Source organism: Marinovum sp. PR37, from assembly GCF_028807375.1.
Classification (GTDB): domain Bacteria; phylum Pseudomonadota; class Alphaproteobacteria; order Rhodobacterales; family Rhodobacteraceae; genus Marinovum; species Marinovum algicola.
The window spans coordinates 167,005-224,675 of record NZ_JARAML010000001.1; the positions used below are offsets into that span (position 1 = coordinate 167,005).

Below are 57,671 nucleotides of genomic sequence, written 5' to 3' on the forward strand. Positions count from 1 at the left end.
GCCTGATCGACAGCGCCGGAACCGAGATCGCCGCGCCGGTGATCGGCTCCGATGGCAGCTGGAGCGCCAGCCTGCCCAGCAGCGTCACCGGGGCGGTCACGCTGGAGCTGATCGCCGCCGAAGGCCGGATCGCGATTTCCGAACGCACCGCCGGGCTGCCCGCGCTGAGCAATGCCGATCCGCACGACGGGCGCTTTACCTTCACCCCCGATCCAGGCAGCGATTACACCGATCTCGATTTCGGCGTGATCGAAACGCCGCGGCTCACCCAGGATCAGGTTGCCGCGATCATGGCCGGCCAGGTGATCTCGCTGCCGCACCGCTACACCGCTAGCTCGGAAGCCACGGTCGCCTTTTCGACCAATGTGACCACCGAGGCCCCGGCCGGCGCCTATTCGATCGCGGTCTTCCGCGACACCGATTGCGACGGCGCCGCCGACAGCCCGCTGTCCGCGCCGGTGGGCGTCTCGCCCGGGGCCGAGCTGTGCCTCGTTGTGCGGGTCTCGGCCGGGGCCGGGGTCGGCGCTGGATCGGCGCTGACCTATGATCTGATCGCCACCACCGGCTTTGCCCGCACCAGCGCCAGCCATGTCACCCGCAACACCGACCGGATCGCCGCTTCGAGCGAGGCCGCCGTGGTGCTGCGCAAGACCGTGCGCAACCTGACGCTCGGTTCGGCAGAGGGCACCACCAGTGCGGGCGCGCCGGGCGATGTGCTGGCCTATCGCATCTACCTCGACAACACCTCGAGTGAGACGGTCTCGAACCTGACGATCCACGACCGGACGCCGCCATATACCGTGCTCGGCGCGGCGCCGGCCTCGCCCTCGGCCGTGGCGTCTCAGCTCAATTGCCTGCTGGTCGTTCCGGCCAGCGCGGCGCCGGGCTATGCCGGGGTGCTGCAATGGGATTGCAGCGGCATGCTGCCTCCGGGCGACAGCGGCTTTGTCAACTTCGAGGTGCGCATCCTCGACTAGCCGCCGGGCCGCGCCAAAAAAATGGGGCTGTCACCCGGCGGCCTGTCGTAGCACAGTGGCCCCGAAACGGATGAAGCCATTGGGGGCGCCGGGTGACGCAGGCCAAAGAGCAGATCAAAACCGCCGTGGTGGGCGCCGGGATCATCGGCACCAGCATCGCCCATGCGTTGCAACAGCGCGGCCATGCGGTGACGCTGATCGACCGGGATGCGCCGGGCCGCGGCGCCTCATTCGGCAATATGGCCTCGATCGCGGTTTCGGGGTTCATGCCGATTTCGCGGCCGCGGGTCTGGATGCAGGCGCCGGGTTGGCTGCTCGATCCAAAGGGGCCGATCCGGGTCGCGCCGGGCTATGCGCCGCGCCTTGTGCCCTGGATGCTGCGGTTTCTCTGGGCCGGGCGGCCGGGCCGGCTGCGTGCATTGCAGGGGCAGGGGGCGGCGCTCTGCGCCCGCGCCCTGGCCGACACCCGGGCGCTGCTCGGTGACATCGGGCTTGGCGATCACCTGAGCGAGACCGGTTGCCTCTCGCTCTATGCAACGCCGGCCGAATTTGCCGCCGACCGCGAAGCGCTCGAAATGCTGGACCGGTTCGGCTTCGGCTACGACCTGCTTGATGCCGAGACCCTGCGCGCCCGCGAACCCGCCCTCGGGCCGGGGCTGCACAAGGCGGTGCTGATGCCCGACAACCGAACCTTGCGTGACCCCCATGCCCTCGTTACCCGGCTGGCCGAGGTGGTGAAAGCTCGCGGCGGCCGACTGGTGCGCGCCACCGTCTCCGGGGTCGAACGCCGGGGCGCGGCCGCGACGGGGCTGCGTCTCGACGGCGGCGAAACGCTGGCGGCTGACCGCGTCGTGCTTGCCGCCGGGGCGCACACGGGGGCGCTGGCGCGGCAGTTGGGCGAGCCGATCCCACTCGAGACCGAGCGCGGCTATCACACCCAGATCGGCCGCCCGGGGATCAGCCTGACCCATGCGCTGATCTGGCCGGCGCGGGCCTTCATGGTTTCGCCCACCGGCGGCGGCATCCGCATCGGCGGGACCGTGGAATTCGCCGGTCTGGAGGCGCCGCCGAACTGGCGCCGCGCCGAGATCACCGCGCAGCGGGCAAAGACGATCCTGCCGGGGCTCAGGCTGGAAGAAACCAGCCGCTGGATGGGCCATCGCCCGGCGCTGCCCGACACCATCCCGGTGATTTCGCCCTCGGCACGGGCGCCCGGTGTCTTTTACGCCACCGGCCATGGCCACCTAGGCATGACCCAGGCGGCGACCACCGCTCAGCTGATGGCCGATCTGGTCACCGGCGCCGCGCCGCCGATCGACATGGCGCCGTATCGCATTGACCGGTTCTGAAAACTCAGCGGCCCTGAAGCACGTCCTGCCACTCCGGCGTGCGGTCGATTTGCGCCTTGGTAAAGGGGCAGAGCGGCACGATCTTGCGGCCTTCGGCGCGGGCGTCGGCGACGGCCCGCTCGACCAGCCGGCGCCCGGCGCCGGTGCCGCGCAGGGCATCGGGCACGGCGGTGTGGTCGATGATGATGGCCGCGCCGCCAAGGCGGGAATAGGTCAGCTCTGCCGTCCCGCCCTCCTGGCGGAGCATATAACGGCCCTTGCTGTCGTTCTCTTCGCGGGTGATTTCGGGGTCGGACATCGGGGCTCCTGACAGCTGCGTTGCGCCCCGGCACCCTGCGACAGGCGCCGACCGGGGGTCAACCGGCGGGGTGTGACATCTGAACCCGAAGCGCGCTGTCCTGCCGCGCCCGGCGACACCCCGCTTGACTTTTCCGCCGGCAGAGCGCATCTGAGAGGTGTCGCTGCGCTGCCGCGTGAGCATGCCGCCCCCTTGCAAGGGGCTCTCAGCGACAGCGATTTTCAGTTCCCCATCACGCAGGGTTCCTGACGCGACGGCCGGATGCGGCGGGACACGCCCGCACGTCCAGAGGCCCCGCGCACCCTCACAGGGCTGCGGATGCGGCCTGCAACAACGGGCTCGCCGGTCTCCCCCGGTGCGGCTCCGAAGGATACGACTTGTTCGATTTCGACATGCTGGGCTTGGCGCCCGCGCTCAACGATGCGCTGACCCGCGCAAAATTCGACAAACCCACGCCGATCCAGGCCAAGGCGATTCCGCTGGCCATGGAAGGCCACGACATCCTGGGCCTGGCCCAGACCGGCACCGGCAAGACCCTGGCCTTTGGCCTGCCGCTGATCGACCACATGCTGGCCGAGCCCGGCAAACCGGCGCCCAAGACTGCCAAGGCGCTGATCCTCGCGCCGACCCGCGAACTGGTGAACCAGATCGCCGACAGCCTGAAGAACCTGACCCATGACACCCGCATCCGGGTGGTCACCGTGGTCGGCGGCCAGTCGATCAACCGCCAGATCAACGCCCTGGCGCGCGGCACCGACATCCTTGTCGCCACGCCCGGCCGGCTGATCGATCTGATGGACCGCCGCGCCGTGGATCTGGGCCAGGTGCGGCACCTGATCCTCGACGAGGCTGACCAGATGCTCGACCTGGGCTTCATCCATGCCCTGCGCAAGATCGCGCCGCGGCTGGGTACGCCACGCCAGACCATGCTGTTCTCGGCCACCATGCCGAAACAGATGGAAGAGCTGTCGCGCGCCTATCTGACCGATCCGCGCAAGGTGCAGGTCTCGCCTCCGGGCAAGGCCGCCGACAAGATCACCCAGTCGGTGCATTTCCTCGACAAGGCCGCCAAGCCGACCAGGCTGCGCGAGATTCTGTCGCGCGACACCGAGGCGCTGACGCTGGTGTTCTCGCGCACCAAGCACGGGGCCGAAAAGCTGATGAAGGGGCTGGTCGCCGATGGCTACAACGCCGCCTCGATCCACGGCAACAAGAGCCAGGGCCAGCGCGACCGGGCAATCAAGGGCTTCCGCGAGGGGGACATCAAGGTGCTGGTGGCGACCGATGTGGCGGCGCGCGGCATCGACATTCCGGGCGTGGCCTATGTGGTGAACTACGATCTGCCGGAAGTGCCCGACAGCTATGTGCACCGCATCGGCCGCACCGCGCGGGCCGGCCGTGAAGGCGAGGCGATTGCCTTCTGCTCGGCGGAAGAGGTCGATCTGCTGTTGCAGATCCAGAAGCTGATGAAGATCGAGATCCCGGTCGCCAGCGGCACCATGCCGGCGGCGGTCAAGGATCCGACCCGCGGCGGCAACCGCGGCCAGCGCCGCGGTGGCGGCGGTCGCCGGGGTCCGCAAGGCAATGCCGGCGCGCCCTCGGGCAACGGCGCCAAACGCCGCCGGCCGCGCCGTCGCAAGGCCGCCTGAATGGGAAAGGGCCGGGGGTTTCCCCGGCCTTTTCATTTGCGTCGGTGCGGCCGCCGCGCCGTTCCGGAGGCGGTTGGCGCGCGTGCACCGGTCTCGTGTCGGGCATAGCGCACGAAGGCAAACCGCCCGCCGTCGGGCGCCCAGCTGGGCACGTTGAGGGAGCCTTGCCCGCCATGGAAGGCCAGCAGGGTCCGCGGAGTGCCGCCCGCGACCGGCATCAGCCGCAATTCGACTTCGCAGCCCGCCGGGTGCCCCTCGGTTCCCGGCGCATAGGCCAGGTAACAGACCGCGCGGCCATCCGGCGAGGGATGCGCAAACCAGTCGACGCTGGCGCCAAAGGTCATCTGCTCCGGGTCCCGGCCATCCGCCCGGATCCGCCAGAGATGCATCCCGCCACCGCGATCCGAGTTGAACCAGATCCATCCGCCATCCGGGGTGTAATCCGGCCCGTCATAATGATGCGGGCTGGTGATCAGAAGCCGCTCGTCGCTGCCATCCAGCGCGCAGGTGGCAATGGCGAACTGGCCGGCGCGCACGCAGGCATAGGTCAACCGCGTGCCGTCGGGCGAAAAGCCGTGAAACCAGCTGGGCAGCAGCGGCGTGATCCGCCGGGGCGGGCCGCCGTCGCGGGGCAGGGTATAGATGCAGGAGGCCGCCGTATCGGTCTTGTCGCAGAAGGCCAGCAGCCGGCCATCGGGCGAGAGCCCATGGTCGTTGTTGAGCGTCTGGTGCCAGCCGGTATCGACTGGAACCAGGGCCGGTTCGGCCAGATCGACCTGGTAAAGCGCGCCCTCGGCATTGACCAGCAACGCGCTGCCGTCCGGCGTCCAATTCGGCGCCTCGATGTGCCGGTCGCTTTGCAGCACCACGCGGGTTTCGCCGCTGGCAACATCGATGATCTCGAGCGAGGCGCGCATCAGCGCGCGCCGCCCGGGCTAGCCCTCACCGCGACGGCCCCTCGCGTTCCGCCGAGGCCGCCCACAGGTTGATGTTGGCGTCCTTGGCATGCTGGTCGATCCGCGCCAGCTCGTCTTCGGTGAAGTCGAGATTGGCCACGGCGCCGGCGCAATCCTCGATCTGCGACGGTTTCGACGCGCCGATCAGCGCCGTCGTGACCCGGCCGCCGCGCAGCACCCAGGCCAGCGCCATCTGCGCCAGCGTCTGGCCGCGCTCTTCGGCGATGGCATTGAGCGCGCGGACGTTGGCCAGCGCCTCTTCGGTCAGGAACCCCTCGCGCAGAGATTTGCCCTGGCTGGCGCGGCTGCCTTCGGGGATGCCGCCGAGGTATTTCCTGGTCAGCATGCCCTGGGCCAGCGGCGAAAAGACGATCGAGCCGATGCCCAGATCGTCGAGCGCATCAAGCAGCCCGTCCTCCTCGACCCAGCGGTTGAGCATGGAATAAGACGGCTGGTGGATCAGGCAGGGGGTGCCCAGTTCCTTGAGGATCGCCGCCGCCTCGCGGGTGCGCTGCGCGTTGTAGGACGAAATCCCGACGTAAAGCGCCCGGCCCGAACGGACGATGTGATCGAGCGCCATCATGGTTTCTTCCAGCGGGGTGTCGGGATCGAACCGATGCGAATAGAAGATATCGACGTAATCCAGCCCCATGCGTTTGAGCGACTGGTCGCAGGAAGAGATCAGATACTTGCGGCTGCCCCATTCGCCATAGGGGCCGGGCCACATGCGATAGCCGGCCTTGGACGAAATGATCATCTCGTCACGATAGGGCGCGAAATCCTGTTGCATCAAGTGACCAAAGGCCAGCTCGGCCGAGCCCGGTTCCGGGCCGTAGTTGTTGGCCAGGTCGAAATGTGTGATGCCGTGATCGAACGCGGTGCGGGTGATCGCGCGTTTCGTTTCATGCGGGGTGTCGTCGCCGAAATTGTGCCACAGCCCCAGCGAGATCGCCGGCAGCATGAGGCCCGAAGTGCCGCATCGGCGGTAGTGCATGGTGTCATAGCGGGTGTCGGACGCGGTCCAGACCATGGTATGTCTCCTGAGATCGCGGCCCCGGATGCGCGCCATGGGGTGGCGGGCAGGGCAGGCCGTTGGGATACTTGTATGCGATGGATGCCGGAAGCGGCGGCCGAGGTCCACCACCCGGAGTGAAATAATCGCGCTGTGGGTTGGGGGCCTTGGAGGGGGCGCTGGCGGGCGTTGCGCCGCTGCGATGGAAATTAACCCGCTGAGCAGCCGGCCGAAACCCTATCACCGCGCAAACGACCCCGCGCAGGCCCGCCGCCGTCCTTAGCGGCACGCCCGCCCGAAACCACTGATCGGATCAGGTCATCACGTCCGGCGTCTCGCGGCCGGTGCGGGCGGTGAGGGCGCTGAGTTCGGCGACCGCCGCCGCCACCTCCCGAAGCGCGGTCTGGGTCTCGATGGTCAGAGCGCCCTCGGCGGGCATGTAACGCTCGAGATAGACCCGCAGCGTCGCGCCTTCGGTGCCGGTGCCCGACAGCCGCAGCACCGCGCGCGATCCACCTTCGAAGAAGATGCGGATGCCCTGGTTCTTGCTCACCGAGCCATCAACCGGATCGTGATAGGCGAACTGGTCGGCTTTGGTCACCGTCAGCCCGTGCACCTCGGTGCCCGGCAGCTCACCCAGCCTGGCCTCGAGATCGGCCATCAGCGCATTGGCCTTGTCGCTGTCGACCGCCTCGTAGTCGTGCCGCGAATAGTAGTTGCGGCCATAGGTCTGCCAGTGATGCAACAGGATCTCGCCCACCGAGGCCTTGCGCTCGGCCAGGATGTTGAGCCAGAGCAGCACCGCCCAGAGCCCGTCCTTTTCGCGCACGTGGTCCGATCCGGTGCCGGCGCTTTCCTCGCCGCAGAGCGTGGCGCGACCGGCGTCCAAAAGGTTGCCGAAGAACTTCCAGCCGGTGGGCGTCTCGAAACACTCGATACCCAGCTTCTCGGCCACCCGGTCGGCGGCCTGGCTGGTGGGCATCGACCGCGCCACCCCGGCCAGCCCCGTGTCATAGCCCGGCGCCAGATGCGCATTGGCGGCCAAAACCGCCAGGCTGTCGGAGGGGGTCACGTAACACCGCTTGCCGAGGATCATGTTGCGGTCGCCATCGCCGTCCGAGGCGGCGGCGAAATCCGGGCCATCCTCGGCCATCACCATGTCGACCAGCGGTTTGGCCCAGATCGGGTTGGGGTCGGGATGGCCCTTGCCGAAATCCACTTTCGGCTCGCCATTCAGCACCGTGCCCGCCGGCGCGCCCAGCGCGCCTTCGAGGATGGCCTTGGCATAAGGCCCGGTGACGGCATGCATGGCGTCGAACTTCAGGCTGAACCCGCCGGCGATATGCGCCCGGATGGCATCGAAATCGAACAGGGTCTTCATCAGAGCGGTGTAATCCTCGACCGGGTCGACGATCTCGACCGTCATCTCGCCGAGGCGGGTCTCGCCAATCGAGCCGAGGTCGATGTCCTGCGCGTCGAGCGTGTGGTACTCCGAGATCCGCTTGGTCTCTTCATACATCGCCGCCGTCACCTTTTCCGGCGCCGGGCCGCCGTTGGCGGTGTTGAACTTCAGGCCGAAATCCTCGTCGATGCCGCCGGGGTTGTGGCTGGCCGAGAGGATCAGCCCGCCGTCGGTCTCGCGCTGGCGGATCAGGTTCGAGGCGGCGGGGGTGGACAAGAGCCCGTTCTGCCCGACGATGGTGCGATGCGCGCCATTGGCGGCGGCCATGCGCAGGATGGTCTGGATCGCTTCGGCATTGAAGTAACGGCCGTCGCCGCCAATCACGAAGGTCTTGCCCTTGGCGCCGCCGATGGCGTTGAAGATCGATTGCACGAAACATTCGAGGTAATGCGCCTGCATGAAGACCCTGGTCTTCTTGCGCAGACCGGAGGTGCCCGGCTTCTGGCCGTCAAAGGGTGTGCAGGAGTGGGTTACTCGGGACATGACATCGGTCCTTTCTCTGCTGGAACAGGCGGTTGGCGGTTGCCGGCCCGCATGGTGGCGCCGATCTCGGCGAGGCGCGGCGAGGTCTCGAAATTTTCGACGGCGAGGCCGGTGCGGCGGCGCCAGTTGGGGTGTTCGTCGATCGTGCCCGGCAGGTTGGGCGCGTCGATCTGGCCCAGCACATCGTCGAGCTGCACCGCGACCATGGCCGCCGGCGCGGCGGTCAGCGCGCCGTGGATCACCCCGGCGATTTCGTCCGGCCCGGCGGTGGGCGCAATGTTGCAATCGCGTCGCAACCCGGCGCGTTGGTGGCTACGGTCGCCATGGCGGCGCTTGGCCCCGGCATCCGAAAGCCAGCCCATTCCGCGCCAGACCTCGACATCGGCGCCATACCAGAAGCCGCGCAGGGTGGGGGTATCATGGGTCGAGAAACAGGCGAGGCTGAAGGGCCGCAGATCCCCTGCGGGGCGCAGGCTGCCGTCGTCGAATGTCTCGTATTGCCAGACGGCATAGGAATAGAGCCCGGCCTCGTTCATCGTCTGCCGGAACCCGGCGGGCACAAGCCCGAGGTCTTCGCCCACGACGACGCAGCGGGCGCGGTGGGCCTCGATGGCGATCACCGCCAGCAGCCTGTCGAACGGTTGCGAGATATAGGCGCCCGGGCTGCCATCCTCGGGCAGCCAGTAGCTGCGCATCAGGCCCAGCGCATGATCGATCCGCAGCAGCCCGCATTTCTCCATCAGCTTGCGCAACATGCGGCGCAGCGGTCGGTAGCGCGCCCGGGCGAGGCGGCCCGGCGCATGCGCCACCAGATCCCAGGACTGGCCCTGGGGGCTGAGCTGGTCCGGCGGGGCGCCGATGGTGACGCCACGGGCAATGGTGTCGTCATGCATCCAGGCCTCGGCGCCGCCCGGGCGGGCGCCGACTGCGAGATCGAGATAAAGCCCGAGCGACATGCCCGCGCCCCTGGCCGCCACCTGCGCGGCGTCGATCTCGGCTTCGGCACGCCATTGCAGCCAGCGGTGAAATTCGGCGCGTTGGCCGGCGGCGGCCACTGCCGCCGGTCCGGGCTGTTGCAGCTCGGCGGGCCAGCGGCGGCAATCCGGGCCATAGCGTTCGCTGAGCGCCTCGAAGCAGGAGAAATCCTCAAGCGATGCATCGGCTTTGGCGCAGAAGCTCTTGAAAACCTTGCGCCGCGCGGTCTTCTTGTAGTCCGCCTCCAGCGCCGGACGCTGCCGGGCGCGAAACGCGGCATAGTCGATCAGCGCGCCGTCCGGGCTGGGGCCGAGGCCGGCGGCAACGGCAATATGATCGGCATTGAAAAAGCCGCGATGGGTCGGCGAATAGGGGCTGATCGTCTCGGTCGCGGCCCAGCCCAGCGCCGAGACCGGGTTGATCCCGAGAAACTGCGCGCCCTGCGCACCAAGTGCGCGGGCGGCAACCGCGAGGTCGTCATAAGAGCCAAGCCCGCCGTTGCGGGCCGAGCGCAGTCCGTAGAGCGCGGTGGTCACCCCCCAGCTGCGGGAATGGCCCGAAGTCTCGGACAAAAGCGGCGCATGAGCCGGGCGCACCAGCAGAAAGCTCTCTTCGCGCCAGCCGCCGCCGGTCAGATGCAGGCTGTAATAACCGACTTCGAGCGGCGGCAGCGCGAGGCTGTCATCGGCCTTGCCGGCGGCCAGTTCGGCGCCGTCCTCGTCCAACAGCTGCCAGCCGCAGGGCGTGGCGATCGCGATCCCGGTCGGCTGACCGGCCCGCAACAGGATCTCGTCGGGCAGATGGCGATGCGCCGTGCCGGCGCGCCGCAGGGCGAGCGCCTCGGAAACCTGGGCCGCGCTTTCGGCCTCGACGCCCAGCGCCCGCAACAGCGCGCGCAGGGTGGGCACCGGAGTTTCCCGCCGGGTGCCGGAGAGGTCGTGAAAGTCCAGGTGCACGCCGCAAAGCTGGGCCAGTTGGCGCAGCGCCCCGTCGGCACTCATTCCGAAACCTCTTTGCTCAGGACAAAGGCCGCCACCGAATTCGCCGCCACGCGGGTGCGCCGCACCGGCATCACCACCGCTGACTGCTCGGCCTGCGAGGTGTCGATCTCGCGCACCCATTGGCGGCGTCCGGGATCGGGCAGGACAAGCACCTCGGTCCGCGCCTCACGGTTGAAGGCCAGAAGGATGGTGTCGTCCATGGCGTCGCCCAGGGGATGTTCGGCACAGCCGCGCAGCACCAGGCAGAGGCTCGACAGCCCCGGATCGCGCCAGTTCAGCGGCCCGCCGTCAAAGCCCATCCAGGCCACGTCGCGCTCGCCGTCGCTGGCGCGTTTGGCGCCATGCAGAAAGCATTTCTGCCGCACCAACGGGTGCGCCTTGCGGAAATTGGTCAGCGTTGCGGTAAAGGCGATCTGCTCCTGGTCGAGCTTGTCCCAGTCGATCCAGGTGGTCGGATTGTCCTGGCAATAGGCGTTGTTGTTGCCGCCCTGGGAATGGCCGCCCTCGTCGCCGGCCAGCATCATTGGCGTGCCCTGTGACAGCATGACCGTGGCGAGGATATTGCGCTGCCGCCGCTTGCGCCCGGCCAGGATCATCGGGTCGTCGGTCTCGCCTTCGACGCCGAAATTGTCGGAATGGTTGGCGTGGTGGCCGTCGTGGTTGTGCTCGCCATTGGCTTCGTTGTGGCGTTCGACATAGGCGGTGGTGTCGGCCAGCGTGAAACCGTCATGCGCGGCGGCGAAATTCACCGAGGACCAGGCCCGCCGCCCACGCTGATCGAAGAGATCGGCCGACCCCAGCAGCGCCGATCCCAAATCCTGGGCGCTGTGGCCGTCACCGCGCCAGAAACGGCGCACGGTGTCGCGGTAGCGGTCATTCCACTCGGCAAAGATCGGCGGGAAATTCCCGAGCTGATAGCCGCCGGGGCCAATGTCCCAGGGCTCGGCGATCATCTTGACCCCGGCCAGCACCGGATCCTGCCGCAGCGCGGTCAGGAAGGAACCATGCTGATCGAAACCCTGCCGCCCCCGACAGAGCGTGGTGGCCAGATCGAACCGGAAGCCGTCGACGCCCATCGCCTGGACCCAGAACCGCAGGCTGTCCATGATCATCCGCAGCACGAAGGGGTGGGTGGTATCCAGCGTGTTGCCGCAGCCGGTGTCATTGACGTAGTACCGCGGCTGACCGTCGAGCAGGCGGTAATAGGCGGCGTTGTCGAAGCCCTTGAACGACAGCGTCGGCCCAAGCTGATCGCCCTCGGCGGAATGGTTGTAGACCACGTCGAGGATCACCTCGATCCCGGCCTTGTGGAACCTCTCGACCATGGCGCGGAACCCGGCCACCCCCTTGGGCCCGAAATAGCGCGGCTCGGGCGCAAAAAAGCCAATGGTGTTGTAGCCCCAGTAATTCACCAGCCCCTTGTCGCGCAGCATCGGCTCGGATTTCAGCGCCTGCACCGGCAGAAGCTCCACCGCCGCGACGCCCAGCCGGGTCAGATGGTCGAGCATCGCGTCGGAGGCCATGCCGTCATAGGTGCCGCGCAGGTCTTCCTCGACGCCCTTGTTCAGTATGGTGGCGCCCTTGACATGGGCCTCGTAGATCAGCCCGCCGTCATGGCCGCAGGTCAGCGTCCTTGCGTCGAGCGGGAACAGCGCCGGATCGGAGACCACAGATTTCGGCACATGCGGTGCGCTGTCGCTGGCGGAAAAGCTCAGGTCGTCACCGCCGCCCGCCGCGTCATAGCCATAGGTGGCGTCATGGTCGGAAAAGGCGCCGCGCAGCTCGCGGGTATAGGGATCGATCAACAGCTTGTTGGCATTGAAGCGGTGGCCGCGCGACGGTTCGTACGGGCCGTCGACGCGGTAGCCGTAAAGCGTGCCCGGCACCAGCCCCGGCACATAGCCGTGCCAGACCGCGCCGTTGCGCTCGGGCAGGTCGACGCGGTGTTCCTCGCGCCGTCCGTCGGGCGAGAACAGGCACAGGGTGATCCGGGTGGCATTTTCGGAAAAGACCGCAAAGTTGGTGCCTTCGCCGTCGAAATGCGCCCCGAGTTGATGCGAGCGGCCCGGACGGATTTCGACCGTCATCGGCGCACGGGTGTTCATTCGCTCAGAACCTCTTTGTACAGATCGGCATAGGCGCGGGCCGAGATGTCCCAGCCCACTTCCTGAGACATAGCGGCGCGCTGCATGCTCTGCCAGTCATCGGTTCTGGCATAGCTGCGAATGGCGCGGTCGAGCACCTCGGTGACACCCGCGACACCAACGTCATCAAACAGGAAGCCGGTCGCGGTCTTCGCCCGCAGTGCGGCCAGGTTGCCGTCGATCACCGTGTCGGCCAGACCGCCGGTGCGGGCCACCACCGGCAATGTGCCATAGCGCAATCCGTAAAGCTGGGTCAGGCCGCAAGGCTCGAAGCGCGAGGGGATCAGGATCGCATCGCTGCCCCCTTGCAGCAGATGCGAAAAGCCTTCGTCATAGCCGATGTGGCAGCCGACCTTGCCGGGATGCGCTTCGGCCGCGCTGCGGAACGCGGCCTCGAGCTCCGGCGCGCCGGAACCCAGTACCGCGAGCTGGCTGCCGCTGGCGACAAGATGCGGAATGGCCTCGGCCAGCGCATCCAGCCCTTTTTGCTCGGTCAACCGGCTGATGACGCAGAACAGCGGTCCCTTGTGGGCCGGATCGAGGCCGAGGCGGGTGCAGATTTCGGCGCGGTTGGCCGCCTTGCCGGCGAGGCTGTCGGCGTCATAGTTGCGGGCCAGTGCCGGGTCGGTCGCCGGGTTCCAGACGTCGGTGTCGATGCCGTTGAGAATGCCCGAGAGCACCGACTGCCGGGCGCTCAGCACGCCTTCGAGCCCCATTCCGAACCGCGGCGTGAGGATCTCGCGGGCATAGGTCGGGCTGACGGTGGTGATGCGGTCGGCATAGACCAGCCCGGCCTTCAGAAAGGAAATGTCGCCGTGGTATTCGAACCCATCGGGGGTGAACCAATCCCAGCGCAGCCCGAGCTGCTGGCCTTCATGCGCGGCGAAGCGGCCCTGAAAGGCGATGTTGTGAATGGTGATCACCGATCTGGGGGCCGGCACGCCGGGCTGTTTCAGATAGACCGGCGTCAGCCCCGCCTGCCAGTCGTGGGCATGCACGATGTCGGGTTTCCAGTCCGCCAGCCCGTCAAAGCTGATCCTCGCTGCCGCCTGCGCCAGCGAGGCAAAGCGGCGGTGGTTGTCGTTCCAGTCGTGGCCGCCCTCGTGGGAATAAGGGCCGCCGCGCCGGTCAAAGAGCTGCGGCGCGTCGAGTAATAGCAGGGTGAGCCCCTCGGCCTCGACCTGCACCACGCGGCCGGGGCCGCCGGGCAGGTCGCCGAAGCTGGCAACTTCGGTGCCCCGGGCCACCAGCGGCATGAGCGCCGGATAGGCCGGCAGCATGGTGCGCAGGTCGATGCCAAGCGGCGCGAGCGCCCCCGGCAGCGCGCCCGCCACATCCGCCAGCCCGCCGGTCTTGATGAAGGGCGCGCATTCCGAGGTGACCATTAGGACATTCATGTCAGCCATCCAGCTTGTCGATCATCTTTTGGGTGATCAGGCAGATGCCGTTTTCGGTGCGGCGAAACCGCTTGGCGTCGGCTTCGGCATCCTCGCCCACCACAAGGCCCTCGGGAATCATGGCGCCGCGGTCGACGATGCAGTTCTTGAGTTTGGCGTTGCGGCCGATATCGGCATAGGGCAGCACGATGACCCCCTCGAGTTCGGCGAAGCTGTGGGTCCGCACGCCGGTGAACAGCAGGCAGCGATGCAGTTGCGAGCCCGAGATGATGCAGCCGCCCGAAACCATCGACGAGGTGGCGGAGCCGCGGCGGCCTTCCTCGTTGTGAATGAACTTGGCCGGCGGGGTTAGCTCGGAATAGGTCCAGATCGGCCAGTTCTGGGTATAGAGGTCGAGCTCGGGCTTGAAATCGGTCAGGTCGATATTGGCCTGCCAATAGGCGTCGATGGTGCCGACATCGCGCCAGTACGGCCGGTCCTCCAGTCCCGACATCACGCAGGAGCGCCCGAAGGGATGGGCATAGGCGCCGCCTTGGGCCACGATATCGGGAATGATGTCATTGCCGAAATCATGGCTGGAGTCCGGATCGTCATTGTCCTTTTCCAGCAACTCGTAAAGGTATTCCGCCTCGAAGACGTAGATCCCCATGCTGGCCAGCGCGCGGCTCTCGTCGCCGGGCATGGCGGGGGGATTTTCCGGCTTTTCGACGAATTCGAGGATCTTGTCGTTCGCGTCCACCCCCATCACGCCAAAGGCCCTAGCCTCGTCGCGCGGCACTTCGATACAGCCGACCGTGACCTTGGCGCCGGTCTTGACGTGCTGCTCAATCATGACCGAATAGTCCTGCTTGTAGATATGGTCGCCGGCCAGAACGAGGATGTATTTCGGCCCGTAGCCGCGCAGCACGTTGATGTTCTGCGTCACCGCGTCGGCGGTGCCCTTGTACCAGTTGTCCTCACCCATCTGCTGCGAGGCGGGCAGGATGTCGAGGCTTTCGTTGCGCTCCGCGCGGAAGAAGGACCAGCCGCGTTGCAGGTGTCGGATCAGGCTGTGCGCCTTGTACTGGGTGGCGACCCCGATGCGGCGAATGCCGGAGTTGACGGCGTTCGACAGCGCAAAGTCGATGATCCGCGTCTTGCCGCCAAAGAACACCGCCGGTTTTGCCCGGATATCGGTCATTTCCTTCAATCGGCTGCCGCGCCCCCCGGCCAGAACATAGGCCATCGTTTGTTGCGCGAGTTCGTGTCGTGCCTGTGTCATCGGGTCCTCCCAGACTTGATCGGATGGTCTAATAAATGGTTGAAATTCATGTGCCTTTATAGCGCAGGAAGGTTGTCGCCAGCGGCGGCACGGTCAGCTCGATCGACTGCGCGCAGCCATGCGCCGGCTCTTCCGTCGTGGCCAGCGGGGTGGCGTTGACCTGGTTGCTGCCGGCATAGGCGGCCGCATCGGTGTTCAGAACTTCCTCCCAGGTTCCCGCCAGCGGCACGCCGATACGATAGCCGGGTCGTGTCACCGGCGTGAAATTGCAGACCACCAGCACCGGGTCGCTGCCGTCCTTGCTGTGGCGGAGCCAGGAAAACACCGACTCGCCGGCGTTGCCGCCGTCGATCCAGCGGAAGCCCTCGGGCTTGCTGTCGAGTTCGTAGAGCGCAGGGGTGTCGCGATAGAGGTGGTTGAGATCGCGGACCAGCGATTGAACGCCCTTGTGGGTCGGATACTCGAGCAGGTGCCAGTCGAGGCTCTTTTCGTTGCTCCACTCATCCCACTGGCCAAACTCGCAGGACATGAAGAGCAGCTTCTTGCCCGGATGGCCCCACATGAAGCCGTAATAGGCCCGCAAATTGGCAAAGCGCTGCCAATCGTCGCCCGGCATCCGGTCGAGGATCGAGCCCTTGCCATGCACCACCTCGTCATGGCTCAGCGGCAGCACGAAATTCTCGGAAAAGGCATAATGCAGCCCGAAGGTCATCTTGTCGTGGTGATACTTCCGGTGGATCGGATCTTCGCCCATGTAGCGCAGGGTGTCGTTCATCCAGCCCATGTTCCACTTGAAGCCGAAGCCAAGGCCGCCGGTGTCGGTGGGGGCGGAGACGCCGGGGAAGGCGGTGCTTTCCTCGGCGATGGTCATGATGTCGGGCTGGTCGGCATAGACCGCCTCGTTCATCCGCTGCATGAAGCTGATGGCTTCGAGGTTCTCGCGGCCGCCGTGGATGTTGGGCACCCATTCGCCCTCTTTCCGGGAATAGTCGCGATAGAGCATCGAGGCCACGGCATCAACGCGCAGCCCGTCGATGTGATATTCCTGCACCCAGAATTTCGCGTTGGCGATCAGATAATTGGCCACCTCTGTCCGGCCGTAGTTATAGACCAGCGTGTTCCAGTCCGGGTGATAGCCTTCTTTCGGATCGGCATGTTCGTAAAGCGCCGATCCGTCGAACCGGCCAAGGCCGTGTTCGTCTGTCGGGAAATGGCCCGGCACCCAGTCGATGATCAGCCCGATTCCCGCCTGGTGGCAGGCATCGACGAAATAGCGGAAATCGTCGGGCGTGCCGAAGCGCGAGGTGGGGGCGTAGAGCCCCACCGGCTGATATCCCCAGGAGCCGCCGAAGGGATATTCGCTGATCGGCGTGGTCTCGATATGGGTGAACCCCATCTCCTTGACATAAGAAACCAGCGCGTCGGCCATTTCGCGATAGGTGAGCGAGCGGCCATCCTCTTCGGGCACCCGCCGCCAGCTTTCGAGGTGCACCTCGTAGACCGAGATCGGCCGGTCGATGCGGTGCGCGCCGCTGCGCCGTGCCATCCAGTCGCCGTCCTGCCAGTCGTAGCGCGACAGGTCGCGCACCACCGAGGCGGTGCGCGGCGGAAGCTCTGCGCCAAAGCCCACCGGATCGGCCTTGAGCGGCATCAGCTGACCGTCGATGCCCAGCACCTCGTATTTGTAGGCGGTGCCATCGGCGACGTCGGGCACAAAGATCTCGTGCACACCGGTCGCGCCCCGCCGGCGCATGACAAACCGGCGGCCATCCCAGCCGTTGAAATCGCCGACAACCGAAACCCGCCGGGCGTTCGGGGCCCAGACCGCGAAATGCGTGCCCTCGACACCTTCATGGGTCATCACATGCGCGCCGAGCGCTTTCCACAGATATCCGTGCGTGCCTTCGCCCAGCAGGTATTCGTCGAATTCGCCCAGCACGTTGCCAAAGGCATAGGGGTCGTATTCCGTCCAAACGTTGCCGCCCCGGGTCATCCGCAGCTTGTAGTCAAAGCGTTTCTTGCGCCGCGGCACCTCGGCGGCAAAAACGCCGTCGCCCCCCGTGACCCGCCCGAGCGAAACAACCGCCTTGCCAGTCTTGGCATCGATCAGTTCGACGCTGTCGGCTTCGGGGCGGAACACACGCACGACAAGCTTGCCGTCGGTCTCGTGCATCCCGAGCACGGCAAAGGGATTGCCGTGCGACCCATCTGCAAGGGAGGCTGCTTCTTCGGGGTGGATCAGGGGGGCGTCAATCATGCAATTTTCTCCATTCCACCAGTGTTGACCGGGCCCGCATGCCAGATATCGCGCGCGTAGCCCTGAATCGTGCGATCCGACGAGAACCAGCCCATGTTGGCCGTGTTCTTGAGCGCCATGGCCGCCCAGCCGGTCTTGCTGCGATAGGCGACATCAACACGGCGCTGCGCGTCGAAATAGCTGTCGAAATCGCAGGTCACGAGGAAGTAGTCGTGATCGTAGAGATTGCCGACAAGTTCATGGTAGCGCGTGACTTCGTCCGGGCAAAACACACCATCGACGATCTGGCCCAGCACCCGGCTCAGCCGCGGGCTGGCCTCGATGGCGGCGCGGGCGAAGCCATGTTGCAGGCGGCGTTCCTGCACCTCCTGCGCGGTTAGACCGAAGAGGAAGAAGTTCTCGGCGCCCACATGCTCGCGGATCTCGACATTGGCGCCGTCGAGCGTGCCGATGGTCAGCGCGCCGTTCAGGGCGAATTTCATGTTGCCGGTGCCCGAGGCTTCCTTGCCGGCGGTCGAGATCTGTTCGCTGAGGTCGGCGGCGGGGATCAGATTCTCGGCCATGGTGACATTGTAGTTCGGCGGATAGACCACCTTGAGCAGATCGCCGGTCACCGGGTCGTTGTTGATCCGGGTGGCGACGTCGTTGATCAGGTGGATGATCTGCTTGGCGACGTGATAGCCCGGCGCCGCCTTGCCGCCAAAGATCTTGACGCGCGGCGTCCAGTCGCCGCCCGGATTGTCGCGGATCTCGTTCCAGAGCGCCACGGTCTCGAGGATGTTCATCAACTGGCGCTTGTATTCGTGGATCCGCTTGATCTGCACGTCGAACATCGCGTCGGGGTTCACCTCGGTGCCGCAGGTTTGCCTGATCCATTGCGCCAGTTGCACCTTGTTGGCGCGCTTGGCGGCCTGGAACTCGGCGAGGAACGCCTTGTCGCCGGATTTCTCGTTCAGCGCCTTGAGCTGTTCGAGATCGGCCACCCAGCCGTCGCCGATTTCGCGGGTGATGAGATCGGAGAGGGGCTGGTTGCAGGTATACAGCCAGCGCCGCGGGGTGATGCCGTTGGTCTGATTGATGATCCGGGTCGGGTGGATTTTGTGCAGATCCTCGAACACCGTCTCCTTGACCAGCTCGCTGTGCAGCGCCGAGACGCCATTGACCTTGTGCGCCATGATGAAGGCCAGTTCGCCCATCTGCACATGGTCATGCTCGATGATGCGCGGGCTGCCGGGGTGGCGTTCCTGGTGGTCGTGGTCGATGGCGCGGATGATTTCCAGATGCCGGGGCAACACATAGGCCATCAGCCCGACGTGCCATTTCTCCAGCGCCTCGGGCAGCAGCGTGTGGTTGGTGTAGCCCAGGCAGTTGCGGGCGATTTCGATGGCTTCGGGCATCTCGAGCCCGTGCACGTCGACCAGTTGCCGCACCAGTTCCGGCCCGGCAATCGCCGGGTGGGTGTCGTTGAGCTGGATCGCCACGTGATCGGGCAGGGCGCGCAGATCGTCGTGATCGCTCAGGTAGCGCCGCATCAGGTCCATCAGCGAGGCGGCGGTGAAGAAATATTCCTGCTTCAGCCGCAGCTGCTTGCCGGCGTCGGTGGTGTCATCGGGGTAAAGCACGCGGCTGATGGTGCGCGCCAGCGCCTCGGAGCGGCCGGCGGCAAGGTAATCGCCCCGGTTGAAGCTCTCGAGGTCAAACGCCCCCGGCGCCTTGGCCGACCAGAGCCGCAAAGTGTTGCCCCAGGTGCCCTTCCAGCCGATCACCGGCGTGTCATAGGCGGTGGCCAGCACGGTCTCGGACGAGATCCAGCGCGCCTTGCCTTCGTGATGCTCGACATGGCCGCCGAACTGGATGCGGTATTTCACCTCCGGCCGTTCGAATTCCCAGGCGTGGCGCTGGGTCAGCCAGGTCTCGGCGGTCTCGACCTGCTTGCCGTCGGAAAACTTCTGCTCGAACAGCCCGTGTTCGTAGCGGATGCCGTAGCCATAAGCCGGGATGCCCAGGGTCGCCAGCGAGTCCATGAAGCAGGCGGCAAGACGCCCGAGGCCGCCGTTGCCCAGCGCCGCATCGGGCTCGTCATGCACGATTTCCTCGTAATCCTGGCCCAGCGCCTCGATGGCGTGGCGGGCTTCGCGGTCGAGGCCGAGGTTGGCGGCCATGTCCTCGACCAGCCGGCCCATCAGAAACTCGAGCGAGAGGTAATAGACGCGTTTGGCGTTCGAGGCATAGGTCTCGCGCGTGGAGCGATACCAATGATCGACCATCCGGTCGCGCAGCGCCAGCGACAGCGCGATGCGCCAGTCGTAAACCGAGGAATGCTCGGCGTCCTTGCCCAGCGAATAGCGGATATGGTGAAGGATTTCGTCTTTCATCTGGCTTGCTCACAGCAATTTCTTTGAGGTACTGTTAGCGCTAAACCCGCCATTTTTCCACTCGGAACGTCGCGTCCGGCCAATTTGCCACATTGCCCGGTCGCGTGGGCCCGAGACCGGCGGCAGGTCATTGCGCACACAGCATGAGACGCTCAAGCCCGTGAAAATGGTAGAGGTTCGCGTAGCGCGGCGACGCGGCGAGGCGCAGGCCGGGCAGGCGGGCGAAGAGCACCTGAAGCGCAATGCGTAACTCGAGCCGGGCCAGCGGCGCGCCAACGCAGAAATGGCGGCCGGCGCCAAAGGCCACATGCGGCTTCAGATGTGGATTCGGATCGAAACGGTCGGGGTCGACCCACATCTCGGGATCGCGGCCGGCCGCCCCCAGCAAGAGGCCGATGCGGTCGCCGCGTCGCAAGGGGCTGCGCCCGATCTCGAGGTCTTCGTATACCCAGCGGGTGAACATGTGCAGCGGCGGATCGAACCGCAGGATTTCCTCGACCGTCGCATCGATCATCGAATCAGAGGTCCATTCGGGGCGCATGCCGGTCTCGAGCATCGCCTTCACCCCATTGCCCAGAGTATGCACCGTGGCCTCATGGCCGGCGTTCAGAACCAGAACGCAGGTGGCGATCAGCTCGTCCAGGCTCAGCTTTTCGCCATCGGCCTCTGCCGCGATCAGCCGGGTGATCAGATCGTCCGAGGGGGTGCGGCGGCGGGTGGCGATGTAATCGGCCAGAAAGGCCGAAAACTCGCGCGCGGCGGCATTGGCGCCGTCTTCGATCGTCCGGTCTCGCCGGGCCTGGTACATCGCCACCATGTCGTTCGACCAGGCCAGCAACCGGTCGGCCATGTCGTCGGGCACGCCCAGCAGCCGGGCGATCACGATCACCGGCACCTGGGTGGCATACTGCGGCAACAGGTCGAAATCGCCCTCTGGGAACGCGTCGATCAATTGGTGACAGAGCGCCTCGATCTCCGGCGCCAGCCCGGCAATGCCGCGAGCGGTGAAGGCATGCAGCACCAGCTTGCGCAGCCGGGTGTGGCGCGGCGCTTCCAGTTCCAGCATGGAATTGTCGTCGATTGCATAGAAGTCGCGCAGATGCGCGGGCCGCGGCTCTTTCAGCTCGTCGGGTGCCTCGCGGCCCATGCGGCTGTCGCGCAGGGCGGCATTGACGGCGGCATGCGAAAAGGCGCAGTGGATCCCATAGTCGCGCCATTGGTGCACGGCGCCCCTGGCCCGCGCCTCGGCGTAAAACGGATAGGGATTCTGGACAAAACCCGGGTCGGTCGGAGATTGCGAAAGCTCTGCCATGAGATCATCCTGACGGGCTGGCTTTCCTTTGCAAGGGGGGACGCGCTAAAGTATCGTCATGTCGTCGAAATCTTCCTCACTTCGCGGTCTGGCGGCGCTCTACATCGCATGTATAGCGGCGGTGAGCGCCGGCGTCTGGCACACCGGCTTTCGTCAGGGCCTCGATCAGATCGCCCGGCGCGGCGAGGCCGGGCTGTCGCTGGCCGCCGACCGACTCACCGCCCAATTGCAGCATCACGCCGAGGTGGCAGTGCTGACCGCCGATCACCCGGCGCTGGCGGCGCTGCACGATGGCGGCGAGCGCGCACCGGCCGATGCGCTGCTGCTCGACGTGGCCGACAAGACCTCGGCGCTGACCATGCATTACGTCGATGCCTCGGGCCGGGTGCTGGCGGCCTCTGGGCCACGCACGCCGGAGGCACTGGGCGACAGCGCCTATTTCCGCCGGGCGATGCAGGGCGCGCTGGGCTCGGCGCATGTGGTGAGCGAGACCTTCGGCGTGCGCGCCTGGTTCTTTGCCGCGCCGACCTTTGATGCCGCCGGCAAGGTGCGAGGGGCGCTGATCCTCGGCGTCGACATCGACCGGCTGGAAGAGAACTGGCGCGGCGACCGCCCGGCGATCTATTTCGTCGACGGCGACGGCCGGGTCTTCATCTCGAACCGTTCCGAGCTCTTGTACTGGCGTCAGCCGCCCGGCGCGCTGGGGCCGGAGACGCCGGCGGGCGAAACGCCGCGGGCGGTGCAGGTGGGCGCGCATGAGGTCTGGTGGCTCGACTGGTCGCCCTATGTGCCGCGCCGCGCCTTGCATCTGAGCCAGGATCTGCCGGTGATCGGAATGCGCGCCGAGGCACTGATCGACACCAGCCCGGCGCTGCGGTTGGCGCTCTGGCAGGCGGCGGCGGTGGCCGCGCTGATGGCGACCTTCGGCGCGCTGCTGTTCCTGGCCGGGGCGCGCCGGCGGGCGCTGGCACAGGCCAATGCACGGCTCGAGAGCCGGGTCACCGCGCGCACCGCCCAGCTGTCACAGACCAACACCGCGCTGCGCCACGAGGTGCGCGAACGCCAGGAGGCCGAGGCGGCGCTGAAACGCGCCCAGGCCGATCTGGTGCAGGCCGGCAAGCTCTCTGCGCTGGGGCAGATGTCGGCCGGCATCAGCCACGAGCTGAACCAGCCACTGATGGCGATCCAGCACTATGCCGAGAACGCCCAGGCCTTCCTTGACCGCGACCGCCCCGAGACCGCACGCGAGAACCTGGGTCGCATCGCCGCCATGGCGCGCCGCATGGCGCGGATCATCAAGAACCTGCGCGCTTTTGCCCGCAACGAAAGCGAGCCGATGGGCAAGGTCGATATCGTCGCGGTGATCGACAGCGCCATCGAACTGGCCGAGCCGCGGCTGCGCCAGGGCGCGGTGACGCTGGTCTGGCAGCCACCGCCGGCGCCGGTCTGGGTCTGGGGCGGCGAGGTGCGGCTGGGACAGGTCTTTGTCAATCTGATCTCGAACGCTGCCGACGCCATGGAGGACGCCCCGCGCCGCGCCCTGACCATCACGCTCGACGCCGGCACGCGTCCGGTGGTGACGGTGGCAGACACCGGGCCGGGCATTGCCGATCCCGACCGTATCTTCGACCCGTTCTATTCCACCAAACAGGTCGGCGGGCCCGACGGCATGGGGCTTGGCCTGTCGATCTCCTATGGTCTGGTGCAGAGCTTTGGCGGCACCATCCGCGGCAGCAACGCGCCCGGCGGCGGGGCGGTCTTTACCGTCGAGCTCGACCAATGGCGTGACGCGCAGGAGGCGGCGGCATGAGGCAGGTCTTGTTGGTGGACGACGACGCGGGCCTGCGCGAGGCGCTGTGCCAATCGCTGGAACTGGCAGAGTATGCACCGGTTCCGGCGGGGTCTTTCGTGGTCGCCAAGGATCATATCACACCGGACTTCGACGGAGTGATCCTGAGCGATATCCGGATGCCGGGGCGCGATGGCTTTCATCTGCTCGACCACGCCCAGCAGGTCGATCCCGACCTGCCGGTGATTCTGCTGACCGGCGAGGGCGACATCCCGATGGCGGTGCGCGCGCTTGGCGCCGGGGCCTTCGCCTTTCTCGAAAAGCCCTGCGCCACCGAGGATCTGCTCAAGGTGCTGGACCGGGCGCTGAAGGCCCGCGCCATGGTGCTGGAAAACCGCCGGTTCAAAAGCCAGATCGAGGCCGGCGATCCGGCGGCGCGGATGATCTTCGGCACCTCGGCGCTGGCCGAGGCGCTGCGCGCGCAGGTCCGTCAGGTGGCGGCATCGACTGCCGATGCGCTGATCATCGGGCCGCAGGGCTCGGGCATCTCCAAGGTGGCCGAAGTCATTCACCTGTCCTCGCCCCGCGGCAAGACGCCGTTCGAGAAACGCGCCGCGCGCAGCCTCGATCCCGCCGGCCTGCGCGACGTGTTCTCGCGCGCCGAGGGCGGGGCGCTGTTTCTCGATGGCATTGCCGATCTTTCGGCCGACAGCCAGCTTGTGCTGCTCGATCTGCTGGACTCCGGCCAGGGGTTGCGGCTGATCGCGGGGGCGGTCGACGGGATCGACGCGGCCTTTGCCGAGGGCCGGGTGACCGCCGATCTCTATTACCGGCTCAATGTCCATGTGGTGCGCATTCCGGCGCTGTCGGAACGGCCCGAGGACATCCCGGTGCTGTTTCGCCATTACGTCGACCAGGCCGCCGAACAGGCCGGCATCGCCGCGCCTGAAATCAGCCCGGATCATGCTGCCGCGCTGATGGCGCAGAGCTGGCCGGGCAATGCGCGCTCGCTGATGTCGGCGGCGATGCGGTTTGTGCTGGGCATGCCGGAAGAGGTGGCGCGCAATGCCGAACAGGGGCTGGCTGCGCAGATGGCGCAGGTCGAACGCTCGCTTCTGATCGCCGCGCTCAGCCGCCAGAACGGACGCGCCACCGAGGCCGCGAAACAGCTGAAACTGCCGCGCAAGACGCTTTACGACAAGCTCGCGCGCTATGGCATCAAGCCCGAGGACTACCGCCGCTGACGGGCCGGCTAACGCGCCAGCGCCTTCATGCCGCGTTCCAGCCCTTCGAGCGTCATCGGCACCATGGCGCCCTCGAAGATCTCGTGGATCATGCCGATCGACTGGGTGTATCGCCACTGCTGTTCGGGCACCGGGTTGATCCAGAGATTGTCGGGCCATTGGTCGCGGGCGCGCGCCAGCCAGACCTGGCCGGCTTCCTCGTTCCAATGTTCGTTGGCGCCGCCGGCAAAGGCGATCTCGTAGGGTGACATGCTGGCATCGCCGACAAAGATGCACTTGTAGTCCGAACCATAGGTGCGCAGCACCTCCCAGGTCGGCGTTACCTCGGACCAGCGGCGGCGATTGTCGCGCCAGACACCTTCGTAAAGGCAATTGTGGAAATAGTAATATTCGAGGTGCTTGAATTCGGAGCGCGCGGCCGAGAACAGCTCTTCCACCACCCGGATATGCGCATCCATCGAGCCGCCGACATCGAGAAACAGCACCACCTTGACCGCATTGTGCCGCTCCGGCCGGGTCTTGACGTCAAGGTAGCCGTGTTCGGCCGTCGCCCGGATGGTGCCGTCGAGGTCCAACTCGTCATTAGCACCGGTCCGTGCCCAGTTTCGCAGGCGTTTCAGCGCCACCTTGATGTTGCGGGTGCCAAGCTCGATCTGGTCGTCGAGATTGCGAAACTCGCGCTTGTCCCAGACCTTGACGGCGCGCTGGTGGCGGCTTTTCTCCTGGCCGATGCGCACGCCTTCGGGGTTGTAGCCATTGGCCCCGAAGGGCGAGGTGCCGGCGGTGCCGATCCATTTGTTGCCGCCCTGATGGCGGCCTTTCTGCTCCTCGAGCCGCTTCTTCAGCGTCTCCATCAGTTGATCGAAACCGCCGAGGCTCTCGATCTCGGCCATTTCCTCGGGGCTGAGGTGTTTCTCGGCCATCTTGCGCAGCCAGTCCTCGGGCAGATCGACGGCGCTCAGCACGTCCTGCGCCGAAATTTCTTCCAGCCCCTTGAAGCTGTGCGCAAAGGCGCGGTCGAACTTGTCGAGGTTGCGCTCGTCCTTCACCATCGCGGTGCGCGCGAGGTAATAGAAGGCATCGACGTCATAGGTCGCCAGACCCGCGCTCATGCCTTCGAGAAAGGTGAGATATTCCCTGAGCGACACCGGAACGCCGGCGCGGCGCAGGGTTTCGAAGAAGGGAACGAACATCGCCGCGCCTCAGAGGGCCAGGCGGTGGATCACCAGCGTGGCCAACATGCCCAGAAGCGCGAAGGCCAGCGCATAGATGCCGACATATTGCACCACGTCCAGCGTCTTGCCGCCGCGCCGCCTGGCGATCGTGCCGCCGATGATACCGCCGATAATGGCGCCGATGATGACCAGCATCTGTTCCTTGTCCTTCTGTCTGCGCCGGCGCCGCCGGAACTACCCGCGCGGGCCCTTGAGCGGGTTGAGCGCGGCAATCTCGCGCAGTTTCGCGCGCACCGCCCAATCCGCGCCAAAGCCGTAGCGCGCCCATCCCAGAGAGTCCATCCGCACCTCGCGCGCTTCCGAAACCCGTCCGGTCAGATCGAGCGCCTCGGCGCGCAACAGCAGCAGCGTGCTCAGCAGCGCCGCGTTTTCATGGCGCGCGGCGGTGTCGAAATGCGGTGCCACCAGCGCCAGCGTCTGGTCCGGCCGGCCGCGCGTCAATTCGAGCGCGCCGAGCTGCGAGGCGACATAGGCCAGATGCAGCTCGGTCGCCGGGCTCATGCGATAGAACCGGTCGGCGGCCTCGAATTCGGCGCGCGCCCGATCGGGGTCGCTGATCAGAAGAATGCGGCCCATGGCGTAATGCGAAAAGGCGCGGCGGTGATCCTGCCAGCCCATGGCGGCGGCGATCCTGAGCGCCCGGGTGGCGGCGGTCCGGCGTTGAGAATGCCTGGCGCCGGGCCCCAATGCCTCCTGCACCGCCTCGATCCAGGCGCGGGGCGTGCGCGACTGCCGGTTGGTGCCGATGCCGGCGCCGCGCGGGTTCAGCCGGGCGAGAATGGCGGGCAGGCGAGCGGCGACACTCGCGCGGTCCATGCCGGAGCGCAGCGCGCTGTCATAGGTCGCCCGCAGGATCAGCATGTCGAAACCGGTCAGGACGGTGTGCACATTGTCGTCGTTGAACACCGAATCCGGCAGGCGATAAAGATCGTTGAGCGGCCCCAGCGCCTGGGCCAGCTCTTCGTGCAGGCAATCGCGCATCTCTTGCGGGGTGGTGTCATTGGGCACGAAGATCGCCACCGTGGTGCGCTGTTGCAGCTGCGCCCAATTCAATTTGCCGGAGCGGCGCTTGCGCTTGTAATCGGCCAGAGAAGTGACATTGGGCACCACGAAACAAGCCGCCATCGGCAGGGCGCGGCGGATCTCGGCCGAGCTGATCGCCTCGATCGTCACCGCCGCCGGCGCGTCTGGCGCCACCTGGCGAATGTCCAGCGCCGCCTCGCTGCGCAGCCGATGCAGGAGCTGCTTGAGATCGCGGTCGAGCTGGGCCGGGGCATCGCCGGTCACCCGCACCCCGATCGGCCCTTCGAACCGGGTCAGCCGAGGCAGCGGGCGGCCGCTTTCAAGCTGGAAGTGCAGGTCGATGAAATCGCGGGCAATATCGGTATTCGACCGCGCCGCCGGCAGCGGGCGGGGCTGCGAAAAGGTCTTCATAACCGGCAATGTGGATTCCAGACTGGCGGCGCGGGTCGGCATATCCGAAGAGGCCATCGGCACGCAGGCCGAGAGCAACATGTAAAGCGGCAGGAAAAGACGGCTGCGGCGCATGTGTCAGGCTCGCTGGTATTTGATGAACGGGGTCAACACGCCGATCCGGTCATAGAGATCTCGGGCGGTGTGGTTGAATTCCTGGGTGAGCCAGTAGACCGAGGGCGCGCCCGCCGCATCGGCCCGGGCATAAACTGCCTCGATCAGCTTGCGGCCGATGCCACGCCCCCGCAGATCGGGCACGGCGTAGAGATCCTGCAAGTAACAGACCTCTTCCACTTTCCAAGCATGGCGGTGAAACAGGAAGTGCGTCAACCCGACGAGCCGGTCCCCGGAAAGGGCGACAAGGCCATTGAAATCGCGGCTGTCGTCTCCCAGCAAACGCTGAAAGGTGCTGTCATAAATCCGCGCCGGAAGCTCGGTTTCATAAAACGCGAGATATTGCCGCCAAAGCTCCTGCCATTGGTCCCGATCTGCGGGCCGCAGCGCGCGGATAGTCATTTCAATCGACATTCTGGTCTGCCTGCTCTTTCGGATGCATCAGGACATCCCTTTTGGCGTTATCGCCTTATGGGGGAGTATACGGCAAAGCCTGGATTTCCTAAGCCGTAAATCGGCCGAGTTTTTCCGGCGCCCGAAAGCGTTGCAATTCAGCCGAATCAAGGGGTTGGGTTGTGGGCGGGCAATCGGGATCACACCAGATATGGTGAATTGCCTAAGATTGCCGACAGGTAATGCACGAAGGGCAGGATGCAAATTCCCTGCTATGCCGGACGGGGCCGTCCGACTGGCCGTGCCACGCCGCAAATTTGCCGCCGGCCGCGAGGGATTGGCGCGTCGGTGGCCGCCGCATGCGGCGCCCGGTCAATCGCCGGGCGCCGGATCTTTTATCGCGCGATCGCGCCGGTTTCCCGATCAGGGCAGGGCGGTCTTTCCGTCCATGGGCCCTGGCCCGCTCCGCCACAGGTTTTCGACCGGAACCGGACCGGCCCGCCCCGGATCAGCGGCCGCGGCGGGCCATGAAGGCGAGGCGTTCGAAAAGATGCACATCCTGCTCGTTCTTGAGCAGGGCGCCGTGCAATTTGGGCAGGGCGTTGGCCCCGTCGCGGGCCAGATCCTCGGGCGTGAGATCCTCGGCCAGCAGGAGCTTGAGCCAGTCGAGCACCTCGGAGGTCGAGGGTTTTTTCTTGAGCCCGGCCTGCTCGCGGATCTCGTAGAACTGGGTCAGCGCGGTGGTCAGCAGCGCCTGTTTGATACCGGGATGATGAACCTCGACGATCTGGCGCATCGTCGCCTCGTCGGGGAACCGGATGTAGTGAAAGAAACAGCGGCGCAGGAAGGCGTCGGGCAGTTCCTTTTCATTGTTCGAGGTGATGATGACGATCGGGCGCTGGCGGGCCTTGACGGTTTCGCCGGTCTCGTAGACGTGAAATTCCATCTTGTCGAGCTCCTGCAACAGGTCGTTGGGAAACTCGATGTCGGCCTTGTCGATCTCGTCGATCAGAAGCACCACCTTCTCTTCCGCCTCGAAGGCCTGCCAGAGCTTGCCCTTGCGGATGTAGTTGCGCACGTCATGCACCCGCTCTTCGCCGAGCTGGCTGTCGCGCAGGCGCGAAACGGCGTCGTATTCATACAGCCCCTGCTGCGCCTTGGTGGTGGATTTGACGTTCCACTCCAGCATCCGCAGGCCCAGCGCATCGGCCACCTGACGCGCCAGTTCGGTCTTGCCGGTGCCCGGTTCGCCCTTGACCAGCAGCGGCCGTTCCAGCGTTACCGCGGCATTTACCGCTAACGTGAGATCTTCGGTCGCCACATAGCTCTCGGTGCCCTGAAATTTCATGCCTGCTCCTTGTTTCGGCTTCTGGCGCGGAGCCTATCGATACCGAGAATTCGCCGCAATACAGCGCTTTGTGTAGTGACATTCCGGTGCTCAGGGAGTACTCCGAGCGCGCAGGGGTTGCCGGTCAAAAGGAGCATTCAAAATTGATTTCAACTGAGGCTGGCCAGAAAGAGGGAGCGGATATGAAACAAGAATCGTTTCTACCCGAAGATTATCGTCCCGCTGAGGACGAACCATTCATGAACGAGCGGCAAACGGAATATTTCCGCCGCAAGCTGATTTCCTGGAAAAACGAATTGCTCGACGAAACCCGCGATACGATCGAAGGGCTTCAGGAGAGCACGCGCAACATTCCCGATGTTGCGGATCGCGCCAGCGAAGAGACAGACCGCGCCATTGAACTGCGCACCCGCGACCGTCAGCGCAAGCTGGTCGCCAAGATCAATGCGGCCCTGCGCCGGATCGACGAGGGGGAATACGGCTATTGCGAGGTGACCGGCGAGCCGATCTCGCTCAAGCGTCTCGACGCGCGGCCGATCGCCACCATGAGCCTCGAGGCGCAGGAGCGTCACGAGCGCCGCGAAAAGGTGCATCGCGACGATTGAGCCGCGGCGCTGCATTGCAAAATACCGAAAACGCCGGGGCGCTCGCCCCGGCGTTTTTGTCAGAAGGGAAAGAGATGAGCCTTCTAGGTCTTGATATCCGCATCGTCGGCGGGGGCATCGGTGGGCTGGCCGCTGCGCTGTGCCTGGCCGGGCGGGGTGCACAGGTCACCGTTCTGGAACAGGCCGAGGCGATCCGCGAGGTCGGCGCCGGGCTTCAGATCAGCCCGAACGGGCTGCGGGTGATCGAGGCACTGGGGCTGGCGCCGGAGCTGGCGGCGCGCTCGGCCGAAGGCCGGGCGGTGTCGCTGCGCGATTTTCGCGCCGGCGACGAGGTGGCGCGGCTCGATCTCGGGCTGTTGCCGCGGGATCAACGCTATTTCTTTGTCCACCGCGCCGATCTGATCGATCTACTGGTCACCGAGGCGCGGGCGCGCGGCGTGCGCTTCCGGCTGTTGCAAAAGGTGGCGGAGGTCCGGCCCGGCGCGGGGCCCGAACTGGTGATGGCCAATGGCGACGCCTGTACCGCCGATCTGGTGATCGGTGCCGACGGGCTGCATTCGCGGCTGCGCGAAGCGCTGATCGGCCCGGCCAGTCCGCAATTCACCGGTCAGGTGGCCTGGCGCGCGGTAATCCCGAATGTCACCGGCCAGGGTGCAGAGGTGCAGGTGCACATGGGGCCGGGCCGGCATCTGGTGTGTTATCCGCTGCGCGACGGCTCGGTGCTCAACCTCGTGGCGGCGCAGGAGCGCGCGGCCTGGGCCGAGGAAGGCTGGCAGCACCGCGACGATCCGGCCAACCTGCGCGCGGCCTTTGCCGGGTTCGGTCCGGCGGTGCAGCGGATGCTGGGCGCGGTGGAGGCGGTCCATCTCTGGGGTCTTTTCCGCCATCGGGTGGCGCCGCGCTGGGTCGGGGGGCACTGCGCTCTGCTGGGCGACGCGGCCCATCCGACGCTGCCCTATCTGGCGCAGGGGGCCAATATGGCGCTCGAGGATGCCTGGGCGCTCGGCGCCTGCCTGGCCGGGCATGAGGATATCGGCGCGGGGCTGGCCGCCTATCAGGCGCTGCGCATGGCGCGCTGTCAGAAAATCGTGGCCGCGGCCACCGGCAACGCCTGGAAATACCATTTGCGGCCCGGGCCGCTGCGGCTGGCGGCGCATACCACGCTGCGTCTTGGCGCGCGGCTGGCCCCGGCGCGGGCGTTGCGGCAGTTCGACTGGCTCTACGGCTATGACGTAACCCGCGCGGTCTGACGCGCGGGGGCTGCGGCGCTGCGGTCGGGGAGGCCCCGGCGCGGGGCCGGGGCGGGGGTGGCTATTCGACCGTCAGCGGCTTGCGGGCGATCACCTTGCGGTTCTGGCCGACCACATAGCGCAGCTCGTAAGCGCCGGGCTGTTCGGGCAGTTTCAGGATCAACGGGCTGTCCTGACTGGTGCGGCCATAGGTTTCGTATTCATCGTCCGAAGATTGGGCGCGGGCGATCGACACGTAATCGTCGCTGAAATCAGGCCCGTCCCAATGCACCGCCAGATTGCCGCCGGCGGCGCCGCGCTCGGCGGCCTGCAAATCCGCGCTTACTTCGGTCAGGGTGATCTCCTTGCGGGCCAGGACCGAGGTGCCGTTGCTGGCCGCCACATAGCGCACTTCGTAGGTGCCGGGCACCGCCGGGGTGCGCAGCAAGAGGGGCGAGCCGGTCCGGGTGTAGCTATAGGCATCATGGCGGCTGTCGCCGGGCCGCGAAATCGAGATATAGTCGCGGTCATATCCCGGGCCCTCCCAGTTCACCACGATCGAGGCCCCGGCGCGGGCGGTCTCGGGAAGAGCGAGCGTCGCCTGCACATCCTGTACCTCGATCGGCAGGCTCGCCAGAACCGTGCGGTCCTGCGACATGACATAGCGCAGCTCGTAGCGGCCCGGCACCAGCGGCATGGTGAGCGAAAGCGGCATGCCCTTGCGGGTGTAGGTATAGGCCTCGTGGCCGTCGTCGCCGGGCCGGGCGACAGAGATGTAATCATTGGCATAATCCGGCCCGGTCCAGCGCACCTCGAGCGGCTGGCCGGCGGCGGCCTCGGCGGGGGCCTCGAGCGTGGCACTGATTGCGTCCACCGCGATGGGTCTGGTCGCCAGCACGGTGCGATCCTGCGACATCACGTAGCGCAGCTCGTAGTCGCCGGGCACCGTCGGCATGACCACCTGCGCCGGGCTGCCCTTGCGGGTATAGGCGTAATTCTCGTAACCGTCATCGCCAAGCCGCGCGATGGAGATGTAATCATTGGCGTAATCCGGGCCCTCCCAGGTCACCGGCAGGGTGGCGCCGGCGAGCGCGCTGTCTTCGGAAGCCAGTGTCGCCGCGACCTCGGTCACCGTCACCCTGCGGGTCGCCAGAACGGTGCGGTCCTGCGACATCACGTAGCGCAACTCGTAGTCGCCGGGCTGGGGTGGCATCAGCAACTGCCCGGGGCTGCCCTTGCGGGTGTAGACATAGCTCTCATAGCCATCATCCCCGGGCCGGGCGACCGAGATGTAATCATTGGCATAATCCGGCCCTTGCCAGGTGACGGGCAACTGCGCCCCGGCGACGACGCTGTCGGCGGCGTCCAGGCTGGCGGTCACCTCGGTGACGGTGATCGGCCGGGTTGCCAAAGTCTTGCGCCCGTCCGAGAGGACATAGCGCAGCTCGTAGTCGCCGGGCAGGGCGGGCAGCAGTAACTCTGCCGGGCTGCCCTTGCGGGTATAGGCATAGGTTTCATAGCCGTCATCGCCGGGGCGCGCGACAGAGATGTAATCGTTCTGCGCATCGGGGCCGTCCCATGTCACCGGAAGGGTCGATCCGGCCGGCGCGCTATCGGCCGCTTCGAGGCTGGCGGGCGGCAACAGCGCGGGCAGGGCCAGCGTTACGGTCTGCGGGGCGTCGCCCTGGGCAAAGGTCATCTCGGCGCTGGCCTCGTCCTCGGGGCGCAACACCGACACAAGGTAATCACCCGGCAGCAGATCGGCGCTGACGGTGGCGCCACGCTCGAAATCGAGGATTGCGGTCTCGCCCCGCGAAAGGGACCAGATCAGCGGTGTGGCGATCCGCGGCCCGTCCTCGCCGTCGGTGGCGGCGAAATCGACGGTCACCGGCATCGGCTCGGGCGCGGCGGCGACCTCGGTCAGCGCCTCGCCCAGCTCGCCGGCATTGGCGGCGGTGAGAAAGCGGCCGCCGGTCTCTTCGGCCAGGCATTGCATTTGCTCCAGCGCCTCGGGGTCGCTCACGTCGAAGCCCACCACATGCACGGTGAACTCGGCGCCGGCCTGTTCCAGCGCGCGGGCGGCGGCGCAGGGATCGGGGTTGCAGGTCTCGATGCCGTCGGACACCAGGATCACCGTCGCCTTTTCTTCGGTGTAGCGCAGCGCCTCGGCGGCGGCGGTCACCGCATCGGTCATCGGCGTCTTGCCGCGCGGCTGAATGCCGTTGACCGCAGTGGCGATGGCGCCGCGGGTGCCGGCACCGGGGGCAACCAGCGTTTCGATGTCGCTGCAATCGCCCTTGGTGCGGTGGCCATAGGCGGTCAGCCCCAGTTCCTGATCTCCGGGCAGGACGGCCAGCAGATCACCCATCACCGTCTGGGCGATCTCGATCTTGGCCCGGCCGTCGATCTGGCCCCACATTGAGCCGGAGCCATCGAGCACCAGGATGGTGCGCGGGTTTTCCTGCGCCGACAACAGGCCCGGCAGCGCGAGCAGAGAAACTAACAATGTGCGGAGAAATGACATCCCGACCCCCAAATGACCAATTGAATGCGATAACCCTGCGTAAAGTGGACCCGCCGATCAACAGGGGAAATCCTCGCCTCGGCAGATGTTCGCCTTGTGTTCTCATTTTTCCATTGGCGAAACCGGCCTCATCCCCTATGTGTTAACCACTGCCGAAGGGGGGCTGAAATGCCGGAACTGAAACATATCGAGGTGCGCGGCGCGCGCGAGCACAATCTCAAGGGCATCGACGTCGATATCCCGCGCGATCAGCTTGTGGTGATCACCGGGCTGTCGGGCTCGGGCAAATCCTCGCTGGCCTTTGACACGATCTATGCCGAAGGGCAGCGCCGCTATGTCGAGAGCCTCTCGGCCTATGCGCGGCAGTTCCTCGACATGATGGAAAAGCCCGATGTCGATCATATCACCGGCCTGTCGCCGGCGATTTCGATCGAGCAGAAGACCACATCGAAGAACCCGCGTTCAACCGTCGGCACCGTGACCGAGATCTACGATTACATGCGGCTGCTCTTTGCCCGCGCCGGCACGCCCTATTCCCCCGCCACCGGCAAGCCGATCGAGGCGCAGCAGGTGCAGGACATGGTCGACCGGGTGATGACGCTCGAAGAGGGCACGCGCGGCTATCTGCTGGCGCCGATCATCCGCGACCGCAAGGGCGAATACCGCAAGGAATTCCTCGAGCTGCGCAAGCAGGGCTTTCAGCGGGTCAAGGTCGATGGCGCCTTCTACGAGCTCGACGAGCCGCCGGTGCTGGACAAGAAATACCGCCATGACATCGATGTGGTGGTCGACCGCATCGTAGTGCGCGAGGGGCTGGAGACGCGGCTGGCCGACAGCTTCCGCACCGCGCTCGACCTCGCCGATGGCATCGCCATCCTGGAAACCGCACCGCGCGACGACGAAGACCCGGAGCGGATCACCTTCTCCGAGAATTTCGCCTGTCCGGTCAGTGGCTTCACCATCCCCGAGATCGAGCCGCGGCTGTTTTCCTTCAACGCGCCGTTCGGCGCCTGCCCGGAATGTGACGGGCTGGGGATGGAGCTGTTTTTTGACGAACGGCTTGTGGTGCCCGACACCACGCTGAAAATCTACGATGGCGCGCTGGCGCCCTGGCGTAAGGGCAAATCGCCCTATTTCCTGCAAACCATCGAGGCGCTGGCCAAACATTACGAGTTCGACAAGAACACCCGTTGGAAGGATCTGCCGAAACACGTCCAGCAGGTCTTCCTCTATGGCTCCGGCGACGAGGAGATCGAGTTTCGCTATGACGAGGGCGGCCGGGTCTATCAGATTTCCCGCGTCTTCGAGGGCGTCATTCCGAATATGGAACGGCGCTACCGCGAAACCGACAGCAACTGGATCCGTGAGGAATTCGAACGCTATCAGAACAACCGGTCGTGCCATGCCTGTGGCGGCTACCGTCTTCGGGACGAGGCGCTGGCGGTCAAGATCGGCGCGCCCGAGGACGATCTGCTGCATATCGGCCAGGTGGTGCAGATGTCGATCCGCGAGGCCTTTGACTGGTGCAATGAGGTGCCGCAGCACCTCAGCTCGCAGAAGAACGAGATCGCCCGCGCCATCCTCAAAGAGATCCGCGAACGGCTGGGGTTCCTCAACAACGTCGGCCTCGAATATCTGACACTGAGCCGCAATGCCGGCACGCTCTCGGGTGGCGAGAGCCAGCGGATCCGGCTGGCGTCGCAGATCGGCTCTGGCCTGACCGGCGTGCTCTATGTGCTCGACGAGCCGTCGATCGGGCTGCACCAGCGCGACAATGACCGGCTGCTCGGCACGCTCAAGAACCTGCGCGACCAGGGCAATACAGTGATCGTGGTGGAACACGACGAAGAGGCGATCCGCGAGGCGGATTACGTCTTTGACATCGGGCCCGGTGCCGGGGTGCATGGCGGCCAGGTGGTGGCCCATGGCACGCCGGCCCAGGTGGCGGCGGAACCGTCGTCGGTCACCGGCCAATACCTCTCGGGCCAGCGCGAGATCGCGGTGCCGTCGGAACGGCGTGAGGGCAATGGCAAATCGGTGACCGTGGTCAAGGCCACGGGCAACAACCTGCGCAAAGTCACCGCCGAGTTTCCGCTAGGCAAATTCGTCTGCGTTTCGGGCGTGTCGGGCGGTGGCAAATCGACCCTGACCATCGAGACCCTGTTCAAGACCGCCTCGATGCGGCTCAACGGCGCGCGGCAGACGCCCGCGCCCTGCGAGACGATCCAGGGGCTGGAGCATCTCGACAAGGTGATCGACATCGACCAGCGGCCCATTGGCCGCACCCCGCGGTCGAACCCCGCCACCTATACCGGCGCCTTCACCCCGATCCGCGACTGGTTTGCCGGGCTGCCGGAGGCCAAGGCGCGCGGCTACAAGCCCGGGCGCTTTTCGTTCAACGTCAAGGGCGGTCGGTGCGAGGCCTGTCAGGGCGACGGTGTCATCAAGATCGAGATGCACTTTCTGCCCGATGTCTATGTCGAATGCGAGACCTGCAAGGGCGCGCGCTACAACCGAGAGACTCTGGAAATCAAGTTCAAGGGCAAGAGCATAGCCGACGTTCTTGATATGACGGTTGAAGAGGCGCAGGAGTTCTTCAAGGCGGTGCCCTCGATCCGCGACAAGATGGATGCGCTGATGCGGGTGGGCCTTGGCTATATCAAGGTCGGCCAGCAGGCGACGACCCTCTCTGGCGGCGAGGCGCAGCGGGTGAAACTGTCGAAGGAACTGGCCAAACGCTCCACCGGCCGCACGCTCTACATCCTCGACGAGCCGACAACGGGCCTGCATTTCGAGGACGTGCGCAAGCTTTTGGAAGTGCTGCACGAACTGGTCGAGAGCGGCAATACCGTGGTGGTGATCGAACACAACCTCGACGTCATAAAGACCGCTGACTGGATCATCGACATCGGCCCCGAGGGTGGTGATGGCGGTGGCAAGATCGTCGCGACCGGCACGCCCGAGAAAGTGGCCAAGGTCAAGGCCAGCCACACCGGCCATTACCTCGCGCCGATGCTCAAACCACGCAAGTTGGCAGCGGAATGACAAACAGGGCCGGGCGCCGAGGCCCGGCCCTGTTTCCTGGGCGCTTTGACGTCCGGCCGCGCCGTTCAGCCGCCTTGGGCGACAAGGGACGAGGGCGCGATGGCGGCGATCCGCAGCAGCTGGATCATCTCGTAGGCGCGCAGCGGCATCAGCAGCACTTCGCCATCGACGGCGGCGTAATAATGATCGGGCTCGGGTTCGGGCAGGTCATAGGTTGCCAGCAGCCGGTCATGCCCCGCCAATGACGTCAGGTCGAGATCCTCGACATCGAACACCTGCACGTCCTGCAACCCGCGCAGCAGGCGGATGCGGCGATAATTCTCCATGTCGAGAAGCACCGGCTGGCCGTCGATGATGATATAGGCATGATCTTCGGGAGCCGGGTCGAGCGCAAAAATCTCGACGATCCGCTCTTGCGTCAGGGCGAAATCATTGACGAACGGGTCGAGGTCGGCGCCGTCCTCGACCTCGATATCGAGGTCATATTCCCGTTCGATCTCGCGGTCGATGTCGCGCTGGCGTTCGATCAGGTGCAGGTGCACGTCCTCGTCGTTGCGGCTGGCCCAATCCTCGGCGGTAACGGATTTTTTCGCCTGCCCGGGCGGCACGCAGGGCACGTCTTTCCCGGCCAGCCCCGGTGGGCAATCGATCAGAATGTCGCTGAGCCCCGAGGTGCCAAGCACTGCCAGCGGCACGCCCAGCCCGGCGATCTGTGACAGCGCGCGGCGGGCAAAATCGGCGTCGCCATCGATCTCGACCTTGGACTTGCCGTCCTTGACCTCGATCTTGGCCTTGTCCTTGCCATCCTTGATCTCGATCTTGGCCTTGTCGTCCTTGATGTCGATCTTGCCCTTGTCTTTCGACTTGTCCTTTTTCTTCTTCTTTTTCAGCTTGGCCTTTTTCTTGCCCTTCTTCTTGTCTTTGTCCTTGACGAACAACAGGTCGGCCCCCGCCACGGCATTGGCCTGAACATCCGGCCGGGGCATCTGGGTCGGGGCCGCCTCGGCGGCGAAGGGCAGCGAAAGCGCGGCGGCAAGGGCGAACGGAGAGATGAAGCGGGTCATGGCGTTCCTCGCAGTATGAACTGCAACGTCAACGTCCCAGCTTTGCGCCCGGTTCCTCAGCCACGGCTCCGGGTTTCGAACCGGGGCAACATGGCCGAGAAATCTCGGCCCGACCCGTCCTCGTTTTCGACGAATTGCGCATAGAGATCGCGCGCTGCCTGACCCATGGGCGTGTCGGCATCCGCGGCTTCCGCCGCCTGCTGGGCCAGTCGCAGATCCTTCAGCATCAATTCGGCCGCGAAGCCGGGCTGATAGCCGTTGTCGGCGGGGCTTTTCGGGCCGATGCCGGGGGCCGGGCAATAGGCGTTCATCGACCAGCTGTACCCCGATGAGGTCGAGACCACGTCGAACAGCGCCTGCCGGTCGAGGCCCAGCTTGTCGGCCAGGGCAAAGGCCTCGCAGGTGGCGATCATGGTGACACCGAGGATCATGTTGTTGCAGATCTTGGCCGCCTGACCATTGCCCGAGGGGCCGCAGAGCACTGCTTTCTGGCCCATCACGTCAAACAGCTCTTTCACGGCGGCAAAGCCCATGTCGGAGCCGCCCACCATGAAGGTCAGCGTGCCCGCCGCCGCCCCGGTGACTCCGCCGGAAACCGGCGCGTCGAGCGGCTCGAGCCCGGCGGCCTGGGCCTGTTCGGCCACGACGCGGGCGCTTTTCACATCGACGGTCGAGCAATCGAGAAAGACCGCGCCTTTTTCCATCGCCGGAATGATTTCATCGGCGACGGCGCGCAGGATCGCGCCATTGGGCAGCATGGTGATGACCACCTGCGCGCCGCTTGCCACCTCGGTGGCAGAGCCGGCCTTCGCCACGCCCTCGATCTCGACGTCGGCAGTGTCGAAGCCCGTGACCTCATGGCCGGCCTTGGCCAGATTGGCGGCCATTGGCCCGCCCATGTTGCCCAATCCGATAAACCCGATCTTCATTTTGCATCCTCCCCGAATGTCAGCCCGTCCTTGCCCAGCGGTTGCAGCATCTGCGTGACCCGCGGCGGTTTCAGCCCGCGCAGATCGTCGCTCCACTTCGGGCTTTTGTCCTTGTCGATGATCGCCGCGCGAATGCCTTCGAGAAAGTCGCCATGTTCCATCGCACGGGCGGAAAAGCGGTATTCGGTCTCGAGCGCGCGGCGGATGTCGCCACCGGGGCCGCGCAGCCGGTGCACCATCTCGAGCGTCGCGCCCATCGAAAGCGGGCAGTTGCGTTCGAGCATCTTCAGCGTCTCGGTGGCAAATGCGCTGTCGTGGTGATCCAGCGCATTGACCACGTCCAGCAGGGTTTCGCCGCCGAAGGTGGCGTCGATCTCGGGCTGGAGCGCGGCCAGCCGGCTTTCCGGCGGGGTCACACAGGAGCGGTCGATCATGGTCCATTCGCCGGTGCGTTCCAACACCTCGATCAGCGCCGGCCAGTCGGCCTCGGGAATGTAGCAATCGGCAAATCCGGCGTGGATCGCATCGCCGGGGCCCATGCGTGCGCCGGTGAGACCGAGGTATTCCCCAAGCCGCCCCGGCGCCTGCGCCAGCAGCAGGCTGCCGCCCACGTCCGGCACCAGACCGATGCCGCATTCCGGCATGGCGATGCGCGAGCTTTCCGCCACGATCCGGTGCGAGCCGTGACAGGACACGCCGACGCCGCCGCCCATGGTGAAGCCCTGCATGAAGCTCGCCACAGGCTTGGGAAACTGGAACAGCCGGGCATTCATCCGGTATTCGTCGCGCCAGAACCGCCGGCCATATTCATAATCGCCGCGCAACCCACTGGCATACATTTCGGCGATATCGCCACCGGCGCAGAACGCCTTTTCGCCCTCGGCATCGATGATCAGCATTGCGACATCGGTGTCGGCGGCCCACTCCCGGAGCGCGGCGTCGATCGCCAGGCACATGTCATGCGTCAGCGCGTTGAGCGCCTCGGGGCGGCTGAGGGTGATGCGGCCGGCGCGGCCGGTCTTGCGTATCGAGATATCGGTCATCTGTTCTTCAGCAGGTGGCGCGCGACGATCACGCGCATGATTTCATTTGTGCCTTCGAGGATCTGATGCACGCGCAGATCGCGTACCAGTTTTTCGATCCCGTAATCGGCGAGATAGCCATAGCCACCGTGCAGTTGAAGGCACTGATCCACAACCTGGCTTCCGGTCTCGGTCACAAATTTTTTCGCCATGGCGCAGGCCGGGGTGGCATCAGGCGCGCCGGAATCCAGTTTCCAGGCGGCCTGCCGCAGAAAAACACGGGCGGCCTGTAGGTTGATCTCCATGTCTGCCAGGCGGAACTGCAACGCCTGGAACTGGTCGATCGGCTGGCCAAAGGCCTTACGCTCGCCCATGTAGTCCAGCGTCAGGTTCAGCCCGCTCTGCGCCGCGCCCAGCGAGCAGGCCGAGATATTGAGCCGCCCGCCGTCGAGCCCGGCCATGGCGTATTTGAAGCCACTGCCTTCCGCGCCCAGCAGGTTCTCGGCCGGCACCAGACAATCGTCGAGCTGCACCTGGCGGGTCGGCTGGCTCTTCCAGCCCATCTTGTCTTCGAGCCCGCCAAAGCTCAGCCCCTCTGTGCCGTCTTCGACGATCATCGCCGAGATGCCGCGCGGGCTGTCATCGCCGGTGCGGCACATCACGATATAGGCGTCGGAATAGCCGCCGCCCGAGATGAAAGCCTTGGTGCCGGTCAGGCGATAGCCTTCGTTGGTCTTGGCGGCGCGGGTCTTGAGCCCGGCGGCGTCAGAGCCCGAGCCCGGCTCGGTCAGGCAGTATGAGAACACCGTCTCCATCGACACCGCCTTGGGCAGCACCCGCGCCTTGAGATCGTCGGAGCCGAAGCTGTCGATCATCTTGGCGCACATGTTGTGGATCGACAGGAAGGCCGCCACCGAGGGGCAGGCCATACTCAGCGCCTCGAAGACCAGCGTCGCGTCGAGCCGCGACAGGCCCGAGCCGCCGCTCTCTTCGGAGACGTAGAGCCCGCCCAGGCCCAGCTCGCCGATCCGCGGCCAGAGATCCTTGGGAATCGAGCCCTCGGCCTCCCATTGCCGGGCATGGGGCGCGATATGCTCCTGCCCGAACGCATGTGCCATGTCGAAAATGGCGGTCTGTTCCTCGCTGAGTGCAAAGTCCATGTCGCGGCGCTCCCCCTTGCCGTGAATTGAATGCCTGTTCAATTATCGCGGAGATGAGGGGCAGTTTGCAAGAAACTTTTTGGCCAGTCGGGGCCGGGCAGGTCGGGGAACAGGTCAAAAAGATGGCAGGGCGGGCATCGCGGCGCGGCCCATGCAGGCCAATACGTCACAACTCGGTGTCGTCGCCGTTGCCCATCGCCTCGGTCCCGCGCGGGGTAAGCTGATAGACGCCGCGCGTGACCCGCTCGAACCAGCCATAATGGTCGTCGGCCATGATGCGGGTGGCTGTGGTGACGCCGGTGACCGCGCGGATCTCGGCGCATTTCGAGGCGCCATGGCGCCGCAGATGCAGGGCGATCTTGACCGCGTCCTGCCGATAGGCGGTGACCAGCGGGCCACTGCGCGCGGCACCGCCGAGGTTCGGGTCGCCCTCGCGGCGGGCAAATTCGCGCAACAGCCGGGACTTGCGCGCCTTGACCTTGCGCGGCGCATAAGGCGCGGGGTCGAGGTGGACCTCGGTATGGCCATCGCTCAGCCGCACGGTGATCAGACCGAGCCCGAGCCGGCGGCACAGGGTCTTGTTGTCCTTGAGCGCCCGCAGGAATCGCTTGCCGGGCAGGCGCGGCACCGCGACATAGACAAAATCCGTCATCGCCTGCCGCGCCACGGCCTGGTGAAACAGGGTCAGCGCAAAGCCGGTCTTCAGCTCGACGATCACCGGCTCGTCCTCGCCGGGGCGCAGGGCCACGACGTCGGCGGCGCCGATCTCGGCTTTGACGTCATAGCCCTGCGCCACAAGCAGCGCCTTCACATGGGGGTAGAGATCGGTTTCTTTCACAGGTCGGCCTGAAAATCCTCGATCAGATGGCTGACCACCGCGCGCATCTGGGTGTCATGATCAGCGCCGGCGGCCTCGGCCGCGACACGAACCGCGCGCTGGCGCATTGCAGAGGTGCCGCGGTCGAGGATGGTGCGCAGGTGCATCAGCTCTTCGACACAGTTCAGCGCCTCGGCGTCCTCGTGCAACAAGCCGATCAACTCGTTGGTCAGCTCGTCCATCGGTACGATCTCGCCCCGGCCGAAATCGATCAATCCTTCCTCGATGCCATAGCGCTGGGCCCGCCAGCGGTTTTCCGAGATCAGGAAGCGGTCGTAGATCCGCCAGCGCTGGTTGCGCGTGCGCAGGCGCCACAACATGCGGTGCAGGCATTGGATCACCGCCGCCACCGCCAGCGTGTCTTCCATCCGCGGGCAGACATCACAAATCCGCGTCTCGAGCGTGGGAAAGCTGTGGCTGGGGCGCAGATCCCACCAGATCTTGGTGCTGTCCTCGATCAGCCCAAGATCGACCAGCGCCTTGACGGAACGTTCGTATTCGTCCCAGGAGCTGAGCTGCGGCGGCAGGCCGGTGCGCGGAAGATTGTCGAAAACCGACAGGCGGTAAGAGCTCAATCCGGTGTCCTCGCCCTGCCAGAACGGCGAAGAGGTGGACAGCGCCAGAAGATGCGGCAGAAAATAGCTGAGCTGACGCAGCAGGTCGGCCCGCAGCGGGTCGTCGTTCAGGCCGACATGCACATGCATCCCGCAGATCAGCATCCGTCGCATCACCCCGCCCAGATCCTGGCGGATCCGGTTGTAGCGTTCCTTGTCGGTGTGGTGCTGGTTTTTCCAGTCGGCGAAGGGGTGGCAGGAGGCGGCAATCGGCGCGGCGTTGTGCCTGGCGGCGCAATCGGCAATCGTCCGGCGCAGGTGACGCAGGTCATCGCGGGCCTGGCCGACGTCCTCGCAGACGCCGGTGCCGATCTCGATCTGGCACTGCATGTACTCCGGGCTCACCTGATCGGCCAGCGCCTGCTTGCAATCGGCCATCATGTCGTCGGGTACCTCGACCAGGGCGAGGCTGTCGCGGTCGACCAGCAGGTATTCCTCTTCGATGCCGATGGTGAACTCGGGTGTGGCCATTGCGTCGGTCCCTTCGCCCGGCTGCTGCGCATTGCGACGAGCCTGCCATAACCTGCTGGCAGCGCGCAATATTAAGCATCCGGCGCCGTCAGGGAACCCGCAGCGTTTCGGGCGCCACGGCGAGAAATCTTGCCGCTTCGGCGCGGTCGCGGAACACACCCGCCGTGATCCCGTCAAAGCCCTGCATGAGCGCCAGATACATCCGCGCGGTGCCGAAGCCGATGTCGTTCGGGGCCAGGATGGCCACCCGAACCTCTTTGGCCTGCTCATAGAAGCCGGTGCGCGAACGCGTCAGGCTCATCACCTGGGTAAAGCTGAGATCGGCACTTTCCAATCCGGTCAGGTCGCAAAAGACATTCTGATCCGGCTTTCGATCGGGACTGGCCGCGAGTTCCTGGAACAAATCAGCCATGTCCTGTGCGCCGATCCGCCCGTCCAGTCGCAGCAGAAATAAACCCCGGTCGTGATCGACATCGAACTTGTAACGCATTTACCTCTCCCGACCTTGCGGTGCCGCCATTAAGCTTCGTGTTCCAAGGAACATCAGGGGAAAAAGCGGGTCAGCTTGCCATCACCATGACGGCACATGTCGGGAAACTCTATAAAAACGAGTGGTTGCAGGGGTATTTGACGCCATCGTCACGGTCTTGTGATGATGTATCCGATTTGCGTAAATTAATCGGGCGGACAATGACCCGCCAAAGCGCTTGATGCAACAAAGGGCGACCGCAAGGCCGCCCTTTTGGAATTATCACTCTGAGAGATCAATCCATCGCCTTGAAGTTGAATTCGCCGCCTTCCTTGATTCCCGAAAACCAGCGCGCGGTAACGGTCTTGGTCTTGGTGTAAAACCGGAAGGCATCGGGGCCGTATTGATTGAGGTCGCCGAAGGCCGACTTTTTCCAGCCGCCAAAGGTGTGATACGACAGCGGCACCGGGATCGGAAAGTTGATTCCGACCATGCCGACATTGACCCGATGGGCAAAGTCGCGCGCGGTGTCGCCATCGGCGGTATAGATCGCGGTGCCATTGCCGTAGTCGTTGTCGATGATCAGGTTCAGCGCGTCTTCATAGCTGTCCATCCGCACCTGGCTCAGCACCGGACCGAAGATCTCTTCGCGGTAGATGTCCATTTCGGGGGTGACATTGTCAAACAGCGACGGCCCGCAGAAGAAGCCGTTCTCATAGCCCTGCAATTGAAAGCCGCGGCCGTCGACCACCAGCTTGGCGCCTTGCTCGACACCGCTGTCGATCAGCCCGTTGATCCGTGCCTTGGCCTGGGCGGTGATGACCGGGCCGAAATCGACGTCATCGCCGGCGGTATAAGGCCCGACTTTCAGCTTTTCGACGCGCGGCACGAGTTTCTCGACGAGACGGTCGGCAGTCTCCGCGCCCACCGGCACCGCGACCGAGATCGCCATGCAGCGTTCGCCCGCCGCGCCGTAGCCCGCGCCCACCAGCGCATCGGCCGCCTTGTCGAGATCGGCGTCGGGCATGATGATCATGTGGTTCTTGGCGCCGCCAAAGCACTGGGCGCGTTTGCCGTTGGAGCAGGCGCGGCCATAGATATATTGCGCGATCGGGGTCGAGCCGACAAACCCCACAGCGGCAATGGTGTCATTGTCGAGGATCGCGTCGACGACCTCCTTGTCGCCGTTGACCACCTGAAGCACACCATCGGGCAGGCCGGCCTCTTGCAGCAGCTCGGCGAGGCGCAGCGAGGTCGAGGGCACCCGCTCGGAAGGTTTCAGGATCATCGCGTTGCCGGAGGCGAGGGCAGGGCCCATCTTCCACAGCGGGATCATCGCCGGGAAATTGAAGGGCGTGATACCGGCCACGACACCGAGCGGCTGGCGCATGGAATAGAGGTCGATGCCGGGGCCGCCGTCATTGGTGTGCTCGCCCTTGAGCAGATGCGGCGCGCCCATGCAGACCTCGATCACCTCGAGCCCGCGCTGCACGTCGCCCCTGGCGTCGGGCAGGGTCTTGCCGTGTTCGCGGCTGACCAGCTCGGCCAGCTCGTCCATGTGCTGGTTGATCAGCTGGCCGAATTTCATCATCACCCGGGCGCGGCGCTGCGGGTTGGTCGCGCCCCAGGCCTTTTGCGCTTCGGCCGCCTTGGCGACGGCGGCGTCAAGCTCGTCCTTGCTGGAGAGCCTGACCTGCGCCTGAACTTCGCCGGTGGCCGGGTTCATCACGTCGGCGGTGCGGCTTGAGCTGCTCTCGACCATCTGGCCGTCGATGTAATTCTTGATCACGTCCATGGGATCCTCCTGGGGTTCTTTGCGCAGAGCTTAGTCTTGCAATTTCGCCATGGGTAGGCGCAATGTGCCAAAGAGGTTTTGCATTATTGCAAAGGATGCCCGTATGGACCCTTGGGATGATTTCCGTGTCTTTCTTGCCGTGGCACGGCAGGAAAGCCTGTCAGCGGCAGGCCGTGCACTGCGGATCGATCCGGCGACGGTGGGGCGGCGCGTGGCTCGGCTTGAACAGCGGCTGGGCCAGCCGCTGTTTGCCAAATCGCCGCAAGGCTATGCGCTGACCGATGCGGGCCAGCGGTTGTTGCCGCATGCGGAACAGGCCGAACAGGCCACCCAGGGGGCCGTGGAGGCGCTGGCAGGGGCGACCGAGGGGCTGACCGGACAGATCCGCATCGGGGCGCCGGACGGCTGCGCCAACTTCCTGCTGCCCCGGGTCTGCGCGGCGTTGTCGCGCGACAATCCCGAGCTGGAAATCCAGATCCTCAGTCAGCCGCGTGTCGTCAACCTGTCGAAGCGCGAGGCCGATCTGGCGATCTCGGTCAGTCCGCCCACCGCCGGGCGGCTCAGCGTGCAGAAGATCGCCGATTATCACCTGCACATCGCCGCAGCCGAGGCCTATCTGGCGTCGAGATCGCCGATCGCCGCCCCGGGCGATCTCAGGGGGCACCGAGTCGTCGGCTACATCTCCGACATGATCTTCGACCGCGAGCTCGACTACCTCTCGGAACTGGGCCTCGACCAGGTGCACCTGGCGTCGAACTCGGTCTCGGTCCAGCTCAACTGGCTGCGCCAGGGCGGGGGGATCGGCATCGTGCATGATTTTGCGCTGCCCTTCGCGCCAGAGTTGCGCAAGGTGCTGGCGCAGGAGATCTCTCTGACCCGGGCCTTTTATCTGGTGCGGCATGCCGATGACCGGCGTCTCGACCGCATGAACCGCTTTGCCGCGGCGCTTGTGGCGGAAATGCGCGATGAAGTGGCCCGTCTCGAACACTTGGCGGAATAAGTCTTTAGGATTGGTTGACAGGCGAAGGACTTGCGGGAAAGCTGAACGCAAGAAGCAAGGCAAGGAGCACGCGATGCTGGTCCAGCAGATTCTCAAGTCCAAGGCAGATGCAACTGTCTTTACCGTGCCCCCCGGCACTCTGGTCTCGGAAGCGGCGGAAATCCTGGCCGAAAAGCGCATCGGGACGGTGATCGTCTCGGCCGATGGTGGCAAGACGGCCATGGGGATCCTGTCGGAACGCGACATCGTTCGGGAACTCGCCAAGACCGGCGGCGCCTGCCTCTCTGAAAAGGTCGAGGCCTATATGACCAGCGATCTGGAAACCGCGACCCGCGACGAAAAGGCCGATACCATACTGGCGCGGATGACCGAAGGGCGCTTTCGCCACATGCCGGTGATCGAGGGCGGCGAGCTTGTCGGGCTGATCACCCTGGGGGATGTGGTCAAGGCGCGCCTCTCAGAACTGGCGATGGAAAAGGACGCGCTTGAAGGGATGATCATGGGCCATTAACGCCCTGATCGCACGCAACTTCTGACGATGCGCTTGACACTGCATCCTGCAACGCGGCATTCATCCGCCAAGTGACACGACCCGAAAGCGGACTTGCTCATGCGCATCGGCCTCTATCCCGGCACCTTCGACCCGATCACCGAAGGTCATATCGATATCATCCGCCGGGCGACCGTCCTGGTCGACAGGCTGGTCATCGGCGTCGCGATCAACCGCGACAAGGGCCCGTTGTTCACGCTCGAGGAACGGGTGGCGATGATCGAGCGGGAATGCGGCCATCTGGCCGAGCAGACCGGCACCGAAATCGTCGCGCATCCTTTCGAGAACCTGCTGATCGACTGTGCCCGCGACGTCGGCGCCGGGGTGATCGTGCGTGGCCTGCGCGCGGTGGCGGATTTCGAATATGAATTCCAGATGGTTGGCATGAACCGGGCGCTCGACGATTCCATCGAGACCGTCTTTCTGATGGCCGAGGCCCGGCATCAGGCGATCGCGTCGAAGCTGGTCAAGGAAATCGCCCGTCTCGGCGGCGATGTCAGCAAATTCGTCACGCCGGCGGTGCATAAGGCGCTGACCGAGAAGTTCAGCAAATAAAAACGCCCCGGGATGGCCGGGGCGCGGGGTCTCTCAGGCGGTGCGGGCTGGCGCATCAGGCGCCATAGACCGCCCGCGCCGCGATCTTGTCGGCATCGCCCTGACGGATGCCCAGGTCCAGGGCCGTGCCATGCGGCAGGCTGCGCAGCTCTTTCGCGGTGCGGCGATAGGCAACGTGTTTTTGCAGGCGGTCGCGCAAGGTGGTCATTGCATGGGTCATGGTTTGTCCTTTCCCGATCTTTGTTCTGACGCTTTCGCGCCGGTTACAGCAGCGATATGGGCCCGTTTGGCGGCCGGACAACGTCCGGCGCGACAAAGCCGCCATGCATGAGGCGTGCAGCTGAAAGCGCTGAAAACACGGGCTTTCCCCGCAGTGACCCACAAAAAGAAACGCCCCCGCAGGTCTGCGGGGGCGCTCTCGTTCAAATTCGACGGGCGTGGGCTCAGATCAGCTTGCCCATGGCGACGGCGGTGTCGGCCATGCGGTTGGAGAAGCCCCATTCATTGTCGTACCAGCTCAGGATGCGCACCATGGTGCCCTCCATGACCTTGGTCTGGTCGCAGTGGAACACCGAGGAATGCGGGTCGTGGTTGAAATCCGAGGACACCAGCTGACGGTCGGTATAGCCGAGGATGCCTTTGAGCGGGCCGTCGGCCGCGGCGCGGATCGCGTTGTTGATCTCCTCGACCGTGGTTTCGCGCGCGGCTTCGAAGGTCAGATCGACAACCGAAACATTCGGGGTGGGGACGCGGATCGCAACACCGTCGAGCTTGCCGTTCAGCTCGGGCAGCACCAGACCCACGGCCTTGGCGGCACCGGTCGAGGTAGGGATCATCGACAGCGCCGCGGCGCGGGCGCGATAGAGATCCTTGTGCATCGTGTCCAGCGTCGGCTGGTCGCCGGTGTAGCTGTGGATCGTGGTCATGAAGCCCTTGGCGATGCCGATCTCGTCGTTCAGCACCTTGGCCACCGGCGACAGGCAGTTGGTGGTGCAGGACGCGTTCGAAACGATCAGGTCTTCGGCGGTCAGCGTGTCATGGTTGACGCCATAGACGATGGTCTTGTCGGCGTCCTTGCCCGGGGCCGAGATCAGCACGCGGGACGAGCCGTTCTCGAGATGCGCCTGGCATGCCTCTTTCGAGGTGAAGATGCCGGTGCATTCCAGCACGACATCGACGTCTTTCCAGGGCAGGTCGGCGGGATTGCGCTCGGCGGTGACGCGGATCTTGCCACGGCCGACATCGATCCAGTCGTCGCCGGTGGTCACTTCGGCGGGAAAGCGGCCGTGCACAGAGTCGAATTGCAGCAGATGCGCATTGGTTTCGACCGGACCCAGATCGTTGATCGCAATGACGTCGATGTCCTTGCGGTCGCTTTCGATGATGGCGCGCAGAACGTTGCGGCCAATGCGTCCAAATCCGTTGATGGCAACTTTAACAGCCATGATCTTCTCCTAGCTTCGCGCAGAGTGACTGGGCAGCCAGAGCCGCCCGGCGATTCCGATTTCCGTTATCGCTAACAAACTCATTTGATCCCGAGAGTCAATCGCCGGCCTCAGCGCCAGAAGGCGACCCACTCCAGGAGTTCCAGGAATTTCTTGGCCAGAAACAGGAAGTTCTCGGTGCCGGAGAGGACGTAAACTGCGGTGATTGCGGCCAGAATGGCCAGTCCCAGGTAAACGGCGATGCGGTTCGTCATGACGGCTGGCTCCGGTTTGCTGTCAGCCTGCCGCAGAGTGACCCAAGGGGCAACCGGCAAATTGGCGCTTTGCCTGATGCCGGATCGGTGGCACCCTCCGAGGTAGATTTCAGGAGGAGAGGATACCGTCATGAGATATTTTTCCGGCACGATGACGCTGGCCGCGCTGGTCGCCTGGCCGGCGCTGGCGCAGCAGGCCGCCGACGATGTCGCCCCCGAGGCCGAGATCGGCCGGCCCGCCGCCTTCGAGGCGCTGTCAGATCAGGCGCAGGCGGCGATGGATGCCAAGGCCGCCGGCATGCCGGTCACGGCGCAGGAGTGGATGGTGGTCGCTGCCAACCCGCTGGCGGTCGAGGCCGGGGCCGAGGTGCTGGCCGCCGGCGGCAGCGCCGCCGACGCCATGGTCGCCGTGCAGAGCGTGCTGGGGCTGGTCGAGCCGCAATCCTCGGGGCTGGGCGGTGGCGCCTTTCTGGTCTGGTACGACGCCGAGAGCGGCGAAGTCACCACGCTCGACGGCCGCGAAACCGCGCCGCTCGCGGCGACACCGCGATTGTTTCAGGACGAGACCGGCGAACCGCTGCAATTTTTCGACGCGGTTGTCGGCGGGCTTTCGGTGGGCACGCCGGGCACACCCCGGCTGATGGAAGAGGCGCATCGCCGCTGGGGCCGGTCCAACTGGGCCGGGCTGTTCGACCGGGCCATGCAGCTGGCAGAAGACGGCTTTGTCGTCTCGCCGCGTCTGGCCGGGCTGGTGCGCGACGATGCCGAGCGGCTCCAGCGCTTTCCCGCCACCGCCCGCTATTTCTTTCCCGACGGCGAGGCGATTGCCGAAGGCGACAGCCTGACCAACCCGGAGTATGCCGAGGTGCTGCGACTGATGGCCGAGGGCGGCAGCGAGGCATTCTACAGCGGGCCGGTGGCCGAGGATATCGTCGCCACCGTGCGCGGCGCCGAGGGCAATCCCGGCGTGCTGTCTTCGGTCGATCTGGCGCTTTACCAGGTCAAGGAGCGCCCGGCGGTCTGCGTGCCCTATCGCGCGCATGAGGTCTGCGGCATGGGGCCGCCGTCGTCGGGGGCGCTGACCGTGGGGCAGATCCTCGGCATGCTCGACCACTACGATCTTGCCACCCTTGGAGCGGCGTCGCCAGAGGCCTGGCGGCTGATCGGCGATGCCTCGCGGCTCGCCTTCGCCGACCGGGGCCGCTACATGGCCGACAGCGATTTCGTTCCGGTGCCGGTTCAGGGGCTGGTTGCCGCGCCATATCTCGAGGAGCGGTCGCAACTGCTGTCGGGCGATGACGCGCTGCCCGAGGTCAGCTCCGGCACCCCGGAATATGACCACGCCTTCCTCTGGTCCGATGACGAGAGCATCGAACTGCCTTCGACCTCGCATATCTCGATCGTCGATGCCGAGGGCAATGCGCTGTCGATGACTACGACAATCGAAAACGGCTTCGGTTCGCGGCTCTTCGTGCGCGGCTTCCTGCTCAACAACGAGCTGACCGATTTCTCCTTCCGCACCCATTCCGACGGCATGCCCATCGCCAACCGGGTCGAGCCCGGCAAGCGACCGCGCTCTTCGATGGCGCCGACCATCGTGCTCCGGGACGGGGCGCCGGTGCTGGTTACCGGCAGCCCGGGCGGCAGCCGGATCATCGGCTATGTGGCGCAATCGATCATCGCCGTGCTCGATTGGGGCATGGATGTGCAGCAGGCCGTCGCCATGCCGCATCTGGTCAACCGCTTCGGCACCTATGACGTCGAAGAGAGCACCTCGGCCGCCGATCTGACCACCGCGCTTGCGGACATGGGGTTCGAGGTCAATGCGCGCGGGCTTACGTCAGGCCTGCATGCGATTTCGCTGGGTGAGGCTCTGACGGGAGGGGCCGATCCGCGCCGGGAAGGGATTGCACTGGGGCAATAGCTCCGGTTCCGGTCAACAGCGGTGCGCGCATCAGATCCTCGATCAGAAGGCTGAGCAGCGCGCCGCGCCCGGACACCCCCGCCTTGCGATAGATCGCATTGAGCTGGGATTTGACCGTCCCCTCGGCCGAGCCGCGATGGCCGGCAATCTCGGGGATGGTCAGCCCCTTGAGGGTAAAGAGCGCGACGTCGCTTTCGGCCGGCGTCAGGGCCCAGGCCTCGAAATGCCGCTGCATCACCTGATGCAGCTCGCCCGCCGCGATGCTGACCTGCCGCTCCAGCGCGGTCTTGCGCTGCAAGAGCATCCGCAGATAGCGCACCTGAAAGAAGATCGCCAACACCAGCGTCAGCGTGATCAGCGCTTCGGGGATCAGGTCGGCCTCTTCGGGGGCCGTCCATTCTTCGGTCAGAAGATCATATATGACGTCGCCGACGAAATACCCGGCGCTCAGGAGTTGCGCCAGGATTGCCAGCGCGAGGGTGCGCGGTTGCTGCGTCGTGGTCGGGGCCATTGTGCCAGTATAGGTCATCGGGCAGGGGTTTGACACCGGTGAGCAAGGTCAGAACCAGATTGGCCCGGTAGTGCAGGCTGGCCCAGACCACGCCGGCCAGATAGGCCGCCAGCGCCACGTGAAAGCCCAGGGCCAGCGCCTCGTGGATCGCCTCCGTCCCGCCGCGCGCGCCGCCAAGCGCCAGCGCGGCGCCACTGAGCACCACCAGCGCCAGCATGGCCAGCAGGACAAGCGAGAGCACCGCGCCGAGGGGTGATGGCCCGAGATCGAAGCGTTGCTCGCCCCGCGCCAGATCGGACAGCTGCAATGCGATCTCGGCCCGGCCCGGCCAGAGCGCGCCAAGCGCCGCGCTCTGCGGGCCGATCACACCCCAGAGCAGCCGCAGGACAAGACAGAGGCCAAGCATCGCGCCGGCCCAGACATGGGCCGCGCCCCCCTCTGGCGTCACGATGGCGGTGAGATAGCTGACTGCCAGGGCCCAGCGCAGGCCAAGCTGCACCGGATCGCAGCAGCGGACGGCGGTGACGGAGGGGCAGGCCGAACCTGGGCTGTGGGTCATGGGGGCTTCCTCTGACAAGGCCGATATCCATGGGTCTGCCCTGACATTGGCCTGTGACAGTTTCATGAGATATCCACCAAAGAGGCAAAATTGCCGCCTATAACTTTGGTTCAGCGCCAATCCCCAGGCGGCCGCCGCAAAAAAGCCCGCCGGAACACCGGCGGGCCTGGATCGTGGGGCTGCGGAAAGGTTCAGTGGAGCAGCCGGCCCATGGCGGCGGCGACATCGGCCATACGCACCGAAAAGCCCCATTCGTTGTCGTACCAGGCGAGCACCCGCACGGTGCGGCCGCCGACGACCTTGGTCTGGTCCGGGGCAAAGATCGAGCTTTGCGGCGTGTGGTTGAAATCGATGCTCACCTTGGGTTCGGGGTCATAGCCCAGCACCGCGCCCATGTGGCCGGCGGCGGCTTCGCGCACGATCTCGTTGACGTCCTCGACGGTGACATCCTTGCCCGCTTCGAAGGTCAGATCGACGGCCGAGACATTCGGCGTCGGCACCCGCATCGCGGTGCCGTCGAGCTTGCCCTTGAGGTTGGGCAGCACTTCGCCGAGCGCCTTGGCGGCACCGGTGGAGGTGGGGATCATCGCCATGGCGGCGGCGCGGGCGCGGTAGAGGTCGTTGTGGCGGCGGTCCAGCGTCGGCTGATCGCCGGTGTAGCTGTGGATCGTGGTCATGATGCCGCGTTCGATGCCGATCGCCTCGTCCAGCACCTTGGCCAGCGGCGCCAGGCAGTTGGTGGTGCAGGATCCGTTCGAGATCATCGTGTCGCCGGGGATCAGATCGCGGTGGTTGACGCCGTAGACCACGGTTTTCTGCACGTTCTTGGCCGGCGCCGAAATCAGCACCGATTTGGCGCCACGTTCCAGGTGTACGCCGGCCTTGTTGCCGTCGTTGAACTGGCCGGTGCATTCCAGCACCACGTCGCAGCCCGACCAGTCGAGCTCTGCGGGATCGTAGGTCGAGAACATCTCCATCGGGCCGCGGCCGAGATCCATGGTGCCATTGGCGACTTTGACCTCGCCGGGAAAGCGGCCATGCACGCTGTCATAGCGGAGGAGGTGGGCCGAGGTCTCGAGCGGGCCGGTGGCGTTGATCTTGACCACCTGCACATCGTTGCGCGCCGCCTCGGCGATATGCGCCAGCGTGCAGCGGCCGATCCGGCCAAATCCGTTGATCCCGACAGTGACAGTCATCCGATTTCTCCTGCGCGTTTCCTTGGCCGTGGTGATACCGAGCAGGCGCAGCATGTCAAAGGGAAATGCCTTGTTTTCCAATGTGATAGCGTTAACCGTGGCGCGGGAGCGCATGGTGGCGCTAACCTGTTTGCGCTATCCTCGCATGGTGGCGTTAACGGCGGCGGCGGGACTTTGCGCCGGGCGCGCTAGGTAGACGTCGATGAAGACTCGACTTGATGATCTCGCGGTATTCACCGGCCGCCTTCTGATTGCCGCCCTCTTCCTCGGCGGTGCGGTGCAGAAAGCGCTGAGCCCCGGCGGCACGACCGGCCTGCTGGCCGATTGGCAGCTTCCGCTCTGGCTGATCTGGCCGGCGCTCGGGTTCAACGCCCTGGCCGGCCTTGCGTTGGTGTTCGGGGTGCAGGTGCGGGCGGTGGCGGTCCTGCTGGCGCTCTATTGCGGCGTGACCTCGGTGTTCCATTTCCTGCCCGACGATCCCTGGCAGATGACGATCTTTGTCAAGAACTGGGCGATTGCCGGTGGGTGCCTGGTCCTGGCCGCGCATGGACCGGGGCGATGGGCCTTGCAGCCGGAGAGCTGACCTCTACATTGCCCACGGACAGCCTGGGGAGAATGACATGAGCGGTTTGCTGGCGCTGCTGGACGATGTGGCGGGGATTGCCAAGGTGGCGGCGGCGTCGGTCGACGATATTGCCGGCCAGGCGGCCAAGGCGGGCGCCAAGGCGGCCGGCGCGGTGATCGACGATGCGGCGGTGACGCCGAAGTATCTCACCGGTTTCGAGCCGGCGCGCGAACTGCCCATCGTCTGGCGCATCGCCCGGGGCTCGCTGATCAACAAGCTGGTGTTCTTGCTGCCGGCGGGGCTGGCGCTTTCGGCCTTCGCGCCCTGGCTGATCGCGCCGCTGTTGATGCTGGGCGGCGCCTACCTCTGTTTCGAGGGCGCCGAGAAGGTGGCCCATGCGCTGGGTTTTGGCGCCCATCACGGCGGGCCGGACGGCAGCCATCTCAACCGGGATCCGGCGCATCTCGAAGAAGAGAAAATCAAGGGCGCGATCAAGACCGATTTCATCCTGTCGGCCGAGATCATGACCATTGCCCTGGCGGCCATTCCGGCCAGCACCTTCTGGCTCGAGGCGGCGACGCTGGCGACCGTGGCGGTGGGCATCACGCTCGCGGTCTATGGCGCGGTGGCGCTGATCGTGAAGGCCGACGACCTCGGGCTGTGGATGGCGGCGAAGGGCCGGCTGGGCCTGACCCGGGCGCTGGGCCGGGGGATCGTGACCGCCATGCCCGGCTTCATGAAGCTTCTGATGGTTGTCGGCACCGCCGCCATGCTCTGGGTCGGCGGCTCGATCATCGTGCACGGGCTGGCCGAGATGGGCTGGCACGGGCCGGAAGAGGCGATCAAGCACTACGCCGTGGCCGTCGCCGATCTTGGTGCGGATAGCTGGCGCGCCGCGCTGGAATGGACCGGCAAGGCGGCGATTGACGGGCTGTTGGGGCTGGCGCTGGGGATTGTGCTGATCCCGATCGGCACCAAACTGATCGCGCCGCTCTGGGCGCGGGTCTTTGCCCGGGGCTGAGGCTCAGGCCTCGGGGCCTTCGGCTTCCTGCGACAGATCCTCGATCGCCATGGCCGAGGTGAAGCCGTGCAGCAGGGTGGAAATCAGGATGGTGAAACCGACCAGCGCCCAAAGCCGGTCTTCGTTGAGAAACTCGATCTTGCCGGCGGCATAGGCGAGGTAATAGATCGAGCCGATACCGCGCACACCATAGATCGCAACCACCCACCGGTCGCGGCCGCGCACATCGGTGCCGATCAGCGACAGCCAGCCCGCAATCGGCCGTACCAGAAGGATCAGCGCCAGGGCGATGCCGGCATCGGTCCAGCTCAGCCCTTGGAGCAGCGCCGGCAAAACCGCCCCCAGCGCCACCAGAAGCACCGCCGTCAGCGCATGTTCCAGCGCCTGGGTGAAATTGTGCAGCCGGCGGTGAAACTCGTGCTCGGCCTCGATCCGCCGCAGGGTCAGCCCCATGACCGCCACGGCGATAAAGCCGTATCCTTCGACTAGTTCGGTGCTGCCGTAACAGAGCAGCACCCCGGCCAGCGCCACCACGCCCGAGGCGGTGTCGGCCAGCGTCGCGCCGCGGGGCAGCACGAAAAGCACCTGTCCCAGTGCCCAGCCGCCGGCGGTGCCCATGGCCACCCCGGCCGCAATCCGCCAGGCCACGTCCTGAGCCAGCCATTGCGGCCCCCAGTCGCCAAACAGCGTGCCCTGTGCCGCCACCGCCAGTCCGAGATAGACAAAGGGAAAGGCCAGCCCGTCGTTCATCGCCGCCTCGGTGGTCAGCGCAAAGCGCACCGGATGCTCGCCGCCCTCGAGCGGCGGGCCGACCTGGACGCCGCCGGCCAGCACCGGATCGGTGGGCGCCAGCACCGCGCCCAGCAGGATCGCGGCGGCGACCGTCATGCCGGCAAAGACATGGCCCATCACCACCACGGCAAGAATGGTCAGCGGCATCGCCAGCGCCAGCAGGCGGATCGTCGGCGCCCAGCGGCGGAGCGACGACAGGTTGTCGATCCGGATGCCGGTGGCAAAGAGCGCAATGATCACCGTCAGCTCGGCGACAATTTCCCAAGGCTGGGGCTGGATGCGCGGATCGGGCAGTGCGGGCAGGCCCGGCACCACCGCATAGGCCAGCATCCCCAGCAGGATCATCAGCCCCGGCGCCGCCGGCTCGCGCCGGCTCACCCAGCGGGGCAGCCAATGGGCGAGGATGATCACACCGCCAAGCGCGGTCAGCAGAAAATGATAGCCATCGAGGCCGAAAAAGGCACTGTCGCTCATCGGTCGATCCTCGTGTTACGCGCCGGGGCGGGCTCCGGGCGGGCAGGGCCGCCGTCGGAAAAGGAACGGGCCGGTTGCGCAGGCAGTTCCCTGCGCGCCCGGCCCGTCCAAAGATGTACCGGCCCGGGTCGCGGGCCGGAGGGGGTGCGGGCGATCAGCCCAGCAGATCCTTGACCTTGGCGACAACCGCCTCGGCGGTGATGCCGAAATGCTCGAAAAGCTCGCCGGCCGGGGCCGAGGCGCCAAAGCTGTCCATGCCGATGAACCCGGCCTTGGCCTCGCGGCCGCGCTCGCCCAGAAGCCAGCGATCCCACCCGCCGGCCCGCATGCCGGCCTCGATGCCGACACGCACCGGGCCGCCGGGCAGGACACGTTTGCGATAGGCGTCGTCCTGCTGGGCGAAAAGCTCCATGCAGGGCATCGACACCACGCGCACGCCGATCCCCTCAGCCTGAAGGGTTTCGCGCGCCTGCATGGCGATCTCGACCTCGGAACCGGTGGCGATCAGGATGACCTCGCGCTTGCCCTCGGCATCGGCCAGCACATAGCCGCCCTGCGCGACCATGTTCTTGGTCTTGTGCTCGGTGCGCACGGTGGGCAGGCCCTGGCGGGTCAGCGACAGCACCGACGGTGTCTTCTGCTGGGTCAGCGCGATTTCCCAGGCCTCGGCGGTTTCCACCGTGTCGGCCGGGCGAAACACCAGCGTGTTGGGGGTGGCGCGCGAAATCGCCAGATGCTCGACCGGCTGGTGCGTCGGGCCGTCTTCGCCGAGGCCGATGCTGTCATGGGTCATGACATAGACCACCGGTTGCTGCATCAGCGCCGAGAGACGCATGGCGGGGCGGGCGTAATCGGTAAAGCACATGAAGGTGCCGCCATAGGGCCGCACGCCGCCATGCAGCGCCATGCCGTTCATCGCCGAGGCCATGCCGTGTTCGCGGATGCCGAAATAGACATAGCGCCCGGCGCGGTTGTCCACGTCGAAAACCCCGAGATCGCCGGTCTTGGTGTTGTTCGAACCGGTCAGGTCGGCCGAGCCGCCAAGGGTCTCGGGCATGATCGGGTTGATCACCTCGAGCACCATTTCCGAGCTCTTGCGGGTCGCCGCCTTGGGCTTTTCTTCGCTGACCTGTTTCTTCAGCGCCTTGATCGTGGCCGAGAGCTTCTTGGGCGCCTCGCCGTTTTGCTGGCGCTCAAACTCTTTCTGCTTGGCGCCGGAGGCCGCGCTGAACCGCGTCTCCCAGTCGCCACGCGCCGCCGCGCCGCGCTGGCCGATCGCTTCCCAGGCGGATTTGATCTCGGCCGGCACTTCGAAGGGGCCGTAAGGCCAGTCATAGGCCTCCTTGGCGGCCGTCAACTGCTCGGGATCGGTCAGCGCGCCATGGCCCTTGGAGGTGTCCTGCGCGGCATGGCCCAGGGCGATATGGGTCTTGCAGGCGATCATCGACGGCAGATCGGATTTCTTCGCGGCGGTGATGGCGGCGTCGATTTCCTCGGGGTTGTGGCCGTCGATTTCCTGCACATGCCAGCCGGCGGCCTCGAAGCGCGCTTTCTGATCGGTGCGGTCCGACAGCGCGACCTTGCCGTCGATGGTGATGTTGTTGTCATCCCAGAAAACGGTGAGCTTGGACAGCTTCTGCCGCCCGGCAAGGCCGATGGCCTCGTGGCTGACGCCTTCCATCAGGCAGCCGTCGCCGGCGATGACATAGGTGTGGTGGTCAACCAGCTTGGCGCCGAAACGGGCACGCTGGATCTCTTCGGCCATGGCGAAGCCGACGGAATTGGCGATGCCCTGACCCAGCGGGCCGGTTGTGGTCTCGATCGCCTTGGCGAGGAAGTTCTCGGGGTGGCCGGCGGTCTTGGCGCCCAGCTGGCGGAAGTTCTTGATCTGGTCGAGGGTGATTTCCGCATCGCCGGTCAGGTAGAGCAGCGAATAGAGCAGCATCGAACCATGGCCGGCCGAAAGGATAAAGCGGTCGCGGTCGGGCCACTCGGGGTTGGCGGCGTCGAATTTCAGGTGCTTTTCAAACAGCACGGTGGCCACGTCGGCCATGCCCATCGGCATGCCGGAATGCCCGGAATTGGCCGCATGTACCGCGTCGAGCGTCAGGGCACGGATCGCTGCCGCTTTCTTCCAATGGTCGGGATGGGCAGATTTCAGCGCGTCGATGTCCAAGGGAGCGTTCCTTCTTGAGCTGTGGTTGCCAGCTGAATAGCAGTCGGGCCGCAGAGTTCAAGGCGGCGTGAACAGTGTCGTGTAAGTGCTTGATGTCAATCGGGGCGCAATTTTCCACAGGGTTGGCTAAACTCGCCCGGAAAGACCCTGCGCGATGATTCGCTGCGGGGCCGGCAACAGGCGCCACAGGTGATACGCAAACCGCGATACGGTTGTGGCAGAAAGGAAAGGCAGGCGGTATGGCCGACATCGAGGAGTTGCAGCGCAGATTGACGGCTGCGATCGACCGGATCGGAAAAGGGGTGGAGCGGCTGGACGCGGCCAGCGAACCGCCCGAGGAT

The 57,671-nt window shown here is 65.7% G+C and carries 48 protein-coding genes (2 of these 48 only partly in view); 15 read left to right on the plus strand and 33 right to left on the minus strand.

The features are described from left to right. Together PVW49_RS00810 and PVW49_RS00815 are read left to right on the plus strand one after the other, a co-directional pair. Window positions 1–977 carry the final stretch of a DUF7507 domain-containing protein gene (locus tag PVW49_RS00810; RefSeq protein WP_274589672.1) on the plus strand. It extends 4,111 nt beyond the left edge of the window, so only the last 977 of its 5,088 coding nucleotides appear in the window; its start codon lies beyond the left edge, outside the window; it ends in the stop codon at window positions 975–977. Window positions 978–1,069: 92 nt separating this feature from the next. Then, window positions 1,070–2,326, plus strand: coding sequence for an NAD(P)/FAD-dependent oxidoreductase (locus PVW49_RS00815; RefSeq protein WP_274589673.1), 1,257 nt, complete (start codon window positions 1,070–1,072; stop codon window positions 2,324–2,326). Window positions 2,327–2,330: 4 nt separating this feature from the next. On the opposite strand, the gene PVW49_RS00820 is transcribed toward PVW49_RS00815, so the two are convergent. After that, complete coding sequence (locus PVW49_RS00820; RefSeq protein ID WP_048531978.1) at window positions 2,331–2,624, minus strand: GNAT family N-acetyltransferase; 294 nt, start codon at window positions 2,622–2,624, stop codon at window positions 2,331–2,333. 377 nt (window positions 2,625–3,001) lie between these two features. Here PVW49_RS00820 and PVW49_RS00825 point away from each other — a divergent pair, with 377 nt between their 5' ends. Then, window positions 3,002–4,273, plus strand: coding sequence for a DEAD/DEAH box helicase (locus PVW49_RS00825; RefSeq protein WP_074836758.1), 1,272 nt, complete (start codon window positions 3,002–3,004; stop codon window positions 4,271–4,273). A 32-nt stretch (window positions 4,274–4,305) separates the two neighbouring features. Here the strand turns inward: PVW49_RS00825 and PVW49_RS00830 are convergent, their stop codons facing one another. The 10 genes from PVW49_RS00830 to PVW49_RS00875 all read right to left on the minus strand — a co-directional run bounded on the left by PVW49_RS00830 (window position 4,306) and on the right by PVW49_RS00875 (window position 20,908). Next, window positions 4,306–5,190 carry a TolB family protein gene (locus PVW49_RS00830; RefSeq protein ID WP_074836759.1) on the minus strand — a complete coding sequence of 295 codons (885 nt, stop codon included), beginning with the start codon at window positions 5,188–5,190 and terminating at the stop codon, window positions 4,306–4,308. A gap of 25 nt (window positions 5,191–5,215) precedes the next feature. Beyond that, entirely contained in the window at window positions 5,216–6,259 is a 1,044-nt protein-coding gene (mgrA, locus tag PVW49_RS00835) for an L-glyceraldehyde 3-phosphate reductase (protein ID WP_048531976.1), read from the minus strand. 295 nt (window positions 6,260–6,554) lie between these two features. Then, window positions 6,555–8,186: an alpha-D-glucose phosphate-specific phosphoglucomutase gene (locus tag PVW49_RS00840; protein WP_274589674.1), complete on the minus strand. Its 1,632-nt coding sequence runs from the start codon at window positions 8,184–8,186 to the stop codon at window positions 6,555–6,557. Beyond that, window positions 8,174–10,162, minus strand: coding sequence for a 4-alpha-glucanotransferase (locus PVW49_RS00845; RefSeq protein WP_274589675.1), 1,989 nt, complete (start codon window positions 10,160–10,162; stop codon window positions 8,174–8,176). The genes PVW49_RS00840 and PVW49_RS00845 overlap by 13 nt, the downstream gene beginning before the upstream one ends. Further along, window positions 10,159–12,267 carry a glycogen debranching protein GlgX gene (gene glgX / locus PVW49_RS00850; protein WP_274589676.1) on the minus strand — a complete coding sequence of 703 codons (2,109 nt, stop codon included), beginning with the start codon at window positions 12,265–12,267 and terminating at the stop codon, window positions 10,159–10,161. The genes PVW49_RS00845 and glgX overlap by 4 nt, the downstream gene beginning before the upstream one ends. Then, the gene (gene glgA / locus PVW49_RS00855) at window positions 12,264–13,703 is read right to left on the minus strand and encodes a glycogen synthase GlgA (RefSeq protein ID WP_274589677.1); all 1,440 of its coding nucleotides are present in this window, start codon (window positions 13,701–13,703) and stop codon (window positions 12,264–12,266) included. The genes glgX and glgA overlap by 4 nt, the downstream gene beginning before the upstream one ends. A 1-nt stretch (window position 13,704) precedes the next feature. Continuing rightward, window positions 13,705–14,964 (minus strand): glucose-1-phosphate adenylyltransferase, encoded by a 1,260-nt coding sequence (glgC, locus tag PVW49_RS00860; protein ID WP_274589678.1) that lies wholly within the window; start codon window positions 14,962–14,964, stop codon window positions 13,705–13,707. 46 nt (window positions 14,965–15,010) lie between these two features. Continuing rightward, entirely contained in the window at window positions 15,011–17,221 is a 2,211-nt protein-coding gene (glgB, locus tag PVW49_RS00865) for a 1,4-alpha-glucan branching protein GlgB (protein WP_274589679.1), read from the minus strand. Then, complete coding sequence (locus PVW49_RS00870; protein ID WP_274589680.1) at window positions 17,218–19,596, minus strand: glycogen/starch/alpha-glucan phosphorylase; 2,379 nt, start codon at window positions 19,594–19,596, stop codon at window positions 17,218–17,220. The genes glgB and PVW49_RS00870 overlap by 4 nt, the downstream gene beginning before the upstream one ends. A gap of 127 nt (window positions 19,597–19,723) precedes the next feature. Beyond that, window positions 19,724–20,908, minus strand: a complete 1,185-nt coding sequence (locus PVW49_RS00875) for a cytochrome P450 (RefSeq protein ID WP_274589681.1) — start codon at window positions 20,906–20,908, stop codon at window positions 19,724–19,726. Between the two features lie 58 nt (window positions 20,909–20,966). On the opposite strand from PVW49_RS00875, the gene PVW49_RS00880 reads away from it, so the two are divergent. Continuing rightward, window positions 20,967–22,718: a sensor histidine kinase gene (locus PVW49_RS00880; RefSeq protein ID WP_274589682.1), complete on the plus strand. Its 1,752-nt coding sequence runs from the start codon at window positions 20,967–20,969 to the stop codon at window positions 22,716–22,718. Then, window positions 22,715–23,941 (plus strand): sigma-54-dependent transcriptional regulator, encoded by a 1,227-nt coding sequence (locus PVW49_RS00885; protein ID WP_048531967.1) that lies wholly within the window; start codon window positions 22,715–22,717, stop codon window positions 23,939–23,941. Before PVW49_RS00880 ends, PVW49_RS00885 begins: the two co-directional genes overlap by 4 nt. A gap of 8 nt (window positions 23,942–23,949) precedes the next feature. Here the strand turns inward: PVW49_RS00885 and PVW49_RS00890 are convergent, their stop codons facing one another. The 5 genes from PVW49_RS00890 to PVW49_RS00910 form a co-directional block, all read right to left on the minus strand. Then, window positions 23,950–25,134 carry a vWA domain-containing protein gene (locus PVW49_RS00890; protein ID WP_048531966.1) on the minus strand — a complete coding sequence of 395 codons (1,185 nt, stop codon included), beginning with the start codon at window positions 25,132–25,134 and terminating at the stop codon, window positions 23,950–23,952. Window positions 25,135–25,143: 9 nt separating this feature from the next. Further along, window positions 25,144–25,311: an apolipoprotein acyltransferase gene (locus PVW49_RS00895; protein WP_074836778.1), complete on the minus strand. Its 168-nt coding sequence runs from the start codon at window positions 25,309–25,311 to the stop codon at window positions 25,144–25,146. Between the two features lie 39 nt (window positions 25,312–25,350). Then, window positions 25,351–26,724, minus strand: coding sequence for a DUF2927 domain-containing protein (locus PVW49_RS00900; RefSeq protein ID WP_074836780.1), 1,374 nt, complete (start codon window positions 26,722–26,724; stop codon window positions 25,351–25,353). 3 nt (window positions 26,725–26,727) lie between these two features. Then, entirely contained in the window at window positions 26,728–27,177 is a 450-nt protein-coding gene (locus tag PVW49_RS00905; RefSeq protein ID WP_274589683.1) for a GNAT family N-acetyltransferase, read from the minus strand. Between the two features lie 487 nt (window positions 27,178–27,664). Continuing rightward, entirely contained in the window at window positions 27,665–28,504 is an 840-nt protein-coding gene (locus tag PVW49_RS00910; RefSeq protein WP_048531963.1) for an AAA family ATPase, read from the minus strand. Between the two features lie 182 nt (window positions 28,505–28,686). Here PVW49_RS00910 and dksA point away from each other — a divergent pair, with 182 nt between their 5' ends. Further along, window positions 28,687–29,109 carry an RNA polymerase-binding protein DksA gene (gene dksA / locus PVW49_RS00915; protein WP_048531962.1) on the plus strand — a complete coding sequence of 141 codons (423 nt, stop codon included), beginning with the start codon at window positions 28,687–28,689 and terminating at the stop codon, window positions 29,107–29,109. A 74-nt stretch (window positions 29,110–29,183) separates the two neighbouring features. Continuing rightward, a complete protein-coding gene (locus PVW49_RS00920; RefSeq protein ID WP_074836785.1) occupies window positions 29,184–30,359 on the plus strand; it encodes an FAD-dependent monooxygenase in 1,176 nt (391 codons plus the stop codon). A gap of 61 nt (window positions 30,360–30,420) precedes the next feature. Here the strand turns inward: PVW49_RS00920 and PVW49_RS00925 are convergent, their stop codons facing one another. Next, window positions 30,421–32,862, minus strand: a complete 2,442-nt coding sequence (locus PVW49_RS00925; protein ID WP_274589684.1) for a vWA domain-containing protein — start codon at window positions 32,860–32,862, stop codon at window positions 30,421–30,423. Between the two features lie 168 nt (window positions 32,863–33,030). Here PVW49_RS00925 and uvrA point away from each other — a divergent pair, with 168 nt between their 5' ends. Next, complete coding sequence (uvrA, locus tag PVW49_RS00930; protein ID WP_274564604.1) at window positions 33,031–35,907, plus strand: excinuclease ABC subunit UvrA; 2,877 nt, start codon at window positions 33,031–33,033, stop codon at window positions 35,905–35,907. Between the two features lie 65 nt (window positions 35,908–35,972). On the opposite strand, the gene PVW49_RS00935 is transcribed toward uvrA, so the two are convergent. The 8 genes from PVW49_RS00935 to PVW49_RS00970 form a co-directional block, all read right to left on the minus strand. Continuing rightward, window positions 35,973–36,971 carry a hypothetical protein gene (locus PVW49_RS00935; protein WP_274589685.1) on the minus strand — a complete coding sequence of 333 codons (999 nt, stop codon included), beginning with the start codon at window positions 36,969–36,971 and terminating at the stop codon, window positions 35,973–35,975. 56 nt (window positions 36,972–37,027) lie between these two features. Next, window positions 37,028–37,900: a 3-hydroxyisobutyrate dehydrogenase gene (gene mmsB / locus PVW49_RS00940; protein ID WP_274589686.1), complete on the minus strand. Its 873-nt coding sequence runs from the start codon at window positions 37,898–37,900 to the stop codon at window positions 37,028–37,030. After that, entirely contained in the window at window positions 37,897–38,943 is a 1,047-nt protein-coding gene (locus PVW49_RS00945; protein WP_274564507.1) for an enoyl-CoA hydratase/isomerase family protein, read from the minus strand. The genes mmsB and PVW49_RS00945 overlap by 4 nt, the downstream gene beginning before the upstream one ends. Further along, window positions 38,940–40,082, minus strand: a complete 1,143-nt coding sequence (locus PVW49_RS00950; RefSeq protein WP_274589687.1) for an acyl-CoA dehydrogenase family protein — start codon at window positions 40,080–40,082, stop codon at window positions 38,940–38,942. The genes PVW49_RS00945 and PVW49_RS00950 overlap by 4 nt, the downstream gene beginning before the upstream one ends. Window positions 40,083–40,248: 166 nt before the next feature. Further along, a complete protein-coding gene (locus PVW49_RS00955) occupies window positions 40,249–40,920 on the minus strand; it encodes a DUF2161 domain-containing phosphodiesterase (RefSeq protein WP_274564509.1) in 672 nt (223 codons plus the stop codon). Continuing rightward, window positions 40,917–42,044, minus strand: coding sequence for a carboxylate-amine ligase (locus PVW49_RS00960; protein ID WP_048531953.1), 1,128 nt, complete (start codon window positions 42,042–42,044; stop codon window positions 40,917–40,919). The genes PVW49_RS00955 and PVW49_RS00960 overlap by 4 nt, the downstream gene beginning before the upstream one ends. Before the next feature lie 88 nt (window positions 42,045–42,132). Continuing rightward, complete coding sequence (locus tag PVW49_RS00965; RefSeq protein WP_274589688.1) at window positions 42,133–42,534, minus strand: hypothetical protein; 402 nt, start codon at window positions 42,532–42,534, stop codon at window positions 42,133–42,135. A gap of 274 nt (window positions 42,535–42,808) precedes the next feature. Then, entirely contained in the window at window positions 42,809–44,308 is a 1,500-nt protein-coding gene (locus PVW49_RS00970; RefSeq protein ID WP_074835781.1) for a CoA-acylating methylmalonate-semialdehyde dehydrogenase, read from the minus strand. A gap of 103 nt (window positions 44,309–44,411) precedes the next feature. Between PVW49_RS00970 and PVW49_RS00975 the strand changes: the two genes are divergently transcribed. From PVW49_RS00975 to coaD, 3 genes are all read left to right on the plus strand, one after another. Next, on the plus strand, window positions 44,412–45,308 hold the full coding sequence (locus PVW49_RS00975) for a LysR family transcriptional regulator (protein ID WP_074835779.1): 897 nt from the start codon (window positions 44,412–44,414) through the stop codon (window positions 45,306–45,308). 73 nt (window positions 45,309–45,381) lie between these two features. Next, entirely contained in the window at window positions 45,382–45,819 is a 438-nt protein-coding gene (locus PVW49_RS00980) for a CBS domain-containing protein (RefSeq protein ID WP_048531949.1), read from the plus strand. Window positions 45,820–45,918: 99 nt separating this feature from the next. Further along, complete coding sequence (gene coaD, locus PVW49_RS00985) at window positions 45,919–46,413, plus strand: pantetheine-phosphate adenylyltransferase (protein WP_048531948.1); 495 nt, start codon at window positions 45,919–45,921, stop codon at window positions 46,411–46,413. 55 nt (window positions 46,414–46,468) lie between these two features. On the opposite strand, the gene PVW49_RS00990 is transcribed toward coaD, so the two are convergent. The 3 genes from PVW49_RS00990 to PVW49_RS01000 all read right to left on the minus strand — a co-directional run bounded on the left by PVW49_RS00990 (window position 46,469) and on the right by PVW49_RS01000 (window position 48,112). Further along, the gene (locus PVW49_RS00990) at window positions 46,469–46,633 is read right to left on the minus strand and encodes a hypothetical protein (protein WP_170850518.1); all 165 of its coding nucleotides are present in this window, start codon (window positions 46,631–46,633) and stop codon (window positions 46,469–46,471) included. Between the two features lie 223 nt (window positions 46,634–46,856). After that, window positions 46,857–47,858 carry a type I glyceraldehyde-3-phosphate dehydrogenase gene (gap, locus tag PVW49_RS00995; protein WP_048531947.1) on the minus strand — a complete coding sequence of 334 codons (1,002 nt, stop codon included), beginning with the start codon at window positions 47,856–47,858 and terminating at the stop codon, window positions 46,857–46,859. A 110-nt stretch (window positions 47,859–47,968) separates the two neighbouring features. Continuing rightward, a complete protein-coding gene (locus tag PVW49_RS01000; RefSeq protein WP_048533793.1) occupies window positions 47,969–48,112 on the minus strand; it encodes a hypothetical protein in 144 nt (47 codons plus the stop codon). A gap of 130 nt (window positions 48,113–48,242) precedes the next feature. Here PVW49_RS01000 and ggt point away from each other — a divergent pair, with 130 nt between their 5' ends. Next, window positions 48,243–50,036 carry a gamma-glutamyltransferase gene (gene ggt / locus PVW49_RS01005; protein WP_274589689.1) on the plus strand — a complete coding sequence of 598 codons (1,794 nt, stop codon included), beginning with the start codon at window positions 48,243–48,245 and terminating at the stop codon, window positions 50,034–50,036. On the opposite strand, the gene PVW49_RS01010 is transcribed toward ggt, so the two are convergent. The 3 genes from PVW49_RS01010 to gap (PVW49_RS01020) form a co-directional block, all read right to left on the minus strand. After that, entirely contained in the window at window positions 49,948–50,547 is a 600-nt protein-coding gene (locus PVW49_RS01010; RefSeq protein WP_074835776.1) for a helix-turn-helix transcriptional regulator, read from the minus strand. The two genes, ggt and PVW49_RS01010, sit on opposite strands and share 89 nt — an antisense overlap. Continuing rightward, complete coding sequence (locus PVW49_RS01015; RefSeq protein ID WP_074835774.1) at window positions 50,450–51,106, minus strand: cytochrome b/b6 domain-containing protein; 657 nt, start codon at window positions 51,104–51,106, stop codon at window positions 50,450–50,452. The genes PVW49_RS01010 and PVW49_RS01015 overlap by 98 nt, the downstream gene beginning before the upstream one ends. A 191-nt stretch (window positions 51,107–51,297) precedes the next feature. Beyond that, the gene (gene gap / locus PVW49_RS01020; RefSeq protein ID WP_274564529.1) at window positions 51,298–52,302 is read right to left on the minus strand and encodes a type I glyceraldehyde-3-phosphate dehydrogenase; all 1,005 of its coding nucleotides are present in this window, start codon (window positions 52,300–52,302) and stop codon (window positions 51,298–51,300) included. Between the two features lie 202 nt (window positions 52,303–52,504). On the opposite strand from gap (PVW49_RS01020), the gene PVW49_RS01025 reads away from it, so the two are divergent. Together PVW49_RS01025 and PVW49_RS01030 are read left to right on the plus strand one after the other, a co-directional pair. Then, entirely contained in the window at window positions 52,505–52,885 is a 381-nt protein-coding gene (locus PVW49_RS01025) for a DoxX family protein (RefSeq protein ID WP_048531944.1), read from the plus strand. 37 nt (window positions 52,886–52,922) lie between these two features. Next, on the plus strand, window positions 52,923–53,888 hold the full coding sequence (locus tag PVW49_RS01030; RefSeq protein WP_274589690.1) for a DUF808 domain-containing protein: 966 nt from the start codon (window positions 52,923–52,925) through the stop codon (window positions 53,886–53,888). A 3-nt stretch (window positions 53,889–53,891) separates the two neighbouring features. Here PVW49_RS01030 and PVW49_RS01035 read toward each other — a convergent pair whose 3' ends face one another. After that, entirely contained in the window at window positions 53,892–55,154 is a 1,263-nt protein-coding gene (locus tag PVW49_RS01035) for a cation:proton antiporter (RefSeq protein WP_048531942.1), read from the minus strand. A 154-nt stretch (window positions 55,155–55,308) separates the two neighbouring features. After that, a complete protein-coding gene (tkt, locus tag PVW49_RS01040) occupies window positions 55,309–57,330 on the minus strand; it encodes a transketolase (protein ID WP_074835768.1) in 2,022 nt (673 codons plus the stop codon). A gap of 239 nt (window positions 57,331–57,569) precedes the next feature. On the opposite strand from tkt, the gene PVW49_RS01045 reads away from it, so the two are divergent. Continuing rightward, window positions 57,570–57,671: the 5' end (the start) of a hypothetical protein gene (locus tag PVW49_RS01045; RefSeq protein WP_048531940.1), read on the plus strand. It continues 414 nt past the right edge of the window; the window shows 102 of its 516 coding nt (coding positions 1–102); the start codon lies at window positions 57,570–57,572; its stop codon lies beyond the right edge, outside the window.

Coding starts and splice junctions, on each gene's coding strand:
- PVW49_RS00820 (WP_048531978.1), bottom strand. CDS start 2,624: ATGTCCGACCCCGAAATCACCCGCGAAGAGAACGACAGCAAGGGCCGT.
- PVW49_RS00830 (WP_074836759.1), bottom strand. CDS start 5,190: ATGCGCGCCTCGCTCGAGATCATCGATGTTGCCAGCGGCGAAACCCGC.
- mgrA (WP_048531976.1), bottom strand. CDS start 6,259: ATGGTCTGGACCGCGTCCGACACCCGCTATGACACCATGCACTACCGC.
- PVW49_RS00840 (WP_274589674.1), bottom strand. CDS start 8,186: ATGTCCCGAGTAACCCACTCCTGCACACCCTTTGACGGCCAGAAGCCG.
- PVW49_RS00845 (WP_274589675.1), bottom strand. CDS start 10,162: ATGAGTGCCGACGGGGCGCTGCGCCAACTGGCCCAGCTTTGCGGCGTG.
- glgX (WP_274589676.1), bottom strand. CDS start 12,267: ATGAACACCCGTGCGCCGATGACGGTCGAAATCCGTCCGGGCCGCTCG.
- glgA (WP_274589677.1), bottom strand. CDS start 13,703: ATGAATGTCCTAATGGTCACCTCGGAATGCGCGCCCTTCATCAAGACC.
- glgC (WP_274589678.1), bottom strand. CDS start 14,964: ATGACACAGGCACGACACGAACTCGCGCAACAAACGATGGCCTATGTT.
- glgB (WP_274589679.1), bottom strand. CDS start 17,221: ATGATTGACGCCCCCCTGATCCACCCCGAAGAAGCAGCCTCCCTTGCA.
- PVW49_RS00870 (WP_274589680.1), bottom strand. CDS start 19,596: ATGAAAGACGAAATCCTTCACCATATCCGCTATTCGCTGGGCAAGGAC.
- PVW49_RS00875 (WP_274589681.1), bottom strand. CDS start 20,908: ATGGCAGAGCTTTCGCAATCTCCGACCGACCCGGGTTTTGTCCAGAAT.
- PVW49_RS00880 (WP_274589682.1), top strand. CDS start 20,967: ATGTCGTCGAAATCTTCCTCACTTCGCGGTCTGGCGGCGCTCTACATC.
- PVW49_RS00885 (WP_048531967.1), top strand. CDS start 22,715: ATGAGGCAGGTCTTGTTGGTGGACGACGACGCGGGCCTGCGCGAGGCG.
- PVW49_RS00890 (WP_048531966.1), bottom strand. CDS start 25,134: ATGTTCGTTCCCTTCTTCGAAACCCTGCGCCGCGCCGGCGTTCCGGTG.
- PVW49_RS00895 (WP_074836778.1), bottom strand. CDS start 25,311: ATGCTGGTCATCATCGGCGCCATTATCGGCGGTATCATCGGCGGCACG.
- PVW49_RS00900 (WP_074836780.1), bottom strand. CDS start 26,724: ATGCGCCGCAGCCGTCTTTTCCTGCCGCTTTACATGTTGCTCTCGGCC.
- PVW49_RS00905 (WP_274589683.1), bottom strand. CDS start 27,177: ATGTCGATTGAAATGACTATCCGCGCGCTGCGGCCCGCAGATCGGGAC.
- PVW49_RS00910 (WP_048531963.1), bottom strand. CDS start 28,504: ATGAAATTTCAGGGCACCGAGAGCTATGTGGCGACCGAAGATCTCACG.
- dksA (WP_048531962.1), top strand. CDS start 28,687: ATGAAACAAGAATCGTTTCTACCCGAAGATTATCGTCCCGCTGAGGAC.
- PVW49_RS00920 (WP_074836785.1), top strand. CDS start 29,184: ATGAGCCTTCTAGGTCTTGATATCCGCATCGTCGGCGGGGGCATCGGT.
- PVW49_RS00925 (WP_274589684.1), bottom strand. CDS start 32,862: ATGTCATTTCTCCGCACATTGTTAGTTTCTCTGCTCGCGCTGCCGGGC.
- uvrA (WP_274564604.1), top strand. CDS start 33,031: ATGCCGGAACTGAAACATATCGAGGTGCGCGGCGCGCGCGAGCACAAT.
- PVW49_RS00935 (WP_274589685.1), bottom strand. CDS start 36,971: ATGACCCGCTTCATCTCTCCGTTCGCCCTTGCCGCCGCGCTTTCGCTG.
- mmsB (WP_274589686.1), bottom strand. CDS start 37,900: ATGAAGATCGGGTTTATCGGATTGGGCAACATGGGCGGGCCAATGGCC.
- PVW49_RS00945 (WP_274564507.1), bottom strand. CDS start 38,943: ATGACCGATATCTCGATACGCAAGACCGGCCGCGCCGGCCGCATCACC.
- PVW49_RS00950 (WP_274589687.1), bottom strand. CDS start 40,082: ATGGACTTTGCACTCAGCGAGGAACAGACCGCCATTTTCGACATGGCA.
- PVW49_RS00960 (WP_048531953.1), bottom strand. CDS start 42,044: ATGGCCACACCCGAGTTCACCATCGGCATCGAAGAGGAATACCTGCTG.
- PVW49_RS00965 (WP_274589688.1), bottom strand. CDS start 42,534: ATGCGTTACAAGTTCGATGTCGATCACGACCGGGGTTTATTTCTGCTG.
- PVW49_RS00970 (WP_074835781.1), bottom strand. CDS start 44,308: ATGGACGTGATCAAGAATTACATCGACGGCCAGATGGTCGAGAGCAGC.
- PVW49_RS00975 (WP_074835779.1), top strand. CDS start 44,412: ATGGACCCTTGGGATGATTTCCGTGTCTTTCTTGCCGTGGCACGGCAG.
- PVW49_RS00980 (WP_048531949.1), top strand. CDS start 45,382: ATGCTGGTCCAGCAGATTCTCAAGTCCAAGGCAGATGCAACTGTCTTT.
- coaD (WP_048531948.1), top strand. CDS start 45,919: ATGCGCATCGGCCTCTATCCCGGCACCTTCGACCCGATCACCGAAGGT.
- PVW49_RS00990 (WP_170850518.1), bottom strand. CDS start 46,633: ATGACCCATGCAATGACCACCTTGCGCGACCGCCTGCAAAAACACGTT.
- gap (WP_048531947.1), bottom strand. CDS start 47,858: ATGGCTGTTAAAGTTGCCATCAACGGATTTGGACGCATTGGCCGCAAC.
- PVW49_RS01000 (WP_048533793.1), bottom strand. CDS start 48,112: ATGACGAACCGCATCGCCGTTTACCTGGGACTGGCCATTCTGGCCGCA.
- ggt (WP_274589689.1), top strand. CDS start 48,243: ATGAGATATTTTTCCGGCACGATGACGCTGGCCGCGCTGGTCGCCTGG.
- PVW49_RS01010 (WP_074835776.1), bottom strand. CDS start 50,547: ATGGCCCCGACCACGACGCAGCAACCGCGCACCCTCGCGCTGGCAATC.
- PVW49_RS01015 (WP_074835774.1), bottom strand. CDS start 51,106: ATGACCCACAGCCCAGGTTCGGCCTGCCCCTCCGTCACCGCCGTCCGC.
- gap (WP_274564529.1), bottom strand. CDS start 52,302: ATGACTGTCACTGTCGGGATCAACGGATTTGGCCGGATCGGCCGCTGC.
- PVW49_RS01025 (WP_048531944.1), top strand. CDS start 52,505: ATGAAGACTCGACTTGATGATCTCGCGGTATTCACCGGCCGCCTTCTG.
- PVW49_RS01030 (WP_274589690.1), top strand. CDS start 52,923: ATGAGCGGTTTGCTGGCGCTGCTGGACGATGTGGCGGGGATTGCCAAG.
- PVW49_RS01035 (WP_048531942.1), bottom strand. CDS start 55,154: ATGAGCGACAGTGCCTTTTTCGGCCTCGATGGCTATCATTTTCTGCTG.